Raw genomic sequence first — 56,069 nt, 5'->3', positions numbered from 1 at the left:
TCGCGTTGGAAGGCTGTGCGGCCGGGGCGTTTGTCTGGTTCCGGGGCCCAGCGGTCGACTGACGTCGGGTCGTAGGCCGGGGGGTTTGTCGGGGTGCCTGCCATGTGTCGACAGTACGGGTATGGGTGTGCTGTGCGCCTGAGCGTTTGCCGGGTTCGGTTGTGTGGCGGGTGCGGGTGGGTCGTGGCTTGTCGCGCAGTTCCCCGCGCCCCTTTAGGCCGATGCCAGTACGGGTGCTTTGAGAGCCCGGGTTGCCAGCGCCTCGTCGTAGCGGTGCAGGAGGAGGTGGGCCATCGACGGGTGCGTGCCCAGGGGGGCCGCGGCGATCCACGGGGCCTTCTGGGTGCATTCCGTGGCGAAGCGGCCGGGGGCCGTGAAGTAGGAGGCGAGGGCTATGTGGTGGCGGCCCCTGGCGCGGAGGGCGCGGACGGCCGTGTCGACCGTGGGGGTCGCCGCGGAGGCGTAGGCCGGGATGACGGGGACGCCCAGGCGCGTGGCCAGGAGGTGGGCCGTGCGGCCGGTGTCCGTCTTCGCGTCCGGGTCGCGGGAACCGGCCGCGGCGAGTACCACCGCGCTGGTGCGGCGGGGTGTCGCGCCCCAGCCGGCCTCCAGGAGGCGGGCCTGGAGGGCGTCCACCAGGAGGGGGTGCGGGCCCAGGGGGGCCGCGAGGTGGGTGCGGGCCGGGGCGCCCGCCGCCATCTCGGGGATGTCCTGCTTGACGTGGTAGCCGCGGCTGAGGAGGAGGGGGACGAGGACCGCCTCCGTGTCGCCCAGGGCGGCGAGGGTGTCGGGGAGCAGGGGGGCGTTCAGTTCGATGTGCCCGAGGTGCACCGGCACGTCGGGGCGCAGCGCGCGGACGCGGTCCAGGAGCGCGCGTACGGTGCTCAGCGCGCGCGGGTCGCGGCTGCCGTGGGCCACGACGACGAGGGCGGGCGGGGCCGGGCGGCGCGTGGCGGGCGGCGGGACGAGGCTGAGCTTGCTGGGCATGCACCGATGGTCGCGGCGGGACGTTGCCGCCCCGTTGCGTGGGGGTCACGGGTGTTTTCCGGCGGTTCACGGTGCGGGGCAGGGGGTGTGTGAGGCCATCTGACCTGGAGTTTCCGTATGCGGGGTGAAGCTGGTCACGTGGTCGTGACTGAACCGGGCGGCCCGGTCGGGCGTCCCTGACTGTCGAGAGCCGACCTGGGGAGGGACCGTCCGATGCGTCTTCCGGCGTTTCGCAGACCGCGGCTGCCGCGTACCCGACGGGGGCGGCGGCGGCTGGTGCAGGCCGTGATGGCCGGGTGCGTGCTCGCGCTGCTTCCGGCGACCTGGATGTACCTGGCGGCGGGTGACCGGCTGCGGTCGGCGGGTGATGTGCCGCGCACCGATGTGGCCGTGGTGTTCGGTGCCGGGCTGTGGGAGGGGGAGCCCTCGCCGTATCTCGCGCACCGGCTGGACGCGGCGGCGGAGCTGTACCGGGAGGGGCGGGTCGAGGTGGTGCTCGTGACCGGGGACAACAGCCGTGAGGACTACGACGAGCCGGACGCGATGCGCGTCTACCTGACGCGGCACGGGGTGCCCGACGGGCGGATCGTCAGCGACTACGCCGGGTTCGACACCTGGGACTCGTGCGTGCGCGCGAAGAAGATCTTCGGTGTGGACGAGGCCGTGCTGATCAGCCAGGGCTTCCACATCCGGCGGGCGGTGGCGCTGTGTCAGGCGGCGGGGGTCGAGTCGTACGGGGTCGGGGTGGACGCCGTGCACGACGCGACCTGGTACTACGGGGGCGCCCGGGAGATCCTCGCCGCCGGGAAGGCGGCCTGGGACGCGGTGGTCCGGCCGGATCCGCGGTTCCTCGGGCCCCGGGAGACGGGTGTGGAGAGGGCGTTGGCCACGGCCGAATAGCCGCTCGGACGAATCCGGCCGTTCTGCAGGGATGGGTTTGACGGGCACATTTCACCCCGAGGTGTGAAAAACAGCTCGGCGCTCTCCGTGACCGCTCGCTCACGCTTAGTGTCCTTTTCGTGCGGCGGCGGATCGGGCCGCCGTCGCGAACTGGGGGAAAGGACACCTGATGACTCGACTTCGCTCCGCGCTGGTGAGGGCCGCCGCGGGCGCGCTGCTGGCCGTGCCGGCGGCCATGGGGACCGCCTCGGCGGCACCCGTGGCCGCCGAGGCGGTCCAGGCTCCGGAGCCGGGGTGCGCCAAGCTCGGCGCCTACGGCCGCGGGTGGGCGGACATCCACAACGCGTGCGGGCACACCATCTCCGCCAGCGTGGAAGTCAACGGCTGGGACCCGTCGTGCATCCAGATCGGCCCCTACGGCATCGGACGCATCGGTCTGGACGCGGACGACGAGCCGTACTACGCGTACGAGTGCTGATCCGGGGCGTGCCCTGACCAGGCACGGCCCCTGAACGCGGCCGGGGCGGGGGCACGCGGAGCACGCCCCCGCCCCGGCTGTCAGCGCCCTCGGAAGACCGGTGGGCGCTTCTCCAGGAACGCCGTCATCCCCTCCTTCTGGTCCTCGGTGGCGAACAGGGCGTGGAAGACGCGGCGTTCGTGGCGGATGCCGTCGCGCAGGCCGGTTTCGAGGGCCTGGTCGACGCACTCGCGGGCGGCCCGGACCGCCATGCGGCCGTACGAGGCGATCGCCGCCGCCGCTTCGAGGGCCTCGGGCAGGACCCGGTCGTCCGGGACCACTCGGGAGACGAGACCGCAGCGTCCAGCCTCCCGCGCGTCCATGGTGCGGCCGGTGAGGATCAGGTCCATCGCCTTGGCCCGGCCGACCAGCCGGGTCAGCCGCTGGGTGCCGCCGATGCCGGGGATGACGCCCAGCTTGATCTCCGGCTGGCCGAAGACGGCCGACTCCCCCGCGACGACCAGATCGCACATCATCGCCAGTTCGCAACCGCCGCCCAGGGCATGGCCGTTGACGGCGGCGATCTTCGGGGTGCGGAGGTCCGCGAACTCCTCCCAGGCGGCGAAGTAGTCCTCGGCCGCCATGTCGACGGCCGACTTCCCGGCCATCTCCTTGATGTCGGCGCCCGCCGCGAAGACCCGCTCCGAGCCGGTGACGACGAAGCAGCCGGTCTCCGGGTCCGCGTCCAACGGGCGGAGCAGGTCCAGGAGTTCGGCGAGGAGCTCGCCGCTGAGCGCGTTGCGGACGTGCGGGCGGTGCAGGTGTACGGTCACGACTCGGCCGTGGCGCTCGACCTTCAGGTGGTTCATCTGGCTTCTCCTCACGAGGGGTTACGAGGGGCTACGAGTCCCAGATCGCGCCGTACGCCGGAATCCCCCGCCGCTCCAGGCCGTGGACCACCTGCCAGGTCAGTCTCTTGTTGGAGATGCAGATGACCGCCTCGGCGCCGAAGTCCCGGTAGGCCTCGTGGGCGAGGCGCACCATGTCGGGCTTGCCGTGCCGGGAGGTGTCCCAGACCAGGGCGTGCGGCTGGACGGCGAGGATCTCGTCCACGAGCGCGTCGCCGTAGGTGGCGCGCGGGTCGCGGGTCGCCCAGACCAGGCGGGAGGGGACCTTTGCGGCGAGCAGGTGGGGCAGGCAGGGGCCGATGCCGCTGCCGGTCGCGACGTAGACGACCTTGCGGAAGAGGACCTCGATGTTGGCGACGCCGGCCGTGGTGATGCCCTTGACCCAGACCTGCTGGGGCAGGTCGTCGATGAACGAGCCCGTCCAGTCGCCGGCGCGGGAGACGGTGAGCCGGAAGCCGGGCCGGCCGGGTGTGGGGACGTTGGCGAACGAGTGCCACTCCTTCAGCGGGCTGCGGCTGATCGCGGTGGACGAGCCGGCGAAAGGGGTCTCGCCGTGGTCGAAACGGGCCAGCACGACGTGGGAGGAGGGGCGTTCGAGGTGGACGTCGACCTTGCGCAGCCGCAGCCAGGGCAGGGCGACGCTGAAGGTGACCACCGCGAGCACGCCGACCTCCCAGGGGCCCGGCGACGACAGCAGCGTGTGTGTCCAGAACAGGGCCAGGGCCGTCCAGCCGCCGAAGCGGTGGATCCGCTCGAAGTGGTCGTGGTGGCGGGCGCGGAAGGGCGGCAGGGCGGTGGCGATGACGATCGCGAGGAGGGCCAGCAGGGTCCAGCCGACGGCCCTGAGGGCGGCGTCCGGTGTGCTGATCGTCAGGGCCAGGAACCAGGCCGTTCCCGCCAGCGCCCCGCCCACGTGCAGTCCGCCGAAGTGGTAGACCTTGCCGAGCGTCCAGCGGACCTTCAGCGGCCAGGTCGTCGGGGCCGCGGTCGCCAGCCGGAACAAGAGGTTGATGACGTACTGCTGGCGGACCAGGACGGCGAGGGCGAGGTTGGCGAGGGCGGCGTGCCCGAGGGTGGGGGTGGCCAGGGGCCAGTACGCCCAGGTGAAGGCCGCGTTGGCCAGCAGGACGAGGGCGGCGAGGCGGTTGTAGTGCATCAGGGCGGGGTGCTTGAGCAGGCGGCGTGCGGCCGGGAGCGGCGGCGGGAGTGCGCCGGCGTCCTGGCGGGCCCGGGGCGGTGAGGTGGTCATCGGGCCACCGCCACGCGCTCGTCGAGCATCCGCAGCAGGGCCTGTTTGTCGACCTTGCCGCGGTCGGTCTCCGGCAGGAACGGCAGCGGCAGGACCTGTTCCGGCACGCAGTAGTACGGCAGGGCGTCCGCCACCGCGCGGCGGGCCGTGTCCGGGTCGACGTCCGCCGGGCAGACGAAGGACACCAGGGTGCGGGCGTCGCGCCGCAGGGTGACGGCCCGGGCGCAGCCGGCGGCCGACTCCAGCACCGCGGAGACGGAGTCCAGCTCGACCCGGAAGCCGCGCACCTTGACCTGGTCGTCGGTGCGGCCGAGGTGTTCGAGCTGCCCGTCGGGGGTCCAGCGGCCGAGGTCCCTGGTGCGGAACATGCGGCGGCCGCCGCCGAGGAACGGGTCGGGGGCGTAGCGCTCGGCGTTGAGGGCGTCGTCGCCGAGGTAGCCCGCGGAGACGCAGTCGCCGCCCGCCCACATCTCGCCGGTCTCGCCGACGGGCAGGGGGCGGCGGTCGGCGTCGAGGACGTAGACCGTGTTGTTGGGGGTGGGGCGGCCGATGGTGAGCAGCGGGGCGGACGGGTCGTGGCGGCCCATCGTGTTGACGATGGTCGTCTCCGTCGGGCCGCAGCAGTTGTAGAAGGCGGCCTGCCGGGCCCACCGGTCGGCCAGCGGGCGCGGGCAGGGCTCCCCGGCGACGGCGACCGTGCGCACCCGCGGGCAGGCGGCGGGGTCGAGGCCGGACAGCACGGTCGGGGTCGCGACGAGCACGTCCGCCGTGCGGGCCGCCGCGGCGATGTCCTTGCCGCGGATGACGAGGGTGCCGCCGTGGGCGAGGCAGCCGAGGATCTCCCAGGCCGCCATGTCGAAGGCGATGTTGAGGAGCTGGGCGACCCGGTCGCCGGGACGGATGCCGAGGCCGCCCGGCTCGGTGAGCAGGATGTTGGCGACGTTGCGGTGGGTGACCTTCACCCCGTTGGGACGGCCGGTGGTGCCGGAGGTGAACAGGACGTAGCAGCCGTCGTCGCCGGTGACGCGCGGGCGTGGGGCCGGGGCGTGGGGCAGCGGCTCGTCGAGCGGGATCAGCAGGTGGCCGTCCGGCAGGGGCACCCGGTGGGCGTGCTCGGCGGTGGTGAGGACGACGCGGGTGCGGGCGGTGCGGATGACGTGGGTGAGCTGGGCCGGGGGCGCGAGGCCGATGTCCTGCGGGACGTAGGCGGCGCCGGCCTTCAGGATGCCGAGCAGGCCGACGAGCATCGGGAGCGAGCGGCGGACGAACAGGCCGACGTGGTCGCCGGGGCGTACGCCCTCGCGGACCAGGCGGGCGGCGAGAGCGCCGGCGTACCGGTCGAGTTCGCCGTAGGTGAGGCGGGCGCCCTGGTGTTCGGCGGCCACGGCGTGCGGGGCTGCCAGGGCCTGCCGGGCGATGGCGTGGTGCAGGAGCGGGTCGGGGACGGGGACGGTGGGGCCCCGGCCGTACTGGCGGAAGAGGTGCCGGTCCTTGGGGGTCAAGTGGCGCAGAGGCATGGTCGGGTGGCCTCCTGGCTGTTTCGAGTGTCGGTTTGCCACAGGCGGTGAGCCGCGTGTGGATGCAGCCGGATGAGCGGCGGGCATGCCCGGGGGTCGAACGCCGTGCGGAGTCGTGCGAGCGCTGCGCGTAGCGAGAGCGTAGTCCCGTTGCTTCAACACTCAACGAGGTCGGATCGGCCAAGAAAAGAACGCAATGAGCCACGTGTGGCGTTTTCCGTCACACAGGCAACGTCCGTGCCGGTCGGCGACGACCTGAAGGTGGCCAGGCCTGTGCCTCACGAGGGCGGGGCGGCGGCGGGGAGGTCCCCGTCCCGGCCGCGTAACAGGGAACCGTCCCGGGCGTAACACGGCCGAAGCACGCTGAACGGTATGCAGACCACCGTCACGCCCACGCACTGCCCGTACTGCGCCCTTCAGTGCGGGATGAACCTGACGCCCGCGCCGGACGGGACCGTCGAGGTCAGCGAGCGTGCGGACTTCCCGGTGAACCGGGGCGCGCTGTGCGGCAAGGGCCGTACGGCGCCGGCGGTGCTCGCGACGAACGTCCGGCTGACCTCGCCGCTGGTGCGCGACGCGGGCGGCTCCCTGGTGCCCGCCTCCTGGGACGAGGCACTCGACCGGATCGCCGCCGAACTGCGCCGCACACGCGCCGAGCACGGGCCGGACGCGGTCGGGGTGTTCGGCGGGGGCGGACTGACCAACGAGAAGGCCTACACCCTCGGCAAGTTCGCGCGGGTCGTGCTCGGCACGTCCCAGATCGACTACAACGGCCGTTTCTGCATGTCGTCGGCCGCGGCGGCCGGCATCAAGGCGTTCGGTCTGGACCGGGGGCTGCCCTTCCCGCTGGAGGACATCCCGAAGAGCGGCTGCGTGATCCTCGTCGGGTCGAACCTCGCGGAGACCATGCCGCCGTCGCTGCGTTACTTCACCGAGCTGAAGGAGAACGGCGGCACGCTGATCGTCATCGACCCGCGCCGCACGAAGACGGCCGAGCAGGCGGATCTGCACCTGGCGCCGCGGCCGGGCACGGACCTGGCGCTCGCCCTGGGCCTGCTGCACCTGGTGATCGCCGAGGGGCGGGTGGACGAGGAGTACATCCGCGAGCGCACGGTCGGCTGGGAGGACGCGCGGGCCGCCGCGATGGCCCACTGGCCGGAGTACGTCGAGCGGATCACGGGCGTCTCCGTGCCCCAACTGCGCGAGACCGTACGGCTGTTCTGCGAGCCGGAGTCGGCGATGGTGCTGACCGCGCGCGGGCCCGAGCAGCAGTCCAAGGGCACGGACACGGTGGGCGCGTGGATCAACCTGTGCCTGGCGACCGGCCGGGCGGGCCGGCCGCTGTCCGGGTACGGCTGCCTGACCGGGCAGGGCAACGGGCAGGGCGGGCGCGAACACGGGCAGAAGGCCGACCAGTTGCCGGGCTACCGCAAGCTCGACGACCCGGCGGCGCGGCGGCACGTCGCCGAGGTGTGGGGCGTCGACCCGGACAGCCTGCCGGGCCCCGGGCGCAGTGCGTACGAGTTGCTGGACGCGCTGGGCACGGACATCAGGTCGCTGCTGCTGATGGCGTCCAACCCGGTCGTGTCGGCGCCGCGGGCCGCGCACATCGAGGAGCGCATCAGGTCACTGGAGTTCCTGGCGGTCTGCGACGTGGTGCTGTCGGAGACGGCGGCGCTCGCGGACGTGGTCCTGCCGGTCACGCAGTGGGCCGAGGAGACCGGTACGACGACCAACCTGGAGGGCAGGGTCCTGCTCCGCCGCCGGGCGATCACCCCGCCCGAGGGCGTGCGCAGCGACCTGGAGGTCATGCACGAACTGGCCGCCCGCCTGGGCGTGGAGAAGGGCTTCCCGACGGACCCCGAGGAGGTCTTCGAGGAACTCCGCCGGGCGAGCGCGGGCGGACCCGCGGACTACTCGGGGATCACCTACCGCAGGCTTGCGGAGGAGAACGGGGTGTTCTGGCCCTGCCCGGCCCCGGCGGAGGCGATGGACGGGGGTGAGGACACCCTGCCGGACGCGCCACTGCCCGACGACCCCGCCCGGGAGACGCCGACCGCGCACCCGGGCACCCCACGCCTGTTCCTCGACCGTTTCGCCACCCCCGACGGGCGGGCCCGCTTCGTCCCCGTCTCGCACCGTGCGACCGCCGAGGAACCGGACGACGAGTACCCCGTCCTGCTCACCACCGGGCGGGTCGTCGCGCAGTACCAGTCCGGGGCGCAGACCCGGCGCGTGGCGGAGCTGAACGCCGCCGCGCCGGGGCCGTTCGTGGAGATCCACCCGCGGCTCGCCGCCCGGCTCGGGGCGGCCGAGGGCGACCCGGTCGCCGTGGTGTCCCGGCGGGGCCGGGCCGTGGCGCCCGCGAGGATCACGAACGCCATCCGGCCCGACACGGTCTTCATGCCGTTCCACTGGCCGGGCGAGGGCCGCGCCAACTCCCTCACCAACCCCGCGCTCGACCCGACCTCCCGGATGCCGGAGTTCAAGGCGTGCGCGGTGCGGCTGGAGGCCGTCGAGCGGTAGGAGCCGGTCAGCGCACGCCGACCGCGCTCCAGGCGGCGGCCACCGCCTTCTGCTCCGTGCTGCCGCTGCCGTAGAGGTCCTTCGCCGCGTTCAGGGTCGCCGTGCGCGCGCCCGCGTAGTCCGTCGAGGACGTCATGTACACCGTCAGGGCGCGGTACCAGATCTTGCCCAGCTTGGCCCGGCCGATGCCCCGCACCGCGGAGCCGTCGCAGGTCGGGGAGGTGTGGCCGACGCCGTTGACGGTCTTCTCGCCGCTGCCCTCCGCGAGCAGGTACGCGAAGTGGTTGCCGACGCCCGAGGAGTAGTGCACGTCGAGGTCGGCCAGCCCCTCGCTCCAGCAGTCGGCCGACTCGCCGTCGCGGGACGGCTTGTCCATGAACCGCAGGGCCTCCCGGCCGAGGCCGGAGCGGACGACCTTCTCGCCGATGAGCCAGTCACCGGGGTCCTCGGCGTTGCCCGCGTAGAACTCCACCAGCGTGCCGAAGATGTCCGACGTGGCCTCGTTCAGGCCGCCGGACTCGCCCGAGTACGTCAGCGCCGCCGTCTTGGACGTCACGCCGTGGGACATCTCGTGCGCGGCCACGTCCAGCGAGACCAGCGGGCCGAGCAGCTTGCCGTCGCCGTCGCCGTAGGTCATGCAGAAGCACGTGTCGTCCCAGAAGGCGTTGTTGTAGTCCTTGCCGTAGTGGACGCGGTTGTACGAGCCCTTGCCGTCGCCGGCGATGCCGCTGCGGCCGTGGACCTTCTCGTAGTAGTCCCAGGTGACGTCCGTGCCGTACTGGGCGTCCACCGCCGCCGTGGCCCGGTCGGTGGCCTCGCCGGTGGCCCAGTGGTTGTCGGCGTCGGTGAAGAGCGTCGCGGGCGCGCGGCTCAGGCAGATCGTCAGCAGGCACTGGTCGGTCTTGTTCGCCGCGTCACCGGTGTACGTGCCGCCCCGGGTCGCGTCCTTGAGCTGGTACGACGACCCGGACTTCGTCGTCTCCAGCGGAACCGTGCCGCCGTAGAGGGACTCGCCGTCGCCCGACGCCGACTCCAGGGTGTCCCAGGCGTCGATGCGGGCACCGGTCGTCGCGTCGGTCAGCACCGTGCGCCCGACCGGGTTGCCGAGGTCGTCGTGCGCCACCGCGTCGGTCTGCCAGGCCAGTTTCGGGGCGCCGTGCAGGGCGTCGACGACCAGGCGCGGCTTGGCGGTCAGCTTCTTCAGGGTCTCGCCGACGTGCGCGGCGCGCAGCAGGCTCGCCGCGAGGTCGGCGGCCTTGGGGGCGGACACCTTCGGGGTGACGCCGGTGAGGGAGAGCGCGGACTTCGTCGCGCGGTCGGTGCCGCGGTAGGTGCCGTCCGGGTTCTGGTGGAGTACGAAGTCGCCGCCCAGTACGGGGAGTCGGCGGTAGGTGCGGTCGTAGCGGATGTGGCGGGCGCCGTCCTGGTCGACGATGACGTCCCGGACCTTCGTCTCCTGGGCCGGGGTGAGGCCCAGTTCCGCGGCCCGGTCGGCGAGTACCGTCTCGGCGTCCTCGATCGCACCGGCCCTGGTCGGCCTGTCGGCCGCGCCGGCGGTCGGGGCGAGCGCGGCGGCCAGCAGGGCGGCGGTGCCGGTGACGGCCGCACCGGCGGTGGCGAGACGGGAACCGCGGACATGACGTATCCGACTCATCGGTCTCCTCATACGGGCGCACCCGGCCGCGTGGGGTCGACCGGGGGCGCGTTGATGTTGACCGCGAGTCAAGTCGGCCTGGACCTGGCATGTCCATAGCCCCTGTGTGGAGGTGTGTGTGGGTGGAGAATCGTTCCTGTGACCCTGCCTTTCTTCGTCTACGGCACGCTTCGCCCCGGCGAGGTCAACCACGACCTCTTCCTGCGTGGCCGCACGCGCTCCGAGGAACCGGGGCGGCTCGCGGACGCGGTGCTGTACGAGGGGCCGGGCTATCCGTACCTGGTCGAGGAGCCGGGCGGTGGCGTGGTGAGCGGGGAGCTGGTGACCGCGCTGCCGGAGGCGTACGGGGCGCTGCTCGCGGAGTTGGACCGGCTGGAGGAGTACGTGCCGGGTGATCCTCGCAGCTTGTATGTGCGGGTGGAGCGGAAGGTCGTGCGGGGGGTGGACGGGGTGGGTGTGCGGGCCTGGGTGTATGTCGCCGGGCCCGTTGTCGCTGCGCGCCTGCGGAGTGCCGGGCGGCGGATCGAGGGTGGGGAATGGCGGGGGCGGGGATGAGGGCCGGGGCGGGGACGCGGAGGGTTCGGCGCGGGCCGTGCGACTGGCGGCCGTATGCCGGCTGCGGGCCGTACGTGGTTGCTCGCGCCCCCGCGGCGGAGCCGCATATCGAAACAGCCCCGCGCCCCTGAGGGGGCGCCCGGTTCAGTCCCCGTACGGCCACCTCCCCCTGGCCTCCCGCAGCGCCCGGCCCCACCACACCAGTTGGTCCAGCATGGTCTTCGCCGCCGCGTCCGGGCCCGACGGGTCGCGCAGGGTGCCCTGGTCGTCGAAGGACGCGCCGGCGTTGTGGAAGGAGACGGTGTCGCGGACCGTCACGGCGTGCAGTTCGGCGAAGACCTGGCGGAGGTGCTCCACGGCGCGCAGGCCGCCGGCCAGTCCGCCGTAGGAGACGAGGGCGACGGGCTTGGCCCGCCACTCGGAGTAGTGCCAGTCGACGAGGTTCTTCAGGCCCGCCGGGAAGGAGTGGTTGTACTCGGGGGTGAGGACCACGAAGGCGTCCGCGCGGGCGAGCTTGGGGGTGATGCCGGCCAGCGCGGCGGTCGCCTCGGGGGTCGGTTCGAAGGAGGTCGGCAGTTCGGCCTCGGCGACGTCCACGACCTCGGTGACCAGGTCGTCCCGGTCTCGGAGACGGCCGAGGAGCCAGTCGGCGACGACGGGGCCGAAGCGGCCGTGGCGGTTGCTGCCGACGACGAGGGTGACGTGGAGGGGGCGGTCGGCCGAGGGCTGCTGACGCGCGGCTGCGGTGGTTGCGGCTGTGTCCATGCCGCACAGACTCGTACCTCAACCGTGCTTGAGGTCAAGCCCTGCCCCGCGCGGCGAGGTCACCCGTTCACACCCGCCGCCCGCACTTTTCCGCGACCCGCCCGCCGCACACCCGTGACCTGCTGAAACGCCCCTGACGGACCGTCGGGCCCGCCGTCCCCGACACCCTTTCACCCCAATTCTGACGCCCTCTCAGAAGGCGCGGTCGCCCCGCTGCCCTTTACCTCGGAAGGGCAGGTGCACGACCGACCCGCTCGAAGGAGCACCGATGCGACGTACCGCACGGCCGCTGACCGGTACCGCACTCGCCGTCGCCGCCGCGGCTCTCGCCGCCGCCCCCGCGTACGGCGCGCCCGCCGGTGACCTGGAGGTGTCCCCGTCTCCGGTCGCGCCGGGCGGGCAGGTCGCGGTGCGCACGGCGGCCTGCGGCGACGGCGGTACGGCGACGGGTGACGCCAGCGCGGTCGGGGCCGGTTCCCTCGGCCTGGCGCCGGGCCCGCAGGAGCGGGAGGCGACCGGCCGGTTCCGGGTGCCGCCGAGCGCGCAGCCTGGGACGTACGAGATCACCGCGACGTGCACCGGGAACGGCCGGCGGGTCACCGGTGACCTGGTCGTGACGCTGACGTCCGGGCGCGAGCAGGTGCATCCCCGGGGGAGTGTGAAGACGGGGGTCGGCGGCGCTCTGGGCCCCGATCCCGTGCAGACCGCGGCCGGTGTGGCGACCCTGGCCGTCGCCGCCGCGGGCGGTACCTGGCTCCTGCATCGCCGGGCGAGAGGCGACGGGATCTGACGGACACCCTCCGCTGTCCGTCGCCGGTACCGCAAGTCCCCTCCCCCTCCGGGTCCGATGCCCCTCGCGGCCCGGAGGGGGGTACGGGGCCGGAGATCAGGAAAGGGTGGGTATGCGCAGGTTCCCCAGGGTCGGCAGCGGCGTCCGCAGCCCCGCGAACGCGGCCATGGCGGCCGTCACGGTGTTCGCCCTGTGCTCGGGGGCGTGGCTGCTGCGCAACGGCGCCGAGACGCACGCCCCGCCGCAGCCGTCCGCCGCGCAGGCCCGCGCCGGGCTGGACGGCCGCGCGGGTGAGCGGGCCGCCGTGCCCGCGCTGCCGCCCTCGCCGCCCGACCGCATCCGCATCCCGGCGATCCGGGTGGACGCGCCCCTGACCGGGCTCGGCCTGACGAGGACCGGCAGCCTCGGCGTACCGCCGGCCGCGCGGAGGAACCTCGCCGGCTGGTACGAGGCCGGCACCACCCCCGGCGAGCAGGGCACCGCGATCGTCGCCGGCCACGTCGACAACGCCGACGGCCCCGCCGTCTTCTACGACCTCGGCGCCCTGACCAAGGGCAGCACGATCGAGGTGGACCGGCGGGACGGCAGCGTCGCGGTGTTCACCGTGGACTCCGTGGAGGTGTACGCCGCGAAGGACTTCCCCGACGAGAAGGTCTACGGCGCCGCCCGCCGCCCGGAGCTGCGGGTCATCACCTGCGGCGGCGGCTACTCACGCGGCACCGGGTACCAGGGGAACGTCGTCGTCTTCGCGCATCTGACCGGCAGCCGGTGATCCGCCCAGGACGTTGGCCCTGCCCCAGGCGCCCAGCGGTTCCAGTGCCGCGTTCAGCGAGACGCCCCGGGGCGTGAGCGAGTACTCCACGCGGGGCGGCACCTCGTCGTACGCCTCGCGGTGCACCAGGCCGTCGGCCTCCATCTCCCTGAGGTGCGAGGCGAGCACCTTCTCGGTGATGCCCGGCAGTTCCCGGCGCAGTTCGCCGAAGCGGCAGGGCCGTTCGTTCAGCGCCCAGAGGATGAGCACCTTCCACTTGCCGCCGATCACGTCCATCGCCGCGTCGATCCCGCAGACGTACGCCCCCGGCCGCCGTCCCGTCGTCCCCATGCCCGAGCTCCTCCCCCTGCCGCTGCCTGGACCCTTCCCGCGAGGTAACCACCCACTTCGAAGTGCGTACTTGAGCAGGCGCTTCCCCTGCGACGAGCCTAAACGCCATGACCGACAACGCAGTTGCCTCCCGCACCCCTCTCACCCTTCTCGGCACCGGCGCCATGGGCACCGCCCTCGCCCGCGCCTGGCTCGCCGCCGGTCACGAGGTGACCGTCTGGAACCGCACGCCCGCCCGCGCGCAGGCCCTCGCCGCCGAGGGCGCCGTGGTCGCCGCGAGCGCCGCCGCGGCCGTGGCGGCGAACCGCCTGGTGATCGCCTGCCTGCTCGACGACGCCTCCGTGGGCGAGGCCCTCGACGGGGCCGACCTCGCCGGGCGGGATCTGGTGAACCTGACCACCGGCACCCCGGGCGAGGGCCGGGCGCGCGCCGCCTGGGCCGAGGCGCGCGGTGCCCGGTTCCTGGACGGCGGGATCATGGCCGTACCGCCGATGGTCGGGGACCCGGACTCCGGCGGCTATGTCTTCTACAGCGGCTCCCCCGAGGCGTTCGAGGAGCACCGCGACACCCTCGCCGTCCCGGCCGGCACCCGCTACGTCGGGGCCGACCCGGGCTTCGCCGCGCTGCACGACGTGGCCCTGCTGAGCGCGATGAACGGCATGTTCGCGGGTGTCGCCCACGCCTTCGCCCTGATCCGCCCGGAGGACATCGCCCCGAAGGACTTCGCGCCGCTGCTCTTCGGCTGGCTGACCGCGATGGCCCCGGCCGTGCACCAGACGGCCGACCAGTTGGAGAGCCGCGACTACACCCGGAACGTCGTCTCCAACCTCGCGATGCAGGCGGCGGGCATCCCCACGTTCCTGCGCACGGCCGAGGAGCAGCACGTCAGCCCCGAGCTGCTGGCGCCGTACCTGGAGCTGATGAAGAGGCGCGTGGCCCAGGGCCACGGCGACGAGGACGGAACGGGGATCATCGAGCTGCTCGATACGCGGCGCGGCGCCTAGGCGATCCACTGCTCGTACGCCATGTTCCCCACCAGCGCGAACACCACCGTCAGCAGCACGACCCGTACGAAGCCGCTGCCCTTCTTCAGGGCGGTGCGGGCGCCCAGGGTGCCGCCCGCCAGGTTGAACACGGCCATCACCGCGGCCAGCTGCCACAGGACGGCGCCCTGCCAGGCGAAGGTCGCGAGGGCGCCCGCGTTGGTACAGCAGTTGACGATCTTGGCGGTGGCGGATGCGGTGACGAGGTCGAGGTGGAGGACGGCGGTGAGGGCGAGGACCAGGAAGGTGCCGGTGCCGGGGCCGATGAGACCGTCGTAGAAGCCGATGCCGAGGCCCGCGAGGCCGATCGCCGCGAGGATCTGCCGTCGGGTCGCCGGGCCGGTCGCGGGGGCCGTGCCGAAGGCGGGCCGCAGGATCACGAACGCGGCGACCCCGAGCAGCACCACCATGATCACCGGCTTGAGGACGTCGGTGCTCATCCCGGCCGCGAGGAAGGCCCCGGCGGACGATCCGGCGAGCGCGGCCAGCCCGATGCGTACGGCCGTCCGTACATCCACCGGTGCCTTGCGGGCGTACGTCACCGCCGCGCCCGTCGTGCCCACGATGGCGACTGCCTTGTTGGTGCCCAGTGCGTGCGCGGCGGGCGTGTTCGACGGCAGCCCGAGCAGCAGCACCGGCAGCAGCAGGAGCCCGCCCCCGCCGACCACGGCGTCGATCCATCCGGCGGCGAGAGCCGCGAGGCAGAGCAGGGCGATCATGGTCAGCGATATGTCGGGCATGATCAGAACCTTATGCGGCACCTCCTCACAGCCCGCCGGTGCCGCCCGCCAGGAACCCTCACACCCACCCCCCGCCCCCGCTGAGGGCAGCGTTCCCCGTGGGAAACAGATGTGATGCTGCCGGGTAACACCGGCACCGCACGCTCGATGACATGACCTCGAATGAGCGCGTGGTGGTGATCGGCACCGGCCTCGCGGGCGTACGGCTCGCCCGGCGGCTCGGTGAGCTCGGCACGCCCGCGTTGCTGATCGGCGAGGAGGAGCACCGGCCCTACAACCGGGTGCTGCTCGCCGAGGTGCTGGCCGGACGCTACAGCCCCGAGGTGATCGCCCTGCCGGCACCCGCTGAGCTGCGGCGCGGGCGGGTCACCGGCATCGACCGTGACGAGCGGACCGTCGCGTGCGCGGACGGTTCCGTGATCGCATACGACCGGCTCGTCCTCGCGACCGGCTCCAACCCCGTTCTGCCGCCGCTGCGCGGGCTGTTCACCGAGGACCACGAACTGCCCGCCGGCGTCCACGCGTTCCGGACCATGGACGACTGCCTTGGCCTGTCCAAGGCCGTCCGGCCGGGCGTGAAGGCGGTCGTCGTCGGGGGCGGGCTCCTCGGGGTCTCCGCGGCCCGCGCGCTCGCCCTGCGCGGCGCCCAGGTCGTGCTCGCCCAGCAGTCCGAGCGGCTGATGGAGCGCCAGCTCGACCCGGCCGCCTCCGGGCTCGTCCGCCGGCATCTGACCGACCTGGGCGTCGAGGTGCACACCGAGTGCCGCGTACGGGACGTGCGCTGCGTCGGCGGTGCCGTGCGCTCCGTGGAGATGGCCGACGGCTACGCGCTCGACGCCGATCTCGTCGTGGTCGCCTGCGGTGTCCACCCCCGGGTGGGACTCGCGCAGACCGCCGGACTCGACGTCCGCAAGGGCATCGTCGTCGACGACGAGCTGCGCACCTCCGACCCGTACATCCACGCGATCGGCGACTGCGCCCAGCACGACGGCGTCCTCTACGGCCTCGCCACCCCCGCGCTGGAACAGGCCGACGCGCTCGCGGAGCTGCTGGCCGGTGACCCGACCGCCCGGTACACGGGCACGCGGTCCCTGACCCGGCTCACGCTCACGGGGCAGGACAGCCCCTTCGACCTCGCCGCGTTCGGCGAGACCGAGGCGCTCCCGGGCGACGACGTCGTCCAGCTCGCCGACGCCACCCGCGGCACCTACCGCAAGGTCGTCGTCCGCGACGACCGCCTGGTCGGCGGGGTCCTCGTCGGCGAACTCGGCACCGTCGGCGCGCTCGCCCGCGCCTGGGAGGGAGCAGAGCCGCTCCCCTCCGACGGCGGCCCGCTGCTCCACCTGCTCACCAATGATGGAGGCTCCTGATGACCGCCACCGGGGCGAACCCCACGATCGTGCTCGTCGGCCATGGCATGGTCGGCCAGCGCTTCCTCGAAGCGCTCGCCGAGCGCGGCCTGACCGCCACGCACCGCGTGGTCGTGCTCTGTGAGGAGCCGCGCCCGGCGTACGACCGGGTCCAGCTGACCTCGTACTTCTCGGGCAAGACGCCCGAGGACCTGTCCATGACGGACATGGAGTTCATCGAGGACCACGGCATCGAGCTGTACGTCGGCGACCCGGCGGTCGCGGTCGACCGCGAGGCCCGCAGGGTCACCGCCAGGTCCGGCGAGGTCTTCGACTACGACGTCCTGGTGCTGGCCACCGGCTCGTACCCGTTCGTGCCGCCGGTGCCGAACAAGGACGCCGAGGGCTGTTTCGTCTACCGCACGATCGAGGACCTCCTCGCCATCGAGGAGTACGCGAAGACCAGGGCGTCGACGGGAGCCGTCGTCGGCGGCGGTCTGCTCGGTCTGGAGGCGGCGGGCGCGCTCAAGGGGCTCGGCCTGGACGCCCACATCGTGGAGTTCGCGCCCCGGCTGATGCCGGTGCAGGTCGACGAGGGCGGTGGCGCCGCGCTGCTGCGCACCATCGAGGACATGGGCCTGAGCGTCCACACCGGCGTGGGCACGCAGGAGATCGTCGTCGGCGAGGACGGCGCCGTGACGGGCATGAAGCTGTCCGACGGCTCCGAACTCGCCACCGACATGGTGGTGTTCAGCGCCGGTGTCCGGCCCCGCGACCAGCTGGCCCGGGACTGTGGCCTGACGGTCGGCGAGCGCGGCGGCATCACCGTCGACGAGCAGTGCCGTACGGTCTCCGACCCGCACGTGTTCGCCATCGGCGAGTGCGCGCTGGCCGCGGACGGCCGGGTGTACGGCCTGGTGGCCCCGGGGTACGAGCAGGCGGAGACCGTGGCGGCGACGATCGCTGCCGACGAGGCGGCCTTCACCGGCGCCGACCTATCCACCAAGCTGAAGCTGCTCGGCGTGGACGTGGCGTCCTTCGGTGACGCGCACGGCACCGCCGAGGACTGCCTGGACGTCGTGTACTCCGACTCCCGCGCGGGCCTGTACAAGAAGCTGGTCATCGGCCGCGACGGGACGCTGCTCGGCGGCATCCTGGTCGGCGACGCGGAGGCCTACGGCACGCTGAAGGCGTTCACCGGCTCGGTCCCGCCCGTCTCGCCCGAGTCGCTCGTGCTGCCCGCCGGCGCCGGCGCCCCGGCCCAGCTCGGCCCGACCGCGCTGCCGGACGAGGCGATCATCTGCTCCTGCAACAACGTCACCAAGGGCACGATCCGCGGCGCGGTCACGGACCACCAGTGCACCACCGTGCCCGAGGTGAAGAAGTGCACCAAGGCCGGTACGACCTGCGGCTCCTGCGTCAAGGTCCTCGGCCAGCTCGTCAACGCCGAGCTGGAGGCCAGCGGCGTCGAGGTCGACAAGGGCCTGTGCGGCTGCTTCTCGCAGACCCGCGAGGAGCTGTACGAGATCGTCCTCGCCCTGCGCATCAACACCTACCAGGACCTGCTGGACCGCTACGGCCGCGAGGAGGCCCGGGGCGGTGACGGCTGCGAGATCTGCAAGCCGACCGTCGGCTCGATCATCGCCTCCCTCGCCCCGACGATCGGCGCGAGCGGCTACGTCCTGGACGGCGAGCAGGCCGCGCTCCAGGACACCAACGACCACTTCCTGGCCAACCTCCAGAAGAACGGCTCGTACTCGGTCGTGCCGCGCATCCCCGGCGGCGAGATCGCCCCGGAGAAGCTGATCGTGATCGGCGAGATCGCCCGCGACTTCGGCCTCTACACGAAGATCACCGGCGGTCAGCGGATCGACATGTTCGGCGCGCGCGTCGAGCAGCTGCCGCTGATCTGGGCGCGGCTGGTGGACGCCGGCTTCGAGTCCGGACACGCCTACGGCAAGGCCCTGCGCACGGTGAAGTCCTGCGTCGGGCAGACCTGGTGCCGCTACGGCGTCCAGGACTCCGTCCGCATGGCGATCGACCTGGAGCTGCGCTACCGGGGCCTGCGCTCCCCGCACAAGCTGAAGTCGGCGGTCTCCGGCTGCCAGCGCGAGTGCGCCGAGGCCCAGTCGAAGGACTTCGGCGTGATCGCCACCGCCAACGGCTGGAACCTGTACGTCGGCGGCAACGGCGGCGCCACCCCGCGCCACGCGGACCTGCTCGCGCAGGACCTGTCGGACGCCGAACTGGTCCGGCTGATCGACCGGTTCCTGATGTTCTACATCCGCACGGCCGACCGCCTGGAGCGCACCTCGACCTGGCTGGAGCGGATCCCGGGCGGCCTGGACCACGTACGGGACGTCGTCGTCCACGACTCGCTCGGCATCTGCGACGAGCTGGAGAAGCTGATGGCCGACCATGTCGCGCACTACCGCGACGAGTGGTCCGAGACCATCAACGACCCCGAGAAGCTCGCCCGGTTCGTGTCCTTCGTGAACGCGCCGGACACTCCGGACCCGGTCGTCGCCTTCGTGCCCGAGCGCGACCAGATGAAGCCCGACCTGCCGCTGCTGTCCATCGGCATGCGACCCGCCGAAGACGTACTGGAAGGAAGCGCCCAGCGATGACCCTGGCACCCGAGACCACCGATCTGAAGGTCCAGCTCGCCCTGGACGACGACTGGTTCACGGTCTGCGACCTGAGCATGCTGCTCCCGGGCCGCGGGGTGGCGGCGCTGCTGCCGGACGGCCGCCAGGCGGCGATCTTCCGCGACCGTTCCGGCGAGCTGTTCGCCATCGACAACCGCGACCCCTTCACCGGCGCGGCGGTCCTCTCCCGCGGCCTGACCGGCAGCCACCAGGGCCGCCCGTTCGTGGCCTCCCCGCTGCTGAAGCAGCGCTTCGACCTGGCCTCCGGGCAGTGCCTGGACGACGAGGCGGTACAGGTGACGGTGTACAAGGTCCGCACCGCGTAGGAGCGCCCGGTTCGAGAACGCCCCTCTCCCCGGAGGGGTGTTCTCGTTTTTCCGGAAGCCTTCCGGTGCGGTGGCTGGCAGGCTGAGTCCATGGTCACGCAGCCGTACGACAGGGCCGGTCTCTCCCGGCTCGGCGCCCCGATCGACGCCCGCGCGCTGTTCCGCCCGGAGTTCAAGGCGCTGCTGGGCCTGTTGCGCGGGCTGGGGGACGGTCAGTGGAACGAGATCGCCGTGCCGGGCTGGAGCGTCCACGACGTCGCCGCGCACATCCTCGGCGACTGCGCCGCCCGCCTCGGCCGCCGCGATCCGGGTGCCCCCGCGCCGGGAGAGACCCTGGAGGCGTTCATCCACCGCGCCAACCAGGAGTGGGTCGACCGCCACCGGGACACCGACCCCGCCTCCCTCGTCGACGCCCTGGAGCGCGCCGGCACCGAACTCGCCGGCCGCTTCGAGCGCGCGGACCCGGACGCGCCCTCGCTCGGCGTGTCCTGGGCCGGGGCCGACCCGGCGCCCATGTGGCTGGACTGCGCCCGGGAGTTCACCGAGTACTGGACGCACCGGCAGCAGATCCGGCACGCGGTGGGCCTGGACACCGACCCCGAGCCGCGGGCCCTGTCCCTCGTCCTGGACACCTTCATGCGGGCCCTGCCGCACACCCTGCGCGACATCGAGGCGCCGCCCGGCACGCGGCTGGAGCTGGCGGTCGACGGCCCCGTCCAGGGCACCTGGACCGTGACCGCCGTGCCGGGCGGCTGGTCCCTGGGCGAGGCGCCCGGCGACCGGCCGGCGGCCACCGTACGGCTGGACTCCGAGACCGCCTGGCGGCTGTGCACGCGCGGCATCCAGCCGGACACCGCCCTCGCCCGGGCCCGCGTCCGGGGCGATCGGCGGCTCGCCGAGGCCGCGTGCCGGATCGTGTCCGTCGTGTACTGACCGGGGCGGGCCGCCGCGCGCTGTCGAGTTCCTGTCGAGTTCGCCAACTCGGCACGATATCCGGGGCAGTTGGCGTTTCATCGGGTGCGTCGAGTCACACCCCCACCTTCACGAAAGGCCCGACCATGACCCGGAACCACCCCCGGCCGTCCCGGCGCACCGTGCTCGGCGGGGCCGTCGCCGCGCTCGCGGTGGCCGCCGGCACCGGCACCGCACAGGCCGCCCCCAAGGCCGCCTGGCCCACCGAGTTCCCGCTGCCCGACGGCTGGCTCCCCGAGGGCATCACCATAGGCAGCAGGCCGTACGCCTACATGGGCTCCCGCGCCGACGGCGCGATCTACCGCACCGACCTGCGCACCGGCAAGGGCGGGGTCCTGCACCGGGGCACCACCGGCCTGGCGTCCATCGGGCTGAAGCTGGACGGCGACGGCCTGCTGTACGTGGCCGGCGGCGCCGGAGGAACCGCGCGGATCGTCGACTCGCGCACCGGCGAGCTGCTCACCACGTACCGGCTCACCGAGGACGCCGCCCCCTTCATCAACGACGTCGTCCTGCACGAGGACCGCGCCTGGTTCACCGACTCCCGCGCCGCGGTCCTCCACGGCGTTCCGCGCGGCCGCGAGGGCAAGGTCCGCACCCTGGCGCTCACCGGCGAGTGGGTGCAGGCGCCGGCCGGGACCATCAGCGCCAACGGCCTGGTCGCCACCCCCGACGGCCGCGGACTGATCGTCGTCAACGCCGGGCAGCTGTACAACGTCAGCCTCAGGACCGGCCACGCCACCAGGATCGCGCTGGCGGGCGCGGCCGACGTGACCAACGGCGACGGCCTGGTCCGTCTCGGCCGCACCCTCTACGTGGTGCAGAACCGCCTGAACAAGGTCACCGTCTGGGACCTCGACAAGAAGGCCACCACGGCCACCCTGAGCAGGACGATCACCGACCCCCGCTTCGACGTCCCCGCCACCGCCGCCCGCTTCGGCGACCGCCTCTACCTGGTCAACGCCCGCTTCACCAGCCCGCAGACGCCGGAGACGACGTTCAACGCGGTGGCCGTGTCCCTGTGAGCCTCACGCCTCCAGGGCGCCGTACGTCACTCCGGTCAGCTCCTCCGACGCGGCCCACAGCAGCTCCCCCGCCGTGTCGTCGAGGGTCCAGGGCGCCCGCCAGGACGGTGCGGGCGCCCCGCGCCACATGGCGATGCGCGGGCCGGTGAAGGAGTCGGGCCGTACGCCGGGTGCTGTCGCGGCGTAGAGGACCGGCAGGGCGCCCGCCTCGGCCGACTGGGCGAAGAACCGGTTGCCGATCCCCATGAACCGCTCGGCGGCCCGGCGCCCCTCCGCCCGCGGCCCCGCTGTCTGGAGGTTGGTGGCCGCGTACCCGGGGTGGGCCGCGGCCGCCACCAGGGCCGTGCCGTGCGCCGCGGCCCGGCGCGCCAGCTCGTGCGTGAACAGCAGGTTGGCCGTCTTGGAACGGGCGTAGGCGATCCAGCGCCGGTAGCGCCGCTCGCTGTTGAGGTCGTTCATGTCGATGTTGGCGAGCGCGTGCATCGGGCTGGAGACGGTCACGACCCGGGCCACCGGTGCCGCGAGCAGCACGGGCAGCAGCAGGCCGGTGAGGGCGAAGTGCCCCAGGTGGTTGACCCCGAACTGCGTCTCGAAGCCGTCCGCCGTCGTCCCGTACGGCAGCGCCATCACCCCGGCGTTGTCGACGAGCACGTCCAGCCGCTCGTACGGGAATCCGGTCGCGAACGCCCGGACGGAGGCGAGGTCGCCGAGGTCGAGCCGCCCCAGCTCGACGCGCGCCTCCGGCAGCTCGGCCCGGATCCGGTCCACGGCCGCGTTCCCCCGCGCCTCGCTCCGGCAGGCGAGCACCACCCGCGCACCCTTGCGGGCCAGCTCCCGGGCCGTGACGAGTCCGAGCCCGCTGTTGGCGCCGGTGACGACGGCGACCCGGCCGCTCTGGTCGGGGATGTCGTGCGTGCTCCAGCCGGGCATGGCAGGCTCCCTTCACTGGTCACCGCGCTCCAGCCTACGAGGACGGCCGGGTGCGGGCGACGGTGCGCGCGGTCGCCGCGCAGCACCCAGAGCCGGCACCGCTCAGCTCCCACAGACGGCAGCGCCCACCTCCCACAGGCGGCACACAGCATGCCGCCCCGCGGTCATGAGTTGGCCATGCCCCGTCAATCCTGGGCCCCTAGCGTCCCTTTCCGCCTCCCCCCACGCACAACCCTGCCGTCGACCGGCGGCAGGGCGGTACGGCACCTCTTGGAGTGAGAGTGGAACGTCGTAGCCTCCTGCGTGCGGCCGTCCTCGGCGGCACCTCGGCCGCACTGGGCGGAACCCTGTGGCGCGGCGCCGCGTACGCGGCCCCGGCCCAGCCCGGCACCGGCCCCTACGGGCCGCTGGGCTCCCCGGACGCCAACGGCATCAGGCTCCCCAGCGGCTTCACCAGCCGGGTGATCGCCCGGTCGGGCCAGCGGGTCGGGACCACGTCGTACACCTGGCACAACGCCCCGGACGGCGGCGCCTGTTACACCGACGGCACGGGCTGGATCTACGTCTCGAACTCGGAGATCAACCCGGGCGGCGGCGCGAGCGCGGTGAAGTTCTCCTCGACGGGCGCGATCACCGGCGCCTACCGCATCCTGTCCAACACCCGCCAGAACTGCGCGGGCGGCAAGACCCCGTGGAACACCTGGCTGTCCTGCGAGGAGGTCGACCGCGGCTACGTCTTCGAGACCGACCCCTGGGGCGTGAAGGCGTCCGTCCGCCGCGACGCGATGGGCCGCTTCAAGCACGAGGCGTCCGCCGCCGACCCGGTCCGCCAGGTCATCTACATGACCGAGGACGTCACGGACGGCTGCTTCTACCGCTTCCGGCCGACCACCTGGGGCGACCTCTCCTCCGGCACGCTGGAGGTCATGGTGGGCGGCTCGGGCACGTCCGGCTCGGTCACCTGGGCCCGGGTCCCCGACCCCTCCGGCGCGACCGCCACCCGCAGCCAGGTCTCCGGCGCCAAGCGCTTCAACGGCGGCGAGGGCTGCTACTACGCCAACGACACCTGCTGGTTCACCACCAAGGGCGACAACCGCGTCTGGCAGTACAACGCCGCCGCCCAGACCATCGAACTCGCCTACGACGACTCCCTGGTGACCAGCGGCACGGCCCCCCTGACGGGCGTCGACAACGTCACCGGCTCCACCTCCGGCGACCTCTTCGTCGCCGAGGACGGCGGCAACATGGAGATCTGCGTCATCACCCCCGCCGACGTGGTCGCCCCCTTCCTCCGCATCGACGGCCAGTCCGGCTCGGAGATCACCGGCCCCGCCTTCTCCCCGGACGGCACCCGCCTGTACTTCTCCAGCCAGCGAGGCACGAGCGGCAGTTCCTCGGGGGGCATCACGTATGAGGTGAGGGGGCCGTTCCGCGCGTGACCCTTCAGCCCGGCTTCACATGACCATCACAAAATGGTCACTCATCCCCCAAGCCGGGCTGCTCGGCCCTACGGTCATCCCCTCACGTACCGCCTCTGGGGGGATGACCATGGCCAATCCGTACACCAACCCGTATCCCGGGCCACCCGTGCCGCAGCCCTCGCGCCCGGCGCCCCGCTGGGCGCGCAAGCGTTACGTGCTGCCCGCGCTCGCCCTGGGCCTGTTCCTCGGCGTCGGTATCGGTGGCGGGGGCGGTGAGACCACCACGGACGCGAAGCCCGCGGCCGCCCGGCCGCAGGCGACTGTCACCGTCACCGCGACACCGCTCGCGAAGGAGCCGGAACCCGCTCCCACCGTCACCGCCACGAAGACCGTCCGGGTCACCACCACGGTCACCGCCCCGCCGGAAGCCGGCGGTGTCTCGGACGACAGTGACTCGGGCGGTTCGGACGTCTACTACGCCAACTGCTCAGCCGTCCGTGCCGCCGGCGCCGCCCCCATCCACCGCGGGGAACCCGGCTACGCCTCCCACCTGGACCGCGACAACGACGGAGTCGCCTGCGACACGTGAGCTTGCGGTCCTCGGCCGGGACGGGCGGTCAGCCGCCGGAGCGCCTTACCGTGGGTGCGCAGCGCTGATGGACGCGGCCAGACTCAAGACCGTCTCCCGAGGGGCGCGCCCGCTGGAACGGGACCCACGCTTCGTCGCCGATGACGTGGTCGCAGAGCAGGCAGACGGTGATGCCGGTGAGCGCGTCGTGGTGGTCGCACAGGGAGAGGACCGACCGGGCCAGCAGCCTCACCCGTTCCACCTCTCCGACCAGGCCCTCGGCCTCCGGCTCGCCCATACGCCGCTGGGCCTCTGTGATACCGGCCAGCGCCACGTTCGTCGGCACGTCGTCCTTGGAGCGCTCGGCGGCGAGTCGCTCGATCTGCGGGATCAGGTGCTCCAGGTACCCGCGGAGGTCGTGGGCCATGAGCTGCGTGGCCTGGTAGCGCGGCAGCGTGCGCTGGTCCAGGAACCAACTCGCCTGGGCGCGCATCGCGGTCACGCCGGGAATGGTCACTTCGGTCTCGGAGTGGGTGGCGTTCACCGGGTGTCCTCCCAGGGGCCTGCCTGGGCACCCGCGTACACGCCTTCGCCCAGGCGCGTCACATAAGGCCGGACCAGAACGCCCATGTCCTCACAGGGAGGAGGCGCCTGCCGTACCCGGTGGTGGCTGCGGGCGGACGTGAGTCGCGCGCCCCATACCTCAGGCGACGGCTGGCGGGAGGGCATGGGGAACACCGCGCGCGGGGCGGGTGTACGGCGGTGCCGACCGGGGGTGCGCGGTCCGAACAGCACCGCTCTCACCCATTCGAGTGCCCGTGATAGGAATTCCACTGTCGACGCTCCTTCGCAGCGTTGGCCACGCCCCGGGACCGTTCGCGCGGTCGCCGGGGTCCTTGTGCCAAGACCGTAGAAGCGCCTGCACCCGACCGCCGACCGTAATCCGGTCGCTACTCTCAGGCAGCGAGGATGCCGATTCTTGCCGCCAGGTCAGCGGCACGACGGCGACGAGGTGCTCGCGTCGAATCGACCTCCTCAAGAAGGATCGCCCGCGCATAGCCGTTGTACCGGATCGTTTCCGGCGCGGCCTCGAACGCCTTCTCCAGCGACGCCAGCGCAGTGTCCGGCTGGTTGTCCAGGTGGTAGCCGCGGGCTTCCTCAATGCGGTGCCGGGCCCGGCGTGGGCGGGACTTGATGACGTTCTGGTCCGCCCTGGCGGCCTGCCGTACGGACTCGCCTCCCTGGTGCAGTTCCACCGCCACCGTCACCGCGTGTGCGCCCATGATGGCTCGGGAGAACGACGTGACCGGGTGGAAGTAGTCCGCGGGCAGCCGCGCGGCCATGTCCTTCGCCTTGTCCCAGTGCCGCCACGCGGTGCCCGTCTCGCGTCGTCGGGCCGCGGTGTAGCCGAGCTCGAACTCCAACGCGCCGGCGATGGCGAGGACGTCGTCGCTCGCGTCCGGCAGCAAGGGCTTGAGGTAGGCGAGGGCTTCGCGGTTCACGGCGTCGGCGGCGTCGAAGTGGCGGTGCCCGCTGTCGCGGTGGGCCTGAGCGAGCAGCCACGAAGCGACACCGATGGTGTGGGGGTCCTCGCTCTCCTGCGCAGCGATCATGCCCCGCTCGGCCACCCGCCACAGCAGGGAACTGTCTGGCTGGTAGGCGATGAAGAACTGGGACAGTGAGTAGGCCTGGGCGAGGAGGGCTTGCGCCGTACGTCGCTCCGCCGCACTGTCGGCATGCCTGACGAGGGATTGAGCGTCCCGAATCAGATCGGGCAACAGCTTGCCGATCGCCTCGCGGTGGTTCTTCGAGGCATGCCGCTCCCTCCAAGCCGCGTGCAGCCGGGCCTCCAGATGCGCCACCCGCGGGGGCTCCGCGCTACGAGTGAGGGAGAAGTCGTCGATGGCTGCTTTCACCGCCGCCAAGCGCGGATGGCCGGGACCGATGAACAGGTCGACGTGAGCGTCCGCCCGGCCCGTGAGGTCAGCGAGGTCGCGGACCCGCAACGCCTCGGCGATCCGCAGAACCATGTCGAGTCCTGGCGCCTTCTGCTGCCCGTTCTCGATCTTGCGCAGAGTGTGCGGTGAGATATCGATGAAATCGGCGAGTTGAGCCTGCGTCATACCGCGACGTTCGCGCAGGATCTGCACTCGCTGGCCGAACCGCAACGGGTCGGCGTACGGGTCAGGGGTAGCATCTTCAGACATCACGGCCTTGCCCCTCCTAGCAGCTTCGTCACTGCCAGAGTAGGGGGCAGGGCCAGTCTCGTGTGAGCGTCCGGGTGGGCCTGCGGTCCTGCTCGTGGGTCTTCGGGCGAGCCGGATGCCGCGTGTCCGGTCCCACCCGGCTCCCTGCGCTGGCTCCCTTTTCCAGTCCGCGGCGGGGGCGTGAAGCCGAAACAAGTGTCGTAGGCGGCTGAACGGCGCGATGACCGCCTTCTCGCTGCCCGACGTCCGGGCCACACCGTCGGATCTCGCGCTCTATCCGCCGAACAGGCCGGCCCTGCCGTGCTGAGTGGTCCCCAGTAGAGTCCGAGGCATGTATCCGGTCCACCGCCTCAGCCAACGCCTGGAGCTGCGCGAGTTGCGGGATGACGACGCTGATTCCGTGTTCGCCATCTACGGCAGCGAGCAGGCAACCGAGCACCTGTCGTTCGAGCCGCGCTCCCTCGACCAGGTCCAGCAGATCGTGGCCCGGTCCATCGAGTCCGCGAAGGCTGACCCGCGAACGGAGTACGCGCTGGCCGTCGCCGAACGCGGCAGCGGGGAACTCATCGGCTTCGGCCGCCTGGCCCTGGACCCCCACCAGCCCCGCGGAGCCACCATGGGCTTCGCGCTGCGGCCCTCCTCCTGGGGCTCCGGCTACGGCGTCGAAACCGTGCGGCTACTGCTCGGCTTCGGCTTTGAAGAACTCGCATTGCACCGCATCTGGGGCGCCCGGTCCCCGGCCAACGAGGCCTCCGCCAAGACGATGGCCCGGGCCGGGATGGTAGAAGAAGGCCGGATCCGCGAACACATCCACAAGGCCGGCACCTGGCGTGATTCCATCGTTCACGCAATCCTCGACCGCGAGTGGGCAGACCGGAACACCTAGCCCGTCGAGCGCAGGCACCGAGTAGATGACGCCTGTCGCCCAGTTAGTAGGCGAACGGCCGCCACCCGCGCTGAGCTTTGCCACCACGGCGTCAGCGACACGCTTCACGTCGTCGTCGGTGGGGGCTGCGGGCGCCGACCTTCCAGGCGGACCACTCCAGTCGGCCGATCGCGCTCTTCGCTCTCAACCGTGCGCACGGCAGATCCCCGCCGGCCTGACCATGGTGACGTAGCCCGACGTCTCGGCCACACCCTCGGATCTCGCAATCCGTTCAGGTATGGGTGGGTTCGGGAACGTCAGGCCATGGGCACGTATGCGGACATGTCCTGCCTGCGTCCATGGACCTTCGTCGTCCTCGTGTTGATTCTTCTCGCCCCGGCCCCTGCCGCCGCCGCGCCCGGCACCCCGGGGGACCCGGTCGTGCCGGTGCTGGAACGGGCCGCGAGCCCGCTGCGGACCGCCAAGCCCGGTGGGGACGTCAGCGACCTGCGCCCGGTCGGCAGAGCGGTCGGGGAGGCCGTCGTGGTGGGGATGGGCGAGGCGACGCACGGCTCGCACGAGTTCCTCGCCATGAAGGACCGGGTCTTCCGGTACCTGGTGGAGCGCCGGGGCTTCCGCACCTTCGCCCTGGAGACCGCCTGGAGCACCGGAGTACGCCTCGACGACTACGTCGTGCACGGCAAGGGCGACCCGGAGCGCATCATGCGGGAGGACTTCCAGTACACGTACGTGCTCAACCCCACCGTCGAGAACCTGGAACTGGTGGAGTGGATGCGGGAGTACAACCGCCGCCATCCGCAGGACCCGGTCCGCTTCATGGGCGACGACTGGGGCTACACGGGGCCGGAGCTGTACGACCGGGTGACGGACTACGTCGCCCGGGTCCGCCCGGACCTCTCGCCGCGCTTCGACGAGCTGTACCGGGGGCTGCGGCCGGCCGTCCCCTCCGGCGAGTACCAGAAGGCCTACCTCACCCGCCCGCTCGCCGAGCGGCGGGAGATGGCCTCCCGGACCGGACGCGCCCGGGAGCTGCTGGAGTCCCTGGAGCCGCCGCGCGACGAGGACGGACGGCGGGAGTTCGCCGAAGTGCTGCGCCACGCCACGGTGATCGACCAGACGGCGACCGGGTACGGCTTCGACTTCGAGGATCCGCGGCAGCTCGCCGAGGCCATGCGCTGGCGGGACGACGTCATGGCGGACAACGTCGTCTGGTGGCACCGGCACACCGGGCACCGGATCCTGCTGGCGGCCCACAACAACCACATCGGCTACGAACCCGAGAACCCGCAGGTGCTGCCCAAGACGCAGGGGGCGTTCCTGCGGGACCGGCTCGGCAGCGGCTATGTGAGCGTCGGGCTCACCTTCGGACGCGGCTCGTTCAAGGCCACCGACCCGGAGGAGGTGCACATGCTCACCCACACGGTCGGCCCCGCCCGGCCCGGCAGCAACGAGCACACCCTCGACCAGGTGCGGTACGACCGCTACGTCCTGGACCTGCGCACCGCCCCGGGCCCGGCCCGCCCCTGGCTGGCCGAGGCCCGGCCCACGCGCAGTGTCGGCACGGCCTATCCGGAAGAGCGGAACTGGTTCGACATCGCGCTGGGCCGCTGCTTCGACGTGCTGATCCACCAGGACAGGGTGCGGGAGGTGGACCTGCTGTCCTGAGCGGCCGTCACCGCCGGCAGAGCATCCGGTCGATGAGGCCTTGCAGGGCCTTCTCGATGCGCAGGAGTTGCGTCTCGTCGGTGGTCCGTCCGTTGACCGTGATGACGACGGAGCGCGTGCCGTCGGCGGTGAAGCCCGTTCTGACAAAGGTGCCTTCGAGGTCGCCGTGATGGCCCCAGCGGCTGCCGCCGCACGGCAGCGGCTGTTCCTGCAGGCCGAGGCCGTACCGGATCCCCGGCGTGAACCGCTGGTGTTCCTCGTTGCCGGGGACGGTGGTGCGCATCGCGGCCAGTTCGCGGGGCGGCAGGAGCCCGCCGGTGAGCAGGGTGGTGAAGAACCGGTCCAGGTCGCGGGGCGTGGAGACCAGCGATCCGGCCGGGCCGGCCCACGCCATGTTCCGGATGGTGGTGTCGGTGTAGCCGTCGGACCCCGCGAACCGGTGGTAGGTGTGCGCGTGGGGCTCCGGCAGGTCAGGGTCGTCGTCCCCCGGGACGCGTGTGCCGTGCAGGCCCAGCCGGCGGACGACGCGCTCGTGCACCTCCTCGGCCCAGGGGCGTCCCGTGACCTTCTCGATGACGGCGCCCAGGAGGTGGTAGCCAGTGTTGGAGTAGCTCCAGCGGGGCTCGGGGTCGTCCGGGTCGGCAGGGGGGAAGTCCGGGGGGTGCCGCAGGGCGGCGTCGATCAGGTGCTCGGGGTAGATGCGGTCGAAGCGTCTGCGCTCGAAGTCCGGGGCCGTCTTGCCGGTCAGCTCGGTGGAGTCGGGGTCGTACAGGCCGCTGGTGTGCTGGAGCAGGTGCCGGACGGTGATGCGGCTGCCGTCGTTGCCGTGGCCCCGGACGCGGCCGGGGAGCCAGTACTCCACCGTGTCGTGCAGGGACAGGCGTCGCTCGGCGGCCAGTTGGAGGACGGTCGCCGCCACGAACGACTTGGTGACGCTGGCGGCCCGGAAGTGCGGGCTGTGCGGCACGGGCCGGCCGGTGCCGAGGACGGCCTCCCCGGCCCCGGCTTCGACGACGTGCCGCCCGTCGCGCACGCGGATGTGCAGGCTGACGGCCTGGGCGGTGTCCCGGGCGGTGGCGGCCTCGTGCCGTAGCCGCTCCGGTGTGAGGGGGGCCGGCGTGGTGCCGGCCGACGGGGTGTTCAGGGCGAGGGAGACCGCGAGGGATGCGAAGGCGACTGCCGCCAGGCGACGGGACGGGTTCATGCGGGCCGCCCTTCCCGCAGGCATACGACCGTCCCGGCCAGGGCGGCGGTGTGCAGGGCGGTGAGGGCGGGCAGCGGGGGCATCAGCGCGGTGGACGCGAGGTCGTCGAGGGCGAACAGGCCGTGGTCGTCGTGCTCCGTGCTGCGCCGGACGGACAGGTCGGCCGGGAGACGGCCGCCGTGGAAGTAGAAGTCGATCACCGGGCCCGCGTCCATCACGTCGGCCCGGTGGTCGTACCCGATGAACCGGGGCGGGCGGTCGAGCACGATGCCGGTCTCCTCGCACACCTCCCGGTGCGCGGCGGTGACGGGGTCCTCCCCCTGGTCGAGCATGCCGCCCGGCAGTCCCCAGATCCCGGCACCGGGCTGGCCCTCGGCGTAGCGCAGCAGCAGGATCCGGTCCTCGGCGTCGAGCAGCAGGACGCACGACGCGACGATGGTCTGCGGCAGCGTCTTGACCCACTCGGCACGCGGCAGCACCCGCGGCGCGTTCGGGGCGGGCACGGTCGTCTCCACGGTGGTGTTCCTTCCCTCGGCCGGGCAGCCCGCTACGAACTGCCCAACCGGTGGAACGGCCGGATCCGCCGATGGTCACCGTCGTGCCGAGACGTGGGGCAAACCTGGGTGCACCGAGAGCTACGACTACTTTGCTGATCCGGGGTTTTCGCGCTTGTGGGCATTGAAGCGCGCCTTCTTCTGACGATTTCCGCACGTGTTCATGTCACACCATCTGCGGGTGCGACTCTGACTGGTGTCGAAGAAGGCCGCTCGGCATGTTGGCGACGCGCACAAGGCCAATCTTCCGTCTCGTTCGCCTGCGATGATGCTGATCGCGTCGGCGGCGATAATGCCCAGGGCATCCTCCACGGAGGAAGCCGAGCTGAGTCGCCATTGCCGATTTCCCTCGGGCGTCAAGACAGCCGCAGCCCGACCCTGAATGCTGCAGTCATTGATGACCTGGACAGCAGACGCGGGGAGAGGCTCTCGGCGCGCGGCCGCTGTCGCGGCGGCGTGAATCGATTCCCTCAGCTCCCGAGCGCGTTCGAGCTGGGCGGTGGTGCAGGACTCCACGGCGAGGCCACTCACCGCCAGCCAGTCGACGAGTCGGTTCGGTGTGGGAATCCGTTCCACAGCGTTGCCACAACGCTCCGTCAGGGTCGCCGTGAAGCTGGTCGCCAGCACCTTGCCGAGACGGAAGTCAGGGAACTGAGCACACATGGAACCACCTTAGCCGGTTGCATGCCGACGCCGAGAGCTGTTAGAACCGTCTTAGCCGGTTCCTACAGGTCCCCAGCCGGTTCACTCGATGGCCAGGAGGTCTCATGTCCACACGCTGGTGCGTCACCGACACCGCGGCCGCCATCGATCGTGGCGTTGCCCCCACGTCAGCTCACGTCCCCACGTCCGCTCACCCCGGCGGGAGCACCTCGTGAACCGTCGAACCAGCGACGTGCAGGCATTCGAAGCCCACGCAACCGACACCGACCTGGACGACCTGCGTGCGCGACTGGCCGCAGCACGGCTGCCGGAAGCCGAGACGGTCTACCGCGCCGCGCCGGACCCTCGCCGATGGGACCAGGGCGTTCCGCTTGCCGACCTCGTGGACGTCGTGGACTACTGGCGCACCGGGTACGACTGGCGGTCGTTCGAAACGCGCCTCAACCAGATCGGCCAGTTCCGCACGACCATTGACGATCTGGGAATCCACTTCCTGCACCGCCGATCCGCCCGCGCGGACGCCACCCCTCTGATCTTGACGCACGGATGGCCGGGCAGCATTGCCGAGTTCACCCATGTCATGGACGAACTGGCAGATCCCGAAAACGCAGACGCACCAGCGTTCCACGTCGTGGCGCCGTCGCTGCCAGGCTTTGGTCACAGCGACAAGCCGGCCACCACCGGGTGGGGAACCGAAAAGATCGCGGCCGCCTGGGTGGAACTGATGGAAAGGCTGGGCTACAGCAAGTTCGTAGCCCACGGCGGTGACTGGGGAGGTGTGATCACCACGATCCTCGGCGGCAGGTTCCCGGAGCACGTGCTCGGCATCCACACAACGACCGCGCAGGCACCGCCCGGGTTGACAACGGACGGGCTGACGGCAGGCGAGCGCACATGGACCGAGGAAACCCGTGATTTCTGGCGGCACCGCGCGGCGTACGCGAAACAGCAGGCGACCCGACCGCAGACCATCGGCTACTCGCTCGTCGACTCACCGGTCGGGCTTCTCGCCTGGATCCTCGACAAGTTCGCCGAGTGGACAGATACCGAAGACAGCCCGTTCGAGGCGATATCCAGGGACAGCGTCCTTGACAACGTCACCCTGTATTGGCTGACGCGGACCGGGGCGTCGTCAGCCCGCATCTACTACGAAAGCCACGACTCGCTCGACCCCGAACTTCGGGTCGATGTCCCGTCAGCCATCAGTGTGTATCCCCGCGACATCGAGAAGTGTCCGCGCGCCTGGGCACAGGAGCGGTTCCGCCGGATCGTCCGATGGAGGTCGCCCGAGACCGGGGGACATTTCCCGTCGCTGGAGGTTCCCGAGTATTTCGTCAAGGATCTGCAGGAGGGCCTGGCGGCAGTGCTGGCCGCGAGCGGTGGTCGGTCATGACCCGGGAGCCGCGGGAGGGCGGCACCTCCGCACAAGGTGCCGCCCCGCCCTCCTCCGTGCGCCGGAGCCGCCGCGATCGGTGAGGGTGGTCGGGGACCGCCGACGGCTCCGGGTTCTCGAGTGGCCCTGCACGGGCCACGGGTCTACCGGTGGTCGCTCCCCTGCGACTGCACCGCCGCCCGGCCCGCCTCCAGGCGGGCGACCGGGATGCGGAACGGGGAGCAGGAGACGTAGTCGAGTCCGACCTCGTGGAAGAAGTGGACCGACTCCGGGTCGCCGCCGTGCTCGCCGCAGACGCCGAGCTTGAGGTCGGGGCGGGTCTCGCGGCCGGCCTTGGCGGCCAGCTTCACCAGGGAGCCGACGCCGTCCTTGTCGATCGTCTCGAACGGGGAGACGCCGAAGATGCCCTTCTCCAGGTACGCCGTGAAGAACGAGGCCTCCACGTCGTCGCGGGAGAAGCCCCACACCGTCTGCGTCAGGTCGTTCGTGCCGAAGGAGAAGAACTGCGCCGCCTCGGCGATCTGACCGGCGGTCAGCGCGGCGCGCGGCAGCTCGATCATCGTGCCGATGGAGAGCTTGAGCTGCGTGCCCGAGGCCGCCTCGACCTCGGCGATGACCTGGTCGGCCTCCTCGCGGACGATCTCCAGCTCCTGGACCGTGCCGACCAGCGGGATCATGATCTCGGCGCGCGGGTCGCCCTTGGCGGCCTTGCGCTCGGCCGCGGCCTCGGCGATCGCGCGGACCTGCATGGTGAACAGGCCGGGGATGACCAGGCCGAGACGGACACCGCGCAGGCCGAGCATCGGGTTCTGCTCGTGCAGGCGGTGGACCGCCTGGAGGAGGCGGAGTTCGTTCTCGTGCGGCTCCTGGCGGGACTCCGCGAGGGCGACGCGGACCGAGAGTTCCGTGATGTCGGGCAGGAACTCGTGCAGCGGCGGGTCGAGGAGGCGGACGGTGACCGGGAGGCCGTCCATCGACTCGAAGAGCTGGACGAAGTCCTGCTTCTGGAGCGGGAGCAACTGCTTGAGGGACTCCTCGCGCTCGGCGTCGGTGTCGGCCAGGATCAGCCGCTCCACCAGCTCGCGCCGGTCGCCGAGGAACATGTGCTCGGTGCGGCACAGGCCGATGCCCTGGGCGCCGAAGCGGCGGGCCCGCAGCGCGTCCTCGGCGTTGTCCGCGTTGGCGCGCACGCGCAGGCGGCGCTTGCGGTCGGCGAACGCCATGATGCGGTGGACCGCCTCGACCAGCTCGTCGGCGTCCTCGGCACCGGCGTGCATCCGGCCCTCGAAGTACTCCACGACCGGGGACGGCACGACCGGTACCTCACCGAGGTAGACCTTGCCCGTCGAGCCGTCGATGGAGACGACGTCGCCCTCCTCGACGACGTGCCCGCCCGGGACGGTCATCCGGCGGCGCTTGGTGTCGACCTCCAGCTCCTCGGCGCCGCAGACACAGGTCTTGCCCATGCCGCGCGCGACGACGGCCGCGTGGGAGGTCTTGCCGCCGCGCGAGGTCAGGATGCCCTCGGCGGCGATCATGCCGTCCAGGTCGTCGGGGTTGGTCTCGCGGCGGATGAGGATGACCTTCTCGCCGGAGCGGGACCACTTGACGGCCGTGTAGGAGTCGAAGACGGCCTTGCCGACGGCCGCGCCCGGGGAGGCCGCGATGCCGCGGCCGACCTGCTCGACCTTCGCGCTCTCGTCGAAGCGCGGGAACATCAGCTGGGCGAGCTGGGCGCCGTTGACGCGGGTGAGCGCCTCGGCCTCGTCGATCAGGCCCTGGTCCACCAGCTGGGTCGCGATGCGGAAGGCCGCGCCCGCGGTGCGCTTGCCGACGCGGGTCTGGAGCATCCACAGCTGCCCGCGCTCGATGGTGAACTCGATGTCGCAGAGATCCTTGTAGTGGTTCTCCAGGGTCTCCATGATCTGCATGAGCTGGTCGTACGACTTCTTGTCGATGCGTTCCAGCTCGGCGAGCGGCACGGTGTTGCGGATGCCCGCGACGACGTCCTCGCCCTGGGCGTTCTGGAGGTAGTCGCCGTAGACGCCCTGGTGGCCGGAGGCGGGGTCGCGGGTGAAGGCGACGCCGGTGCCGGAGTCGGGGCCGAGGTTGCCGAAGACCATGGAGCAGACGTTGACGGCCGTGCCCAGGTCGTGCGGGATGCGCTCCTGGCGGCGGTAGAGCTTGGCCCGGTCGGTGTTCCAGGAGTCGAAGACCGCGTGGATGGCGAGGTCCATCTGCTCGCGCGGGTCCTGCGGGAAGTCCCGGCCGGCCTCGGTCTTGACGATCTTCTTGAACTTGGTGACGAGCTTCTTGAGGTCGGCGGCCTCCAGCTCGGTGTCGACCGTGACCTTCTTGGCGGCCTTCGCGGCCTCCAGCGCGTCCTCGAACAGTTCGCCGTCGACGCCGAGGACGGTCTTGCCGAACATCTGGATGAGGCGGCGGTAGGAGTCCCACGCAAAACGCTCGTCGCCGGCCTGCTTGGCCAGGCCCTGCACCGACTTGTCGGAGAGGCCGATGTTGAGGACGGTGTCCATCATGCCGGGCATCGAGAACTTGGCGCCCGAGCGCACCGACACCAGCAGCGGGTTGTCGGCCTGGCCGAGCTTCTTGCCCATGCGGGCCTCCAGCGCGTCGAGGTGCGCACTCACCTCGTCACGCAGTGCCGCAGGCTCCTCGCCGCTGTCCAGGTAGACCTTGCAGGCCTCGGTGGTGATCGTGAAGCCGGGCGGGACCGGAAGGCCGAGGTTGGTCATCTCGGCGAGGTTCGCGCCCTTGCCGCCGAGGAGGTCCTTGAGGTCCTTGTTGCCCTCGGTGAAGTCGTAAACGAACTTCACGCCCTCAACGCTCTTACCGTGCTCAGCTACCTGGGGATCTTTGTTTTCCGACACGGGTCTCGACTCCTCGAGGACGCGGTGGCTGCCCTGACGGCGAGGAACATACCCAGATCGAAGGCGTCTGGGTACGTCCACTCGCGCGTCATACGCCTGTAACCACTCGTCCGCCACCGGATCGAAAGTCAAGGCTGGGCAAGCGATCACAGCCGTATGTTTTCACTTCTTGAACGCATGAACCTCCGTAGCCCTGACTGAGCGCTCACATGAGCGGCAATCGGCACGATTGATTTCGCTCGATGAACGATCAAAGGGTGGCACTCAGTGCCACACTTTGGAGAAGTGCAGCCGCTCATGATCCGCTCATCTGAGCGCAACCCTTATCAAGGGTGGCGAGAATCACGCTGCCACAGCCGACCGGATTTCACCATGCGGACGCGTCTCGGGACCGAAACCCGCCCGTCACACCCCGAGCGCGCGCAGCCGCTCCTCGACCCGCTCGGGCGCGTAGAGGTGCTCCACGACCATCGCACCGGCCCCCACCAGCCCGGCCCGCTCGCCCAGCCGCGAGGTGACCACGTCCAGGTGGGCGGTGGAGCGGGGCAGCGCCCGCTGGTAGAGCAGCTCGCGCACGCCCGTGAGGAAGGGCGTTCCGGCCAGATCTCCGGCGATCATCAGCACTCCGGGGTTCAGAAGGGTCACGACGGTCGCCAGCACGTCGCCGACCCGGCGCCCGGCCTCCCGGGCGAGCCCGACCGCCTCGGGGTGCCCGGACGCCAGCAGGTCCCGCACGTCCGAGCCGGAGGCCGCCGGCACCCCGGCCTCCGCCAGCCGCCGCGCCACCGCGCCCCCGCTCGCGACGGCGGCCAGGCAGCCGTACGAACCGCACCGGCACAGCGCCTGGGCGCCCTCCGGTACCCGGATGTGCCCGATGTCCCCGGCGCCGCCGTCGATGCCCCGGAACAGCGAGCCGTCGACCACGACTCCGGCGCCGATGCCGGTGGAGACCTTGACCAGCACGAACGCCGAGCAGTCGGGGTAGCCGGTGCGCTGCTCGCCGTAGGCCATGAGGTTGGCGTCGTTGTCCACGAGCACCGGTGGCGCGGCGGCGCCCGTGTGCTCGGTGAGCGCCCGGGCCAGCCGGCCCCTTATGTCGTAGCCGTCCCAGCCGGGCATGATCGGCGGCTGGACGACGCGGCCGGTCTCGGTGTCGACCGGGCCGGGCACCGCGAGCCCGACCCCGCACACCCTCTCGGCGCCGTGGCCGGCCTTCTCCAGCAGCTCGGCGAACCAGCGGCCGAGTTCGCCGAGCACGACGTCCGGTCCGTCCTCGACGGCGAGGGTGCCGGAGTGCTCGGCGTGGATCTCGCCGCTGAGCGACAGCACGGCCGCCCGCGCGTGCCGGGTGTCGAGGTCGGCGGCGAGGACCACCGCGTGCTCGTCGTCGAACTCCAGCGTGATGGAGGGGCGTCCGCCCAGCGGGGAGTCCACCGGCCCGCCGGCGCCCTCGCGCAGCCAGCCCGCGCGGAAGAGCCGGTCGAGCCGCTGCCCGACGGTCGCCCGGGACAGTCCGGTCGCCTGCTGGAGGGCACCCCGGGTCGTGGCGCGGCGACTGCGCACCAGTTCGAGCAGATCGCCGGCGCTTGCCTGAACACGTCCCGTCATGCGCACCCCCTTGTGTTTCCCAACCCTGCATTACATATTGGGTTTTGCGTGTTAAATAGACGTAACCCTACGGTAGCCCCTGCCGATCCCGGTCAGGAGTACGTCTTTGGGAGAGCCCCGAGTGGATCGCATCGCCCAGCTCACCACGCCCCCCGCAGGGCGCGAGATTGCATACGGTCCGGCCGCCGCGCCGTCTTCCCTACAGGTCAGGGCCGCACAGGTCCTGGAGAGCAACTGGACGGGCAGGTCCACCGTGCCCTCGCGCAGCCTGTATCCGCACCAGTGGTCGTGGGACTCGGCATTCATCGCGATCGGCCTCAGGCACCTGTCGCCGTTACGCGCCCAGACGGAGCTGGAGACGCTGCTGGCCGCCCAGTGGGCGGACGGGCGGATCCCGCACATCGTCTTCAACCCCTCCGTGCCCCTCGACGCGTACTTCCCGAGCCCCGACTTCTGGCGCTCCTCCACCGCCGGGCGCGCCGCGGGCGCCCCGCGCACCGTACAGACCTCCGGGATCGTGCAGCCACCGGTGCACGCCCTGGCCGCGTGGCTGGTGCACCTCGCCGACCCGGGCCTGTCCCGGGCGCGCGGCTTCCTCGCCCGGGCCTACCCCCGGCTGGCCGCCTGGCACCGCTACCTCCTGCGCCGGCGCGACCTGGGCGGGGGCGGGCTGGTGTCCGTCGTGCACCCGTGGGAGCAGGGGATGGACAACAGCCCCTGCTGGGACCGCCCGTTGTCCCGGGTCACTCCCGCCCCGGCCCGCTCCTTCCGCCGCGCCGACCTCGAGCACGGCGCGCCCGAGGACCGGCCGACGGACCTGGACTACGGGCGGTACGTGCGGCTGGCGGCGGACTACCGGGACGGCGGCTACGCCGACGAGCCGTACCGGGAAGCCCCCGCCGGGAGACGTCCGGGCGGCTTCGCCGTGGAGGACCCGGCGTTCAACGCCCTGCTCATCGCCTCCGAGCACGCCCTCGCCCGGATCGCCCAGGAGCTGGGCGCGGCGGGCGCGGCCCGGCAGGCCCGGGCCGAGCGCCTCACGGCGGTCCTGGTGGAGCGGCTGTGGGAGCCGGCCGCGGGGATGTTCCTGTGCCGGGACGTGCGCGCCGGGGAGCTGATCCCCGAGCGCGGGGTCTCCGGGCTGATCCCGCTGCTGCTGCCGACCCTGCCGCGCGACCTCGCGGCCACCCTGGTCCGCACGGTGTGCGGCCCGCACTTCGGCCTCGGCGGCTCCACCCGCCTGGTCCCCAGCTACGACCTGCTGGGCGAGGCCTTCGACCCGCACCGCTACTGGCGCGGCCCGGCCTGGTTCAACACGAACTGGCTGCTGGAGCGCGGGCTGCGGCTGCACGGCGAGCGCGGCCGGGCCGACGCCCTGCGCAAGGGCATCCTGCACACCGCCGGCGCCTCCGACTTCGCGGAGTACGTCGACCCGTACACGGCACAGGCCTGCGGCGCCACCGGCTTCGGCTGGACCGCCGCGCTCACGCTCGACCTGCTGCACGACCGGCCCGCATGGGACAGGAACGGCGTCACGGCGATCAAGGGAGGGGACCAGGGATGACGGACCGGCATCATCTGCTCGTGCACGGCGGGACGTTCGCCGCCGTCGGCGACCGCGGCGACATCAGCGGCTACCGGGGCGGCAGCGCCCCCGACGGCATGTTCGTACGGGACGCGCGGCATCTGAGCCGCTGGCAGCTCACCGTCGACGGCGCCGTGCCGGAGACGCTGACGCCGGTGGCCGACGGGGACACCGCGGCCTGCGTCCTCGTCCCGCGCGGCGGCCGCGACGAGCCGCCCGCCTACACGCTCTTCCGCGAACAGGCCGTGGGCGACGCCTCGTTCGTGGAGTCGCTGCGCGTCACCAGCAACCGCCCGGTGCCGACGACGGTCCGCCTCGCGGTCACCGCCGACGCCGACTTCACCGACCAGTTCGAGCTGCGCTCCGACCACCGCACGTACACCAAGGCCGGCGCCGTCCGCTCCCGCCAGGTCCTCGACCACGGCGTGGAGTTCAGCTACCGGCGCGGCGAGTGGCGGTCCGTCACGACCGTGACGGCCGAGCCCCGGCCGGACGCCGTGGAGGAGACCGGCACGGGTGCCCGCCGCCTGGTGTGGACCCTGGACCTCGCACCGCACGGCACCGCCGAGCTGGTCCTGCGCGTCATGGCCCGCCCGCACGGCGACAAGCGGGCCCTGCGCGTGCCCCGCTCCCCCGCCGCTGTCCGGGGCCAACTCCAGGCCCGGGAAGCGGAGTTCGCGGAAGGCGTGGCCTTTCCGTCCGGCTGGCCGGAGCTGGCCGCGGCCTGTACCCGGGGCCTGGCCGACCTCGCCGCGCTCCAGGTCCCGGCGACCGGCCCGGACGGCGAGGAACTGCGCGTCCCGGCCGCCGGCGCCCCCTGGTTCCTGACCCTGCTGGGCCGGGACGCCCTGCTGACCTCGCTGTTCGCGCTGCCCTACCGGCCGCGGCTGGCCGCCGCTACCCTGCCCGCGCTGGCCGCGACCCAGGCCACGCAGGCCGTGGCCGACGAGATCGCCCAGCCCGGCAAGATCGTGCACGAGGTGCGGCACGGCGAACTGGCCCACTTCGGCCAGGTCCCCTACCGCCGCTACTACGGCTCGGTCGACGCCACCCCCCTCTTCCTCGTCCTGCTCGGGGCGTACACCGAGCACACCGGCGACACGGCCCTGGCCCGCCGCCTGGAGCCGCACGCCCGCGCCGCGGTCGGCTGGATGCTCGACCACGGCGGCCTGACCTCGCGCGGCTACCTCGTCTACCGCGCCGACCAGGGCGGCCTCGCCAACCAGAACTGGAAGGACTCCCCCGGCGCCATCTGCTCCGCAGAGGGCACCCGCCCGCACGGCCCGGTGACGGCCGCCGGCGCCCAGGGCTACGCCTACGACGCGCTGCGCCGCACGGCGTGGCTCGCGCGCACGGCGTGGCAGGACGGGACGTACGCGGATCTGCTGGAGCAGGCGGCCGGTGACCTGCGCGACCGTTTCCAGCGGGACTTCTGGATGCCGGAGCACTCCTTCCCGGCGCTCGCGCTGGACGGCCGCGGCGACCGGGTCGACGCGCTCGCCTCCGACGCCGGGCACCTGCTGTGGTCGGGGCTGCTGGACAAGGAGTACGGCGAACTGGTCGGCCGCCGCCTGCTGGAGCCGGACTTCTTCTCCGGCTGGGGCGTGCGCACCCTGGCGGCCGGGCAGCCGGCGTACCACCCGCTCTCCTACCACCGCGGCTCGGTCTGGCCGCACGACAACGCGCTGATCGCGCTGGGCCTGGCCCGCTACGGACTGCACGACGAGGCCCGCGCGATCGCCCGCGGCCTGGTCGACGCGGCGTCCGCGACCGGCCACCGGCTGCCGGAGGTCCTCGCGGGCTACGGCCGCGACACGCATCCGGAGCCGGTGCCGTACCCGCACGCGTGCGTGCGCGAATCCCGGTCGGCGTCGGCCCCGCTGGCCCTGCTCACCGCGGTCGGCGGTATCTGAGAGCCATTTGGCCGGCCGTTTGCCGGGTGTTTGCCGAGCGCCGGCCCGGTGGGCTGAACACATCCGGTGATCGCGCCGTACGGAACTGCGGCGGACCCGTTCCCCCACGCGGGTCCGCCACCCCACGTGGTTTCGTACGGGAAGGACCTCCGGGTGCCTGTCTTCACACGCCTCCGCCAGTCATCGCAGCCGGACATCCCGGAGGCCGGGTCCGAGACGGAGCAGGAGGAGGTCCGTACGGAGGAGGCGGAGACTCCCACCCCCAGATCCCGCCTCGGCCACCTCCTGGCCTGGCGCACCCGCCACCCCCGAGCCGCCCGCGCCCTCCACCTCGCCACCACCGCCCTCGCCGCCGCCCTGGTCCTCGGCGCCCTGCTCCTCCCCAACACGCTCCCCGCCGTCGAACCGGTCAGCTTCACGCGCATCCCCGCGGAGGCGGTCATCGGGGCCGTCGTCGTGCTGGGGCTGCCGCGCCGGCCCCGGCTGGTGGCGGCCGTGCTCTACGGGCTCGGCCTCACCGCGCTGACCGCCGTGAACCTGCTCGACATGGGGTTCAACGAGTACCTCGGCCGGGGCTTCAACGCCGCACTCGACTGGGACCTGCTGCCCGACGCGCAGGCGTACGTCGGGGACACGCTGGGCGGGGGCGTCGCGACCGCCGCGGCCGTCGGCGCGGTGGTGCTCGTCCTGCTCGTGGCGGCCGTCATGGTCGCGGCGACGCTCCGCCTCGCCGAGGTGCTGGCCCGCCACCGGACCCGGGCGACCCAGGGCGCCCTGATCGCCGGCACCGCCTGGATCACCTGCTCCGCCCTGGGCCTCACGCTCTTCGGCGGGCCGATCGCCTCCGAGCGCGGCGCCGGGGCCCTCCGGGTGCACGCGCAGCGGACGGTGGACTCGCTGCGGGACGAGGCCGCGTTCGTGAAGCAGGCGAAGGCGGACACCTTCGGCAACACCCCGCCCGAGCAGCTCCTGCCCGACCTGCGCGGCAAGGACGTGATCTTCACGTTCATCGAGAGCTACGGCCGCAGCGCCGTCGAGGACCCGGCCATCGCCCCCGGCGTCGACCGGACCCTCGACACGAGCACCGAGGTCCTGACGAAGGCCGGCTTCCACGCCCGCAGCGGCTGGCTGACCTCGGCGACGTTCGGCGGCAGCAGCTGGCTCGGCCACTCCACGGCCATGTCCGGCCTGTGGATCGACAACCAGCGGCGCTACCGCACGGTCACCGCGGGCGACCACCTCACCCTCACCAAGGCCTTCCGGAAGACCGGCGCGTGGGACACGGTCGGCGTCATGCCCGGCGTGCAGAAGGGCTGGCCGGAGGAGAAGTGGTACGGCCTCGACAAGCTCTACGACGCCTTCGACCTGGGCTACCGGGGCCCGAAGTTCAGCTGGTCGACCATGCCCGACCAGTACGCGCTGGAGGCGTTCCAGCGCCAGGTGCACGGAAAGAAGCGGGACAAGCCGCTGATGTCGTTCGTCATCCTGACCTCCAGCCACCAGCCCTGGGCGCCCCTGCCGAAGATGGTCGGCTGGGACGAACTCGGCGACGGCAAGGTCTTCGGCCCGATCCAGAAGGCCGGCAACAAGGCGGCGGACGTCATCACCGACACCACCAAGTCCCGTGCGGAGTACGGCAGGTCCATCCAGTACTCGGTCACCAGCCTCACCCAGTGGATGGAGCGCTACGGCACCGACGACACCGTCCTGGTCTTCCTCGGCGACCACCAGCCCATGGCCCGGGTCAGCGGCATCCGCGCCTCCCGCGACGTACCGGTCTCCCTGGTCGCCAAGGACCCGAAGGTCCTGGAGAAGATCAGCGACTGGAACTGGACGGAGGGCCTCAAGCCCGGCCCTGACGCGCCCGTGTGGCGGATGGACTCCTTCCGCGACCGCTTCCTGAAGGCGTACGGCTCCACGCCGCACCCCTCCGGGGGCTGATCAGCCGCCGGAGGTGTCGAGTTCGGCGTCCTCGCCGACCCCGGCGCAGTCGTAGGGGTCCTTCAGCCAGCCGTCCGGCAGCACCACGCGGTTGTTGCCGGACGTACGGCCCCGGGGCCCGTCGGCGCCGGCGGGCCAGGGCTGGTCGAGGTCCAGCTCGTCCAGGCCGGACCGCAGCTCCTCCAGGGACGAGGTGATCGCGAGGCGCTTGCGCATCTCGGAGCCGACCGCGAAGCCCTTCAGATACCAGGCGACGTGCTTGCGGAAGTCGATGACGCCCCGGGACTCGTCGCCGATCCACTCCCCGAGCAGCGTGGCGTGCCGGACCATGACGTCGGCGACCTCGCGCAGGGTGGGGCGGGCGATGTCCTGGGTGCGGCCCTCGAAGGCGGCGACCAGGTCCGCGAACAGCCAGGGCCGCCCGAGGCAGCCCCGCCCCACGACCACGCCGTCGCAGCCGGTCTCGCGCACCATTCGCAGGGCGTCCTCGGCCGACCAGATGTCGCCGTTGCCGAGCACCGGGATCTCCGGGACGTGCTCCTTCAGCCGGGCGATGGCGTCCCAGTCGGCGGTGCCGCCGTAGTGCTGGGCGGCGGTGCGGCCGTGCAGGGCGATGGCGGTGACGCCCTCCTCGACGGCGATCCGGCCGGCGTCGAGGTAGGTGATGTGGTCGTCGTCGATGCCCTTGCGCATCTTCATCGTGACGGGGAGATCCCCGGCGCCACTGACCGCCTCGCGCAGGATCGCCCGCAGCAGGTTCCGCTTGTACGGCAGCGCGGAGCCGCCGCCCCTCCGGGTCACCTTCGGCACCGGGCAGCCGAAGTTCAGGTCGATGTGGTCGGCGAGGTCCTCCTCCGCGATCATGCGGACGGCCTTGCCGACGGTGACCGGGTCCACGCCGTACAGCTGGATGGACCGGGGGCGCTCACTCGCGTCGAAGTGAACGAGCTGCATGGTCTTCTCGTTGCGCTCGACCAGCGCCCGGGTGGTGATCATCTCGCTGACGAACAGGCCCTTGCCACCGCTGAACTCCCGGCACAGGGTGCGGAAGGGCGCGTTGGTGATCCCGGCCATGGGGGCCAGGACGACGGGCGGCTGGACGGTGTGCGGGCCGATCTGGAGGGGCGTGGACATGCCTCCATTGTGCCGTGCAATGAAACGGCAAAAATCATTAGTTAGCCACACTATTGAAATCGGCGTACGATGGAGCGCATGCCCGAGCTCAGCCATCGCCGCCGCATGCTGGTGCTCGCGATCTGCTGTATGAGCCTGCTGATCGTGAGCCTGGACAACACGGTCCTGAACGTGGCCCTGCCGTCCATGCAGCAGGACCTGCACGCGAGTACGTCGGGTCTGCAGTGGACGATCGACGCGTACACGCTGGTCCTGGCCTCGCTGCTGATGCTCGCGGGTTCCACGGCCGACCGGATCGGCCGCAAGCGGGTCTTCATGGCGGGGCTGGTCGTCTTCACCCTCGGCTCGGTGCTGTGCTCCCTCGCGCCGAACCTGGAGGCGCTGGTCGCCTTCCGGATGGTGCAGGCGGTGGGGGGCTCGATGCTGAACCCGGTCGCCATGTCGATCATCACCAACACCTTCACCGACCCGCGCGAGCGGGCCCGGGCGATCGGCGCCTGGGGCGCGGTCGTCGGCATCTCCATGGCCGCCGGGCCACTGGTCGGAGGCCTCCTGGTGGAGTCGGTCGGCTGGCGCTCGATCTTCTGGATCAACCTGCCGGTGGGCCTGGCGGCCCTGCTGCTCACCCTGCGCTTCGTCCCCGAGTCCCGCGCGCCCCGGGCCCGCCGCCCCGACCCGGTCGGGCAGGTGCTGGTGATCGCGCTGTTCGGTTCGCTGACGTACGCGATCATCGAGGCGCCGAGCACGGCCTTCGCGTCGATCGCCCCGCTGGCGTTCCTGGCCCTGGCGGCCCTCGGCGGACTGCTGTGGTACGAGCCGCGCCGCGCGGAACCCCTGATCGACCTCCGCTTCTTCCGCTCGGCGCCGTTCAGCGGGGCGACGGTCATCGCGATCAGCGCGTTCGCCGCGCTCGGCGGCTTCCTCTTCCTGTCCACGCTGTACCTCCAGAACGTACGGGGCCTGACCGCCCTGGAGGCGGGCCTGTGGATGCTGCCGATGGCGGTGCCGACGTTCCTGTGCGCGCCGCTGTCGGGCCGTCTGGTCGGCACCCGGGGCCCCCGCCTGTCCCTGCTGATCGCGGGCCTGGCGATGACCGCGAGCGGCGTCCTCTTCGCCGCGTTCGAGGCCGAGACGTCGAACGTCACGCTCTTCCTCGGCTACGCCCTCTTCGGCGTCGGGTTCGGCTTCGTCAACGCGCCCATCACCAACACGGCGGTCTCCGGCATGCCGCGGGCCCAGGCGGGGGTGGCGGCGGCGGTGGCCTCGACGAGCCGGCAGTTGGGGCAGACGCTGGGGGTCGCGGTCGTGGGCGCGGTGCTGGCCGCGGGTGTGGGCTCGTCGTCGTACCGGGAGATGTTCACGTCCGCCGCGCGGCCCGGGTGGTGGATCCTGGTGGCTTGCGGGGTCGCGGTGCTGGCGTTGGGTGCGTTGACGAGCGGGCGGTGGGCACGGCGGACGGCCGAACGGACGGCTGAGCGGCTGGAGTCCGCGGACGTGCGGGATGCAGTGGTGACCGCGGACCGTTCCTGACCGCGGGCGCGCGCCCGCGTGAGGTCTCCCTCACAGCCTGATAACCGGCCCCCGGGAAAGCCCTGTTGATGTTGGTCTTGCTGCACACTCCTTGCTGCGAGCAGACCGGATCGGCCGGATTCCTGGACGCGGGAGGCGTCATGGCGCAGATGGACACGAGCAGGGTCAGCCGCTGGGACCAGCACGGCCGGGAGCACGTGGTGCGGGTGCAGCGCACCGGCGTGCAGCGCACCATCCGGTGCGACACCTGCGGCTGGCGCAGAGGCGCCCAGTTCCTGCCCTGGCTGAAGGCGGAGGAGCACCTGGCGGAGGCCCATCAGGCGACGGTGGATCCGACAGCGGCGTGAACGGCCAGGCGGGTCCTAGTAGAGGATCGAGGGCAGGTAGGCCCCGTCCGGCTGGTTGTACAGGCCGATGGTCATCAGGCTCATCAGCTGTACGACCTTGAGGCCGTTGGACAGGCACCACCTGAGCAGCGCGCTGTCGCTCACGGGTACGAGGATGCCCGGGCCGCCGAACTGCGGGGCCGCGGCGATGAGGGCCTGGAGGTCCGGGGTGGTCTCGCCCACGGCGTGTGCGAAGAAGGCCAGGTCGGTGGCGTACCCGGTGACGCGTCCCGCGCGTTCGACGACCCGGGCGGTGCCCTGTTTGAGGGCGTCGGCGACCTCGCCGCCGCGGTCGACGCCGTGGACCTGGCGGCACACGTCGTTGCAGGCGCCGAGGTCCGCGTCGGTGGCCTCCCGCACCGCGTAGCCGGGCATCGGACGCCCGATCGGCGGCCCCTGCACGCAGGCGAGTGTGGCCCGGTGGGCGAAGCCCAGGCTCACGTACAGCGCGAACGATCTGTTGTGGTAGCCGCTCTGCAACAGCCGGATGCCCGGTGCCCCGCGCTCGGCGGCCCTGTCCATCACGTCCCGCATCAGGCGGCGGCCCACGCCCGCGTTCTGCACGGTGGGGTCGACGGTGACGGGCCCGACCCCGACGACGGCCGAGCGCTCGTCGAGGAAGTTGCTGCCCACGATCCGCCCGTCGAGCTCGGCGACGACCGAGTAGAAGCCCGGGTGGGTCAGGGCTCCCTCGATCAGCGCGACGCCCACCTCGGGGCTCGGGAAGTCGGGCGGGAAGGCGTGCTCCTCGGCGACGCCGGCGAAGGCCTCGTAGCAGATCCTGCCGCACTCCGCGGCATCGTCGGCGGTACCCGGGCGCAGTATGAGATCCACGATCGCTCTTCCCTTCTTCGCGCATCCCGCGCGGCGATCCGCCCCTCGCTTCCCATCCTGTGCCCCTGCCGCCCGGGGCGCACCCGGTGGCCGGCTCACACCGCCCGCGCCAGCCGCACGATCGCCGCGATCGACCGGTCGACGTCGGCCTCTGTCGTGGCGTGTCCGGAGACCGAGATGCGCATCAGCCGCCGGCCGCGCCAGGTGGTGGCGCCCATCCAGCAGGTGCCGTCGTTCTGCACGGCTCGCACGACGTGGTCGGTGCGGGCGTCGTCGCCGAAGCTGACGAGGACCTGGTTGAGTACCACGTCGTTGACGACCTCGAAGCCCGCCGCGGACAGGCCGTCGGCGAAGCGGCGGGCGAGGGAGCAGCAGCGGTCCACGAGCGCGGCGACGCCGTCCCGGCCGAGTTCGCGCAGCGCCGCCCAGGTGGCGAAGCCGCGTGCGCGGCGGGAGGACTCGGCGGTGTAGTCGGCGCCGCCGACCGGAGCACCGTCGGCGCGGGTGAGGTAGGAGGCGGTGTACGACAGGGCGTCGGCGTGGACGGCGGGGCGGGAGCAGAAGGCGTAGCCGCAGTCGTAGGGCACGTTCAGCCACTTGTGGCCGTCGCAGGCCCAGGAGTCGGCCAGCTCGACGCCGTCGACGAGGTGGCGGGTCGCCGGGCTCGCGGCAGCCCACAGGCCGAATGCGCCGTCGACGTGCACCCAGCCGCCCTGGGCGTGGGTGAGGTCGCAGACGGTACGGAGGTCGTCGCAGGCGCCGGTGTTCACATTGCCCGCCTGGGCGCAGACGATCGCCGGCGTGCCCGGGCCGGACGCCAGCACGCGGCGCAGGTCGTCGGTGTCGAGGGCGCCGCGTCCATCAGTGCGGACCGTCTCCAGGCAGTCGGTGCCCAGGCCGAGCAGCCGTAGCGAGCGGTCGATGGTGGCGTGTCGTTCCTCGCCCGCGACCACCCGCAGACGTGGGGCGCCGCCCAGTCCCTTCCGCGCGACGTCCCAGCCGGCCTCGGTGAGCAGATGCTGCCGGGCTGCCGCGAGCCCTGCGGTGTTGGCCGCCTGGCCGCCGGTGACGAACCCGGTGGATGCCGTGGCGGGGATGCCGAGCAGGTCCTTCAGCCAGCCGCCCGCCGCCTCCTCCGCGGCCAGCGCGGCGGGCGAGAGCGCGGCATTGAAGGCGTTCTGGTCCCATCCGGCGGCGAGGATCTCCGCGGCGGTGGCCGCGGGCAGCGCCCCGCCGACGACGAACCCGAAGAACCGCGGTCCCGCGGTGGCGACGAGTCCGGTCTCGGCGGCGGCCACCAGCTCGTCGACCACCGTGAGCGGGTCGGCGGGCGAGCGGTTCAGGGGGCGGGAGAACGCGGCACGCAGCGCCGCGTGGTCGACGGGCCGCGCCACCGGCCGCTCGGGCAGCGAGCGGCGGTAGGCGGCGGCGTGCTCGGCGGCGTGATGGAAGATCTTGGTCAGCTCGTCCATGACCGGACCGTAAGCACTCCTCCGAGCGGTTGGGAACGGCCAATGGCTGACGATTGGACTGCCTGCCCCCTCTAGGGCCTGTCGTTTGGATCACGCCGCAGACGCGGGGTCTGGCACGCGCATCTGCCGCGTTGTCGTCGGTTGCCGACTCCCCCAAGCTCTCGGCTTCGCTCGAGCAGGGAGGTACCCCCATGACCCCGCTCACCGGCGCTGAAAAGTACCGTCACTTCCCTGCGACCTGATCCAAACGACAGGCCCTAGGGCCGCAGCCCCCGCACCAGCAGGTCGACGACTGCTCTGAAGTCGGACTCGGCTCCCGGCTCCTCCCACTCCCGGGCGTAACAGGGGTCGTGGAAGCGCCCCGTCGCCTGGAAGACCGCGCGGGCCGTCGCCTCCGGGTCGATGGCGGCGAAATCGCCGGTCGCGACGCCGGCCTCGATGATGCGGGTCAGCTGAGACGTCAGGTCGGCGATGTGCTCGCCCACCGCCGTGCCGTTCTCGTCCGTGAGGACCGTGTACGTGGCGAACAGCTCCGGATCGTCGCCCGCCTTGCGGCGCTTGGCGGCGAACAGCGCGGCGAGCCAGTCCCGCAGCCGGGTCTCCGGGTCGCGGTCCGCGGCGACGATCCCGGACAGCTCGCCGGACGTGCGGTCCAGCCAGCGCTTGGTGACCGCCTCGCGCAGCGCCGCCTTCGTCCGGAAGTGGCGGTAGACGCTGCCGTGGCTGACGCCGAGCGCGCGGGCCACGTCCACCACGGTGGCCTTGGCCGGGCCGTGGCGGCGCAGCACCTCCTCGGTGGCCTCGAGGATGCGCTCGGCGGTCAGGGTCTCGCTGGTCGGTGCCATGCCCCTGACCGTACCCGGAGCCCGGTTCAGCTCTCGAGGTGCGCCATCTGCGCCGCCGGGTAGCGGTCGCCGGCGGCGGCTCCGGCGGGTACGGCCTCCTCGATCGCGGCCAGGTCGGCGGCGTCGAGCGTCACGTCCAGCGCGCCGAGCGCCTCGGTGAGCCGGTCGCGGCGGCGGGCGCCGACCAGCGGCACGATGTCCGTGCCGTGCCGCGGGCCCCGCGAGAGCACCCAGGCGATGGCGATCTGCGCGACGCTGACGCCCTTCTGCTCGGCAATCTTCCGCAGCGCCTCGACGAGGTTCAGGTTGTGCCGGAGGTTGTCGCCCTGGAAGCGCGGCGACATCGCCCGGAAGTCGTCGGCGCCGAGCTGCCGGTCGGCGGTGAAGTGCCCGGAGATCAGGCCGCGGGAGAGGACCCCGTAGGCCGTGATCCCGATGCCCAGTTCCCGCGTGGTCGGCAGGATCTCGTCCTCGATGCCGCGGGAGATGAGGGAGTACTCGATCTGGAGGTCGGAGACGGGCGCCGTGGCGGCGGCCCGGCGGATGGTGTCGGCGCCGACCTCGCTCAGGCCGATGTGCCGCACGTACCCCTTCTCGACCAGTTCCGCGATCGCCCCGACGGTCTCCTCGATCGGCACGTCCGGGTCGAGGCGGGCGATGCGGTAGATGTCGATGTGGTCGACGCCGAGCCGCTGGAGGGAGTACGCGGCGAAGTTCCTCACGGCGGCGGGCCGGCCGTCGTAGCCGGACCAGCCGCCGTCCGGGTCGCGCAGGGCGCCGAACTTCACGCTGGTCAGGGCCTGTTCGCGCCGGGCGGCGGGGGCCGTGCGCAGGGCCTCGCCGATCAGCAGTTCGTTGTGGCCCATGGCGTAGAAGTCGCCGGTGTCGAGCAGGGTGACGCCCGCTTCGAGCGCCGCGTGGATGGTCGCGATGGACTCGGCCCGGTCCGCCGCGCCGTACAGCGCGGACATGCCCATGCAGCCGAGGCCGAGGGCGGAGACCTGGGGGCCGGTGGTTCCGAGAGGGCTGGTTCGCATCGTCATGCCCTCCACTCTGGCATGACAGCTGACAGATTTCAATATCTGTCATTCGATATCTGTCACCGACCCTGCCGGGGAGCACGCGCCCGCATCCGGCTACCGAGCGCGCCCGCATCCGGCTACCGCGCCCGCATCCGGCTACCGCGCCGTGAACGCCAGCTTCGCCCCCAGCGCCACGAACGACCCCGCGAAGCCCCGCCGCAGCCACGCCATCACCCGCGGCCGGCCCATCACATGGCTGCGCACCGACGCGGCCAGTACCCCGTACGCGGCGAACACGACGAAGGTCGCCAGCATGAACACCCCGCCCAGCCCCAGCATCCGCAGCACCGCGTGCGGCTCCCCGGAGCTCACGAACTGCGGCAGGAACGCGAAGAAGAAGATCGTCAGCTTCGGGTTGAGGAGGTTGATCAGGACACCCCGCACGATCACCCGCCGCGCGGACACCGGTGCGGACGACGCCCCCTCCTCCTCCACGACGAGCGCCTCCTTGTCCCGCACCGTCGCCCACGCCATGTAGAGGAGGTAGGCGACCCCGGCGTACTTCAGCACCTGGAAGGCGGTCGCGCTGGCGTGCAGCAGGGCGGCGACGCCGGTGACCGTGGCGAGCAGATGCGGCACGATGCCGAGCGTGCAGCCGACGGCCGCGACGACACTCGCGCGCCGGCCGCGGGAGAGCGCGGCGGCGAGGGTGTAGACGACTCCGGTGCCCGGCGTGACGACGACGATCAGAGTGGTCAGCAGGAACGCGATGCTCATGCCCTCACCCTGGCGCCGCCCCGCCCCGAATTACAGGACCAATCGGCCGCGGCGCTGATGTACCAATTCCCCCCGGACCTCAACAGCTTTCAACCACCCCGCCATTCGACAGGGTTCACACCCGCCCCGAGAATGGAAGGGCCGGAGAGCAGTCTCCCCGGCGGCGCCTGCCCCCCGGCCGCGCGGAACTCCTGCGCCGCCCGAGGGAGCGCGCCATGACGATCCGTATCGCCACCTTCAACACGGAGAACCTCTTCCGCCGCCCGAAGGTCTTCCGCCTGCCGAGCGACAAGCAGCGCCGCGAGGTCCTCGGCGACTACGCCGAGCTGGTCTCCCTCCTGGAGCGGAAGACCTACGACGACGACACCAAGGGCCGTATCGCCGCGCTCCTGAAGAAGCACCGGGTCCACGACTCCCGCGAGGACAGGCCGTTCGTCGTCAACGAGACCCGCGGCCGGGGCACGCTGTTCAGGACGCGGGGCGGCGGCGAGAACGTCACGTTCGAGATCGTCGCCAAGGGCCGCTCGGGGTGGACCGGCTGGGTCGAGCTGGTCCGTGACGACCTCGACTGGGAGGCCGTGCACAACACCGGCCGGGTGATCGCCGAGGTCGACGCCGACATCCTGCTCACGGTGGAGGTGGAGGACCGCACGACCCTGCGGCGCTTCAACGAGCAGGTCCTGGGCGGCGACCTGAAGAAGACGCCGTACGCCTACGACATGGTGATCGACGGCAACGACCCGCGCGGCATCGACGTCGGCGTCCTCAGCCGCCACCCGATCACGTCCATGCGGTCCCACCTCTTCGACCCCGACCCCGACCGCCCGGGCGAGTACCTCTTCAGCCGGGACTGCCCCGAGTACGAGATCCAGATCGGCGCCACCCCGCTGTGGCTGCTCGGCAACCACCTCAAGAGCCAGAGCGGCGACAACCCGGAGCTGCGCATCGCCCAGGCCCGGCGCGTGGCGTCGATCTACCAGGCCGCCCTGGAGCGTTCCCCGTACGTCGTGGTCGCCGGGGATCTCAACGACGAGCCGTCCAGCGAGGCGATCCGGGCCCTGCTGGGCACCGGCCTGCGGGACGTGATGAGCCACCCGGGCTACCGGGGCACCCCGGGCACGTACGGGACGGGGAAGAGCGAGAGCCAGAAGCTCGACTACCTGATGCTGCCGCCGCCGCTGTGGGACCAGGTGCAGCACGTGGAGGTGGAACGGCGCGGCATCTGGGCGCCGGACACGTTCAAGTCCTTCGAGACCGTCACCTCGAAGGCGAACCGCGCCTCGGACCACGCGGCCGTCTACGCCGATCTGGACCTGTGAGACGCGGCGGTGCCGGGCCCCTCCGCAGAGGAACCCGGCACCGCCGTACGCGCAGGGTCGGTCAGCAGCCGACCAGGCGGGACGCCAGGTAGCCCTCGATCTGGTCGAGGGAGACGCGCTCCTGCTTCATCGAGTCACGCTCGCGGACGGTGACCGCGTTGTCCTCCAGCGTGTCGAAGTCGACGGTCACGCAGAACGGCGTACCGATCTCGTCCTGGCGGCGGTAGCGGCGGCCGATGGCGCCGGCGTCGTCGAATTCGATGTTCCAGTTCTGCCGGAGCGCCTGGGCGAGGCCCTTGGCCTTCGGGGACAGCTCCGGGTTCCGGGACAGCGGCAGGACCGCGACCTTCACCGGGGCGAGGCGCTGGTCCAGGCGCAGCACGGTGCGCTTCTCCATCTTGCCCTTGGCGTTGGGCGCCTCGTCCTCGACGTAGGCGTCGAGCAGGAACGCCAGCATCGCGCGGCCGACACCGGCCGCGGGCTCGATGACGTACGGCGTCCAGCGCTCGCCGGCCTCCTGGTCGAAGTAGGTGAGGTCCTGGCCGGAGGCCTTGGAGTGGGCGCCGAGGTCGTAGTCGGTGCGGTTGGCGACACCCTCCAGCTCGCCCCACTCACTGCCGCCGAACTGGAAGCGGTACTCGATGTCGGCGGTGCGCTTGGAGTAGTGGGAGAGCTTCTCCTTCGGGTGCTCGTACCACCGCATGTTCTCTTCACGCAGGCCGAGACCGGTGTACCAGTTCCAGCGCTGCTCCATCCAGTACTCCTGCCACTTCTCGTCCTCGCCCGGCTTGACGAAGAACTCCATCTCCATCTGCTCGAACTCGCGGGTGCGGAAGATGAAGTTGCCGGGCGTGATCTCGTTGCGGAAGGACTTGCCCATCTGGGCGATGCCGAACGGCGGCTTGCGGCGCGAGGTGGTCTGCACCTGGGAGAAGTTGGTGAAGATGCCCTGGGCGGTCTCGGGGCGCAGGTAGGCGATGGAGCCGGAGTCCTGCGTCGGGCCGAGGTGCGTGGACAGCAGGCCCGAGAACTGCTTGGGCTCGGTGAACTGGCCCTTGTTGCCGCAGTTGGGGCAGTTGACGTCGGCGAGGCCGTTCTCCGGCAGGCGGTTGTGCTTGGCCTCGTAGGCCTCCTCCAGGTGGTCCGCGCGGAACCGCTTGTGGCAGGAGGTGCACTCGGTCAGCGGGTCCGTGAAGGTGGCGACGTGGCCGGAGGCGACCCAGACCTCGGGGGCCAGGATCACGGACGAGTCGATACCGACGACGTCCTCGCGCGACGTCACCATGTAGCGCCACCACTGGCGCTTGAGGTTCTCCTTGAGCTCGACACCCAGCGGGCCGTAGTCCCAAGCGGCGCGCTGGCCGCCGTAGATCTCACTACAGGGGAATACGAAGCCACGGCGCTTGCTCAGGCTGACGATGGTGTCGATCTTGTCGGCGGCCACGGTGCTCTCTTCATTACGACGACGGGCGACGAAGCGAGATGCTTCCAGCGAATGCCTCAGGTTACCGGCGGGGGCGCCCCCTCAATCAAATCGCTCCCCCTGCGCGGGCCGCCAGTCCCTGGTCGGGACGTTTGTTGACAACCGTTTCCATATTTGTTGAAAATGAGTGTCATGAACGTACGACGACGCCTCATACCCGCCGCCGTGGCCACCGCTCTCGGCCTCGGTGCCCTCTCCGCCTGCTCCAGCGACAGCGCGGCCACGGGCGACACGGACAAGTTCGACGTCGTCGCGTCGTTCTATCCGATGGCCTTCCTCGCCGAGCAGATCGGCGGCGACCACGCGAACGTCACCAGCCTGACCGAGCCCGGCCAGGAGCCGCACGACCTGGAGATCAGCACCCAGCAGCGGGCGCAGCTGGAGGAGGCCGACGCGGCGCTCTTCCTCAAGGGTCTCCAGCCCGCCGTCGACGAGGCCGTGCAGCAGACCGGCATCAAGACGAAGATCGACGCGGCCGCGCTCACCACCCTGGAGGACCACGGCACCGGCGGCCACAGCCACGAGGGCGAGGAGGGCCACGCCGAGGAAGGCCACGCCGAGGAGGAGGAACACGCCCGCGACCCGCACGTCTGGCTCGACCCGGTGAAGTACGCCGAGGTCGCCCGGGGCGTCGGCAAGGCCTTCGAGAAGGCCGACCCGGACCACGCGGCCGACTACAAGAAGAACACCGAGGCCCTGGTCGAGAAGCTGAACGGCCTCGACGGCGAGTTCGAGAACGGCCTGAAGAACTCGAAGACCAAGGTCTTCTTCACCAACCACGCCGCCTTCGGCTACCTCGCCGAGCGCTACGGCCTCACCCAGGAGGCCATCTCCGGCCTCGACCCCGAGAGCGAGCCCAGCGCCGCCCGCATGAAGGAGCTCCAGCAGGAGGCCAGGGCCGACGGCGTCACCACCGTCTTCTACGAGACACTGGTCTCCGACAAGACCGCCAAGACCCTCGCCCGGGACGCGAAGCTGAAGACGGACGTCCTCGACCCGCTGGAGGGCATCACCGACAAGTCCCGCGGCGACGACTACTTCCAGGTCATGCGAGCCAACCTCAAGGCGCTCCAGACGGCCCTGGGAACCAAGTGACCGACCCATCGGAGGACGGCATGACCGAGCCCGTCGTATCCCTGCGCGGCGTCCGCGCCGACCTCGGCTCACGCCCCGTCCTGCGCGGCATCGACCTCACCGTGCACCGCGGTGAGGTCGTCGCGCTGCTCGGCGCGAACGGCTCCGGCAAGTCGACGGCCGTGCGCAGCGTCATCGGCCAGGTGCAGACCGGCGCCGGCGAGATCGAGCTGTTCGGCACGGACCGCAGGCGGTTCCGCGACTGGCACCGCGTGGGCTACGTCCCGCAGCGCACCACGGCCGCGTCCGGCGTGCCCGCCACGGTGACCGAGGTGGTCCTCTCCGGCCGCCTGTCCCGGGCCCGCTTCGGCGTGCTGCGCAAGGCGGACCACGCGGCCGTGCGCAAGGCCCTGGAGCTGGTCGGCATGGCCGACCGGGCCAAGGACTCGGTCGACGCCCTCTCCGGCGGCCAGCACCAGCGCGTCCTGATCGCCCGCGCGCTCGTCTCCGAGCCCGAGCTGCTGATCATGGACGAGCCGATGGCCGGGGTCGACCTGGCCAGCCAGGAGGTCCTCGCGCACACGCTCAGGGAGCAGGTCTCCGAGGGCACGACGGTCCTGCTCGTCCTGCACGAACTGGGCCCCCTGGAGCCCCTCATCGACCGGGCGGTCGTCCTGCGCGACGGCTGCGTCGTCCACGACGGCCCGCCCCCGAAGGCCGTCGGACAGCACGCCCTGCCCGGCCACGACCACGTACACCCGCACGCACCGGCGGGCACCGAACCGATCCGCACGGGACTGCTGAGCTGATGGACTTCCTCGACTACGCCTTCATGCAGCGGGCCCTGCTCGCCGCCGTCCTGGTCGGCATCACGGCCCCGGCCGTCGGCATCTACCTCGTGCAGCGCCGCCAGGCCCTGATGGGCGACGGCATCGGCCACGTGGCGATGACCGGCGTCGGCCTCGGCTTCCTGCTGACCTGGTCCCCGGTGTGGATGGCGACGCTCGTCTCCATCCTCGGCGCGGTCCTCATGGAGCTGATCCGCTGGTACGGCAGGACCCGCGGCGACATCGCCCTCGCGATGCTCTTCTACGGCGGCATGGCCGGCGGTGTGATGTTCATCAACCTCGCGCCGACGGGCTCCAACGCCAACCTGACGTCGTACCTGTTCGGCTCCCTGTCGACGGTGTCCGAGTCGGACGTCACGGCCATCTGCGTGCTGGCCGCCTTCGTCGTGCTGGTCACCCTCGG

General features: G+C 72.0%; 50 protein-coding genes (2 of these 50 cut by a window edge). 26 read left to right on the top strand and 24 right to left on the bottom strand.

Annotated features, from left to right (window positions below; genetic code table 11):
* Both IE255_RS03225 and IE255_RS03220 read right to left on the bottom strand, forming a co-directional pair.
* Nucleotides 1–104: the start of a deoxyguanosinetriphosphate triphosphohydrolase gene (locus IE255_RS03225; RefSeq protein ID WP_190048550.1), read on the bottom strand. 1,174 nt of this gene lie to the left of the window's left edge; 104 of the gene's 1,278 nt are visible here — the first part of the coding sequence; its start codon is at nt 102–104; its stop codon lies off the left edge, out of view.
* A 109-nt stretch (nt 105–213) separates the two neighbouring features.
* The gene (locus tag IE255_RS03220) at nt 214–987 is read right to left on the bottom strand and encodes a sirohydrochlorin chelatase (protein ID WP_190048549.1); all 774 of its coding nucleotides are present in this window, start codon (nt 985–987) and stop codon (nt 214–216) included.
* Nucleotides 988–1,200: 213 nt separating this feature from the next.
* Here IE255_RS03220 and IE255_RS03215 point away from each other — a divergent pair, with 213 nt between their 5' ends.
* Nucleotides 1,201–1,887, top strand: a complete 687-nt coding sequence (locus tag IE255_RS03215; protein ID WP_190048548.1) for a SanA/YdcF family protein — start codon at nt 1,201–1,203, stop codon at nt 1,885–1,887.
* A 169-nt stretch (nt 1,888–2,056) separates the two neighbouring features.
* Nucleotides 2,057–2,365 (top strand): hypothetical protein, encoded by a 309-nt coding sequence (locus IE255_RS03210; RefSeq protein ID WP_190048547.1) that lies wholly within the window; start codon nt 2,057–2,059, stop codon nt 2,363–2,365.
* A gap of 80 nt (nt 2,366–2,445) precedes the next feature.
* On the opposite strand, the gene IE255_RS03205 is transcribed toward IE255_RS03210, so the two are convergent.
* From IE255_RS03205 to IE255_RS03195, 3 genes are read right to left on the bottom strand one after another with little or no spacing between them, the layout of a single operon-like run.
* The gene (locus IE255_RS03205; protein ID WP_190048546.1) at nt 2,446–3,213 is read right to left on the bottom strand and encodes an enoyl-CoA hydratase-related protein; all 768 of its coding nucleotides are present in this window, start codon (nt 3,211–3,213) and stop codon (nt 2,446–2,448) included.
* A gap of 31 nt (nt 3,214–3,244) precedes the next feature.
* Complete coding sequence (locus IE255_RS03200; protein WP_190048545.1) at nt 3,245–4,501, bottom strand: FNR domain-containing protein; 1,257 nt, start codon at nt 4,499–4,501, stop codon at nt 3,245–3,247.
* The gene (locus tag IE255_RS03195) at nt 4,498–6,018 is read right to left on the bottom strand and encodes an amino acid adenylation domain-containing protein (RefSeq protein WP_190048544.1); all 1,521 of its coding nucleotides are present in this window, start codon (nt 6,016–6,018) and stop codon (nt 4,498–4,500) included. The genes IE255_RS03200 and IE255_RS03195 overlap by 4 nt, the downstream gene beginning before the upstream one ends.
* Before the next feature lie 372 nt (nt 6,019–6,390).
* Here IE255_RS03195 and IE255_RS03190 point away from each other — a divergent pair, with 372 nt between their 5' ends.
* Nucleotides 6,391–8,544, top strand: a complete 2,154-nt coding sequence (locus IE255_RS03190; RefSeq protein ID WP_190048543.1) for a molybdopterin oxidoreductase family protein — start codon at nt 6,391–6,393, stop codon at nt 8,542–8,544.
* Between the two features lie 7 nt (nt 8,545–8,551).
* On the opposite strand, the gene IE255_RS03185 is transcribed toward IE255_RS03190, so the two are convergent.
* A complete protein-coding gene (locus tag IE255_RS03185; RefSeq protein ID WP_190048542.1) occupies nt 8,552–10,198 on the bottom strand; it encodes a M4 family metallopeptidase in 1,647 nt (548 codons plus the stop codon).
* A 138-nt stretch (nt 10,199–10,336) separates the two neighbouring features.
* On the opposite strand from IE255_RS03185, the gene IE255_RS03180 reads away from it, so the two are divergent.
* Nucleotides 10,337–10,753, top strand: a complete 417-nt coding sequence (locus IE255_RS03180) for a gamma-glutamylcyclotransferase family protein (RefSeq protein ID WP_190048541.1) — start codon at nt 10,337–10,339, stop codon at nt 10,751–10,753.
* A 144-nt stretch (nt 10,754–10,897) separates the two neighbouring features.
* On the opposite strand, the gene IE255_RS03175 is transcribed toward IE255_RS03180, so the two are convergent.
* The gene (locus IE255_RS03175; protein WP_190048540.1) at nt 10,898–11,518 is read right to left on the bottom strand and encodes an NADPH-dependent FMN reductase; all 621 of its coding nucleotides are present in this window, start codon (nt 11,516–11,518) and stop codon (nt 10,898–10,900) included.
* A 268-nt stretch (nt 11,519–11,786) separates the two neighbouring features.
* On the opposite strand from IE255_RS03175, the gene IE255_RS03170 reads away from it, so the two are divergent.
* A complete protein-coding gene (locus IE255_RS03170) occupies nt 11,787–12,308 on the top strand; it encodes a hypothetical protein (protein ID WP_190048539.1) in 522 nt (173 codons plus the stop codon).
* Between the two features lie 112 nt (nt 12,309–12,420).
* Nucleotides 12,421–13,080, top strand: coding sequence for a class F sortase (locus IE255_RS03165; protein WP_190048538.1), 660 nt, complete (start codon nt 12,421–12,423; stop codon nt 13,078–13,080).
* On the opposite strand, the gene IE255_RS03160 is transcribed toward IE255_RS03165, so the two are convergent.
* Entirely contained in the window at nt 13,018–13,410 is a 393-nt protein-coding gene (locus IE255_RS03160; protein ID WP_190048537.1) for a winged helix-turn-helix transcriptional regulator, read from the bottom strand. The genes IE255_RS03165 and IE255_RS03160 overlap by 63 nt on opposite strands.
* 107 nt (nt 13,411–13,517) lie before the next feature.
* Here IE255_RS03160 and IE255_RS03155 point away from each other — a divergent pair, with 107 nt between their 5' ends.
* Nucleotides 13,518–14,414 (top strand): NAD(P)-dependent oxidoreductase, encoded by an 897-nt coding sequence (locus IE255_RS03155; protein WP_190048536.1) that lies wholly within the window; start codon nt 13,518–13,520, stop codon nt 14,412–14,414.
* On the opposite strand, the gene IE255_RS03150 is transcribed toward IE255_RS03155, so the two are convergent.
* Nucleotides 14,411–15,193, bottom strand: coding sequence for a sulfite exporter TauE/SafE family protein (locus IE255_RS03150; RefSeq protein WP_190048535.1), 783 nt, complete (start codon nt 15,191–15,193; stop codon nt 14,411–14,413). The genes IE255_RS03155 and IE255_RS03150 overlap by 4 nt on opposite strands.
* Nucleotides 15,194–15,345: 152 nt before the next feature.
* Between IE255_RS03150 and IE255_RS03145 the strand changes: the two genes are divergently transcribed.
* The 5 genes from IE255_RS03145 (at nt 15,346) to IE255_RS03125 (ending at nt 21,513) form a co-directional block, all read left to right on the top strand.
* Nucleotides 15,346–16,563, top strand: a complete 1,218-nt coding sequence (locus IE255_RS03145) for an NAD(P)/FAD-dependent oxidoreductase (RefSeq protein ID WP_190048534.1) — start codon at nt 15,346–15,348, stop codon at nt 16,561–16,563.
* On the top strand, nt 16,563–19,169 hold the full coding sequence (gene nirB, locus IE255_RS03140) for a nitrite reductase large subunit NirB (protein WP_190048533.1): 2,607 nt from the start codon (nt 16,563–16,565) through the stop codon (nt 19,167–19,169). Before IE255_RS03145 ends, nirB begins: the two co-directional genes overlap by 1 nt.
* Nucleotides 19,166–19,516 (top strand): nitrite reductase small subunit NirD, encoded by a 351-nt coding sequence (gene nirD / locus IE255_RS03135; protein ID WP_190048532.1) that lies wholly within the window; start codon nt 19,166–19,168, stop codon nt 19,514–19,516. Before nirB ends, nirD begins: the two co-directional genes overlap by 4 nt.
* Before the next feature lie 90 nt (nt 19,517–19,606).
* On the top strand, nt 19,607–20,449 hold the full coding sequence (locus tag IE255_RS03130; protein WP_190048531.1) for a maleylpyruvate isomerase family mycothiol-dependent enzyme: 843 nt from the start codon (nt 19,607–19,609) through the stop codon (nt 20,447–20,449).
* A 125-nt stretch (nt 20,450–20,574) separates the two neighbouring features.
* On the top strand, nt 20,575–21,513 hold the full coding sequence (locus tag IE255_RS03125) for an SMP-30/gluconolactonase/LRE family protein (protein ID WP_190048530.1): 939 nt from the start codon (nt 20,575–20,577) through the stop codon (nt 21,511–21,513).
* 3 nt (nt 21,514–21,516) lie between these two features.
* On the opposite strand, the gene IE255_RS03120 is transcribed toward IE255_RS03125, so the two are convergent.
* Nucleotides 21,517–22,443: an oxidoreductase gene (locus tag IE255_RS03120; RefSeq protein WP_190048529.1), complete on the bottom strand. Its 927-nt coding sequence runs from the start codon at nt 22,441–22,443 to the stop codon at nt 21,517–21,519.
* A 281-nt stretch (nt 22,444–22,724) separates the two neighbouring features.
* Between IE255_RS03120 and IE255_RS03115 the strand changes: the two genes are divergently transcribed.
* Together IE255_RS03115 and IE255_RS03110 are read left to right on the top strand one after the other, a co-directional pair.
* Nucleotides 22,725–23,882, top strand: coding sequence for an alkaline phosphatase PhoX (locus tag IE255_RS03115; protein WP_190048528.1), 1,158 nt, complete (start codon nt 22,725–22,727; stop codon nt 23,880–23,882).
* 109 nt (nt 23,883–23,991) lie between these two features.
* Nucleotides 23,992–24,453, top strand: a complete 462-nt coding sequence (locus tag IE255_RS03110) for an excalibur calcium-binding domain-containing protein (protein ID WP_229906264.1) — start codon at nt 23,992–23,994, stop codon at nt 24,451–24,453.
* Between the two features lie 28 nt (nt 24,454–24,481).
* Here IE255_RS03110 and IE255_RS03105 read toward each other — a convergent pair whose 3' ends face one another.
* Both IE255_RS03105 and IE255_RS03100 read right to left on the bottom strand, forming a co-directional pair.
* Nucleotides 24,482–24,976 (bottom strand): DUF6415 family natural product biosynthesis protein, encoded by a 495-nt coding sequence (locus IE255_RS03105; RefSeq protein ID WP_190048526.1) that lies wholly within the window; start codon nt 24,974–24,976, stop codon nt 24,482–24,484.
* A 412-nt stretch (nt 24,977–25,388) separates the two neighbouring features.
* Entirely contained in the window at nt 25,389–26,639 is a 1,251-nt protein-coding gene (locus IE255_RS03100) for a helix-turn-helix domain-containing protein (RefSeq protein WP_190048525.1), read from the bottom strand.
* A gap of 331 nt (nt 26,640–26,970) precedes the next feature.
* Here IE255_RS03100 and IE255_RS03095 point away from each other — a divergent pair, with 331 nt between their 5' ends.
* Together IE255_RS03095 and IE255_RS03090 are read left to right on the top strand one after the other, a co-directional pair.
* Entirely contained in the window at nt 26,971–27,525 is a 555-nt protein-coding gene (locus IE255_RS03095) for a GNAT family N-acetyltransferase (RefSeq protein WP_190048524.1), read from the top strand.
* Between the two features lie 303 nt (nt 27,526–27,828).
* Entirely contained in the window at nt 27,829–29,190 is a 1,362-nt protein-coding gene (locus IE255_RS03090; RefSeq protein ID WP_229906263.1) for an erythromycin esterase family protein, read from the top strand.
* Nucleotides 29,191–29,197: 7 nt separating this feature from the next.
* On the opposite strand, the gene IE255_RS03085 is transcribed toward IE255_RS03090, so the two are convergent.
* The 3 genes from IE255_RS03085 to IE255_RS03075 all read right to left on the bottom strand — a co-directional run bounded on the left by IE255_RS03085 (nt 29,198) and on the right by IE255_RS03075 (nt 31,611).
* The gene (locus IE255_RS03085; RefSeq protein ID WP_190048523.1) at nt 29,198–30,394 is read right to left on the bottom strand and encodes a serine hydrolase domain-containing protein; all 1,197 of its coding nucleotides are present in this window, start codon (nt 30,392–30,394) and stop codon (nt 29,198–29,200) included.
* A complete protein-coding gene (locus IE255_RS03080; protein ID WP_190048522.1) occupies nt 30,391–30,909 on the bottom strand; it encodes an NUDIX hydrolase in 519 nt (172 codons plus the stop codon). The genes IE255_RS03085 and IE255_RS03080 overlap by 4 nt, the downstream gene beginning before the upstream one ends.
* A gap of 126 nt (nt 30,910–31,035) precedes the next feature.
* Nucleotides 31,036–31,611 (bottom strand): CGNR zinc finger domain-containing protein, encoded by a 576-nt coding sequence (locus IE255_RS03075; RefSeq protein ID WP_190048521.1) that lies wholly within the window; start codon nt 31,609–31,611, stop codon nt 31,036–31,038.
* 211 nt (nt 31,612–31,822) lie between these two features.
* Between IE255_RS03075 and IE255_RS03070 the strand changes: the two genes are divergently transcribed.
* Entirely contained in the window at nt 31,823–33,004 is a 1,182-nt protein-coding gene (locus IE255_RS03070; protein WP_190048520.1) for an epoxide hydrolase family protein, read from the top strand.
* A 143-nt stretch (nt 33,005–33,147) separates the two neighbouring features.
* Here the strand turns inward: IE255_RS03070 and ppdK are convergent, their stop codons facing one another.
* Nucleotides 33,148–35,895, bottom strand: a complete 2,748-nt coding sequence (gene ppdK, locus IE255_RS03065; RefSeq protein ID WP_190048519.1) for a pyruvate, phosphate dikinase — start codon at nt 35,893–35,895, stop codon at nt 33,148–33,150.
* Nucleotides 35,896–36,300: 405 nt separating this feature from the next.
* Nucleotides 36,301–37,503 (bottom strand): ROK family protein, encoded by a 1,203-nt coding sequence (locus tag IE255_RS03060; protein ID WP_190048518.1) that lies wholly within the window; start codon nt 37,501–37,503, stop codon nt 36,301–36,303.
* A gap of 121 nt (nt 37,504–37,624) precedes the next feature.
* On the opposite strand from IE255_RS03060, the gene IE255_RS40300 reads away from it, so the two are divergent.
* From IE255_RS40300 to IE255_RS03045, 3 genes are all read left to right on the top strand, one after another.
* Nucleotides 37,625–39,067, top strand: a complete 1,443-nt coding sequence (locus IE255_RS40300; protein WP_190048517.1) for an MGH1-like glycoside hydrolase domain-containing protein — start codon at nt 37,625–37,627, stop codon at nt 39,065–39,067.
* Complete coding sequence (locus IE255_RS40295) at nt 39,064–41,001, top strand: amylo-alpha-1,6-glucosidase (protein ID WP_190048516.1); 1,938 nt, start codon at nt 39,064–39,066, stop codon at nt 40,999–41,001. The genes IE255_RS40300 and IE255_RS40295 overlap by 4 nt, the downstream gene beginning before the upstream one ends.
* 153 nt (nt 41,002–41,154) lie before the next feature.
* Nucleotides 41,155–42,942, top strand: coding sequence for an alkaline phosphatase family protein (locus IE255_RS03045; protein ID WP_190048515.1), 1,788 nt, complete (start codon nt 41,155–41,157; stop codon nt 42,940–42,942).
* Here IE255_RS03045 and dusB read toward each other — a convergent pair whose 3' ends face one another.
* A complete protein-coding gene (gene dusB, locus IE255_RS03040; RefSeq protein WP_190048514.1) occupies nt 42,943–44,076 on the bottom strand; it encodes a tRNA dihydrouridine synthase DusB in 1,134 nt (377 codons plus the stop codon).
* Between the two features lie 78 nt (nt 44,077–44,154).
* On the opposite strand from dusB, the gene IE255_RS03035 reads away from it, so the two are divergent.
* Both IE255_RS03035 and IE255_RS03030 read left to right on the top strand, forming a co-directional pair.
* On the top strand, nt 44,155–45,606 hold the full coding sequence (locus IE255_RS03035; protein WP_190048513.1) for an MFS transporter: 1,452 nt from the start codon (nt 44,155–44,157) through the stop codon (nt 45,604–45,606).
* 140 nt (nt 45,607–45,746) lie between these two features.
* Nucleotides 45,747–45,953 carry a hypothetical protein gene (locus IE255_RS03030; protein ID WP_190048512.1) on the top strand — a complete coding sequence of 69 codons (207 nt, stop codon included), beginning with the start codon at nt 45,747–45,749 and terminating at the stop codon, nt 45,951–45,953.
* A gap of 15 nt (nt 45,954–45,968) precedes the next feature.
* Here IE255_RS03030 and IE255_RS03025 read toward each other — a convergent pair whose 3' ends face one another.
* From IE255_RS03025 to IE255_RS03005, 5 genes are all read right to left on the bottom strand, one after another.
* The gene (locus tag IE255_RS03025) at nt 45,969–46,826 is read right to left on the bottom strand and encodes a GNAT family N-acetyltransferase (protein ID WP_190048511.1); all 858 of its coding nucleotides are present in this window, start codon (nt 46,824–46,826) and stop codon (nt 45,969–45,971) included.
* A gap of 95 nt (nt 46,827–46,921) precedes the next feature.
* The gene (locus IE255_RS03020; RefSeq protein WP_190048510.1) at nt 46,922–48,298 is read right to left on the bottom strand and encodes a pyridoxal phosphate-dependent decarboxylase family protein; all 1,377 of its coding nucleotides are present in this window, start codon (nt 48,296–48,298) and stop codon (nt 46,922–46,924) included.
* 257 nt (nt 48,299–48,555) lie between these two features.
* The gene (locus tag IE255_RS03015) at nt 48,556–49,143 is read right to left on the bottom strand and encodes a TetR/AcrR family transcriptional regulator (protein WP_190048509.1); all 588 of its coding nucleotides are present in this window, start codon (nt 49,141–49,143) and stop codon (nt 48,556–48,558) included.
* 26 nt (nt 49,144–49,169) lie between these two features.
* Nucleotides 49,170–50,180, bottom strand: a complete 1,011-nt coding sequence (locus tag IE255_RS03010) for an aldo/keto reductase (protein ID WP_190049330.1) — start codon at nt 50,178–50,180, stop codon at nt 49,170–49,172.
* Between the two features lie 141 nt (nt 50,181–50,321).
* A complete protein-coding gene (locus tag IE255_RS03005) occupies nt 50,322–50,942 on the bottom strand; it encodes a LysE family translocator (protein ID WP_190048508.1) in 621 nt (206 codons plus the stop codon).
* Nucleotides 50,943–51,157: 215 nt separating this feature from the next.
* Between IE255_RS03005 and IE255_RS03000 the strand changes: the two genes are divergently transcribed.
* Complete coding sequence (locus IE255_RS03000) at nt 51,158–52,261, top strand: endonuclease/exonuclease/phosphatase family protein (protein ID WP_190048507.1); 1,104 nt, start codon at nt 51,158–51,160, stop codon at nt 52,259–52,261.
* A gap of 61 nt (nt 52,262–52,322) precedes the next feature.
* Here the strand turns inward: IE255_RS03000 and IE255_RS02995 are convergent, their stop codons facing one another.
* On the bottom strand, nt 52,323–53,705 hold the full coding sequence (locus IE255_RS02995) for a glycine--tRNA ligase (protein WP_190048506.1): 1,383 nt from the start codon (nt 53,703–53,705) through the stop codon (nt 52,323–52,325).
* A gap of 171 nt (nt 53,706–53,876) precedes the next feature.
* On the opposite strand from IE255_RS02995, the gene IE255_RS02990 reads away from it, so the two are divergent.
* The 3 genes in view from IE255_RS02990 to IE255_RS02980 are tightly spaced (at most 20 nt apart) and all read left to right on the top strand, a layout consistent with a single transcriptional unit that may run on beyond the window.
* A complete protein-coding gene (locus tag IE255_RS02990; RefSeq protein ID WP_190048505.1) occupies nt 53,877–54,839 on the top strand; it encodes a metal ABC transporter substrate-binding protein in 963 nt (320 codons plus the stop codon).
* Between the two features lie 20 nt (nt 54,840–54,859).
* Nucleotides 54,860–55,627, top strand: a complete 768-nt coding sequence (locus IE255_RS02985) for a metal ABC transporter ATP-binding protein (protein WP_190048504.1) — start codon at nt 54,860–54,862, stop codon at nt 55,625–55,627.
* Nucleotides 55,627–56,069 carry the 5' portion of a metal ABC transporter permease gene (locus tag IE255_RS02980; RefSeq protein WP_190048503.1) on the top strand. The gene runs 460 nt beyond the window's last position, so 443 of the gene's 903 nt are visible here — the first part of the coding sequence; the start codon lies at nt 55,627–55,629; its stop codon lies beyond the right edge, outside the window. Before IE255_RS02985 ends, IE255_RS02980 begins: the two co-directional genes overlap by 1 nt.

The organism is Streptomyces lomondensis (assembly GCF_014651035.1).
Classification (GTDB): domain Bacteria; phylum Actinomycetota; class Actinomycetes; order Streptomycetales; family Streptomycetaceae; genus Streptomyces; species Streptomyces lomondensis.
This window is presented reverse-complemented; position numbering and strand designations above follow the sequence as displayed.

Excerpts from the sequence above, each read along its gene's own strand:
- IE255_RS03220 (WP_190048549.1), bottom strand. The coding sequence starts at position 987 with ATGCCCAGCAAGCTCAGCCTCGTCCCGCCGCCCGCCACGCGCCGCCCG.
- IE255_RS03215 (WP_190048548.1), top strand. The coding sequence starts at position 1,201 with ATGCGTCTTCCGGCGTTTCGCAGACCGCGGCTGCCGCGTACCCGACGG.
- IE255_RS03210 (WP_190048547.1), top strand. The coding sequence starts at position 2,057 with ATGACTCGACTTCGCTCCGCGCTGGTGAGGGCCGCCGCGGGCGCGCTG.
- IE255_RS03205 (WP_190048546.1), bottom strand. The coding sequence starts at position 3,213 with ATGAACCACCTGAAGGTCGAGCGCCACGGCCGAGTCGTGACCGTACAC.
- IE255_RS03200 (WP_190048545.1), bottom strand. The coding sequence starts at position 4,501 with ATGACCACCTCACCGCCCCGGGCCCGCCAGGACGCCGGCGCACTCCCG.
- IE255_RS03195 (WP_190048544.1), bottom strand. The coding sequence starts at position 6,018 with ATGCCTCTGCGCCACTTGACCCCCAAGGACCGGCACCTCTTCCGCCAG.
- IE255_RS03190 (WP_190048543.1), top strand. The coding sequence starts at position 6,391 with ATGCAGACCACCGTCACGCCCACGCACTGCCCGTACTGCGCCCTTCAG.
- IE255_RS03185 (WP_190048542.1), bottom strand. The coding sequence starts at position 10,198 with ATGAGTCGGATACGTCATGTCCGCGGTTCCCGTCTCGCCACCGCCGGT.
- IE255_RS03175 (WP_190048540.1), bottom strand. The coding sequence starts at position 11,518 with ATGGACACAGCCGCAACCACCGCAGCCGCGCGTCAGCAGCCCTCGGCC.
- IE255_RS03170 (WP_190048539.1), top strand. The coding sequence starts at position 11,787 with ATGCGACGTACCGCACGGCCGCTGACCGGTACCGCACTCGCCGTCGCC.
- IE255_RS03165 (WP_190048538.1), top strand. The coding sequence starts at position 12,421 with ATGCGCAGGTTCCCCAGGGTCGGCAGCGGCGTCCGCAGCCCCGCGAAC.
- IE255_RS03160 (WP_190048537.1), bottom strand. The coding sequence starts at position 13,410 with ATGGGGACGACGGGACGGCGGCCGGGGGCGTACGTCTGCGGGATCGAC.
- IE255_RS03155 (WP_190048536.1), top strand. The coding sequence starts at position 13,518 with ATGACCGACAACGCAGTTGCCTCCCGCACCCCTCTCACCCTTCTCGGC.
- IE255_RS03150 (WP_190048535.1), bottom strand. The coding sequence starts at position 15,193 with ATGCCCGACATATCGCTGACCATGATCGCCCTGCTCTGCCTCGCGGCT.
- IE255_RS03145 (WP_190048534.1), top strand. The coding sequence starts at position 15,346 with ATGACCTCGAATGAGCGCGTGGTGGTGATCGGCACCGGCCTCGCGGGC.
- nirB (WP_190048533.1), top strand. The coding sequence starts at position 16,563 with ATGACCGCCACCGGGGCGAACCCCACGATCGTGCTCGTCGGCCATGGC.
- nirD (WP_190048532.1), top strand. The coding sequence starts at position 19,166 with ATGACCCTGGCACCCGAGACCACCGATCTGAAGGTCCAGCTCGCCCTG.
- IE255_RS03130 (WP_190048531.1), top strand. The coding sequence starts at position 19,607 with ATGGTCACGCAGCCGTACGACAGGGCCGGTCTCTCCCGGCTCGGCGCC.
- IE255_RS03125 (WP_190048530.1), top strand. The coding sequence starts at position 20,575 with ATGACCCGGAACCACCCCCGGCCGTCCCGGCGCACCGTGCTCGGCGGG.
- IE255_RS03120 (WP_190048529.1), bottom strand. The coding sequence starts at position 22,443 with ATGCCCGGCTGGAGCACGCACGACATCCCCGACCAGAGCGGCCGGGTC.
- IE255_RS03110 (WP_229906264.1), top strand. The coding sequence starts at position 23,992 with ATGGCCAATCCGTACACCAACCCGTATCCCGGGCCACCCGTGCCGCAG.
- IE255_RS03100 (WP_190048525.1), bottom strand. The coding sequence starts at position 26,639 with ATGTCTGAAGATGCTACCCCTGACCCGTACGCCGACCCGTTGCGGTTC.
- IE255_RS03095 (WP_190048524.1), top strand. The coding sequence starts at position 26,971 with ATGTATCCGGTCCACCGCCTCAGCCAACGCCTGGAGCTGCGCGAGTTG.
- IE255_RS03090 (WP_229906263.1), top strand. The coding sequence starts at position 27,829 with ATGGGCACGTATGCGGACATGTCCTGCCTGCGTCCATGGACCTTCGTC.
- IE255_RS03085 (WP_190048523.1), bottom strand. The coding sequence starts at position 30,394 with ATGAACCCGTCCCGTCGCCTGGCGGCAGTCGCCTTCGCATCCCTCGCG.
- IE255_RS03075 (WP_190048521.1), bottom strand. The coding sequence starts at position 31,611 with ATGTGTGCTCAGTTCCCTGACTTCCGTCTCGGCAAGGTGCTGGCGACC.
- IE255_RS03060 (WP_190048518.1), bottom strand. The coding sequence starts at position 37,503 with ATGACGGGACGTGTTCAGGCAAGCGCCGGCGATCTGCTCGAACTGGTG.
- IE255_RS40295 (WP_190048516.1), top strand. The coding sequence starts at position 39,064 with ATGACGGACCGGCATCATCTGCTCGTGCACGGCGGGACGTTCGCCGCC.
- dusB (WP_190048514.1), bottom strand. The coding sequence starts at position 44,076 with ATGTCCACGCCCCTCCAGATCGGCCCGCACACCGTCCAGCCGCCCGTC.
- IE255_RS03035 (WP_190048513.1), top strand. The coding sequence starts at position 44,155 with ATGCCCGAGCTCAGCCATCGCCGCCGCATGCTGGTGCTCGCGATCTGC.
- IE255_RS03030 (WP_190048512.1), top strand. The coding sequence starts at position 45,747 with ATGGCGCAGATGGACACGAGCAGGGTCAGCCGCTGGGACCAGCACGGC.
- IE255_RS03020 (WP_190048510.1), bottom strand. The coding sequence starts at position 48,298 with ATGGACGAGCTGACCAAGATCTTCCATCACGCCGCCGAGCACGCCGCC.
- IE255_RS03015 (WP_190048509.1), bottom strand. The coding sequence starts at position 49,143 with ATGGCACCGACCAGCGAGACCCTGACCGCCGAGCGCATCCTCGAGGCC.
- IE255_RS03010 (WP_190049330.1), bottom strand. The coding sequence starts at position 50,180 with ATGCGAACCAGCCCTCTCGGAACCACCGGCCCCCAGGTCTCCGCCCTC.
- IE255_RS03005 (WP_190048508.1), bottom strand. The coding sequence starts at position 50,942 with ATGAGCATCGCGTTCCTGCTGACCACTCTGATCGTCGTCGTCACGCCG.
- IE255_RS03000 (WP_190048507.1), top strand. The coding sequence starts at position 51,158 with ATGACGATCCGTATCGCCACCTTCAACACGGAGAACCTCTTCCGCCGC.
- IE255_RS02990 (WP_190048505.1), top strand. The coding sequence starts at position 53,877 with ATGAACGTACGACGACGCCTCATACCCGCCGCCGTGGCCACCGCTCTC.
- IE255_RS02985 (WP_190048504.1), top strand. The coding sequence starts at position 54,860 with ATGACCGAGCCCGTCGTATCCCTGCGCGGCGTCCGCGCCGACCTCGGC.